General features: G+C 43.2%; 42 protein-coding genes. 37 read left to right on the top strand and 5 right to left on the bottom strand.

Annotated features, from left to right (window positions below; genetic code table 11):
- The first annotated feature begins 68 nt into the window (after positions 1–68).
- From NSQ50_RS21860 to NSQ50_RS21830, 7 genes are all read left to right on the top strand, one after another.
- Positions 69–386: a winged helix-turn-helix transcriptional regulator gene (locus NSQ50_RS21860; protein ID WP_036682958.1), complete on the top strand. Its 318-nt coding sequence runs from the start codon at positions 69–71 to the stop codon at positions 384–386.
- A 211-nt stretch (positions 387–597) separates the two neighbouring features.
- Positions 598–1323 carry a hypothetical protein gene (locus tag NSQ50_RS21855; protein ID WP_076098623.1) on the top strand — a complete coding sequence of 242 codons (726 nt, stop codon included), beginning with the start codon at positions 598–600 and terminating at the stop codon, positions 1321–1323.
- Between the two features lie 297 nt (positions 1324–1620).
- Positions 1621–2316 (top strand): iron-sulfur cluster repair di-iron protein, encoded by a 696-nt coding sequence (ric, locus tag NSQ50_RS21850; protein ID WP_038574702.1) that lies wholly within the window; start codon positions 1621–1623, stop codon positions 2314–2316.
- Positions 2317–2466: 150 nt separating this feature from the next.
- Positions 2467–3177 (top strand): hypothetical protein, encoded by a 711-nt coding sequence (locus NSQ50_RS21845; protein ID WP_036682955.1) that lies wholly within the window; start codon positions 2467–2469, stop codon positions 3175–3177.
- A gap of 231 nt (positions 3178–3408) precedes the next feature.
- Entirely contained in the window at positions 3409–5832 is a 2424-nt protein-coding gene (gene nirB / locus NSQ50_RS21840) for a nitrite reductase large subunit NirB (protein WP_036682952.1), read from the top strand.
- 32 nt (positions 5833–5864) lie between these two features.
- Positions 5865–6185, top strand: coding sequence for a nitrite reductase small subunit NirD (nirD, locus tag NSQ50_RS21835; RefSeq protein ID WP_036682949.1), 321 nt, complete (start codon positions 5865–5867; stop codon positions 6183–6185).
- 52 nt (positions 6186–6237) lie between these two features.
- On the top strand, positions 6238–7029 hold the full coding sequence (locus NSQ50_RS21830; protein WP_036682946.1) for a formate/nitrite transporter family protein: 792 nt from the start codon (positions 6238–6240) through the stop codon (positions 7027–7029).
- A gap of 178 nt (positions 7030–7207) precedes the next feature.
- On the opposite strand, the gene NSQ50_RS21825 is transcribed toward NSQ50_RS21830, so the two are convergent.
- Entirely contained in the window at positions 7208–7933 is a 726-nt protein-coding gene (locus NSQ50_RS21825) for a Crp/Fnr family transcriptional regulator (protein WP_036682945.1), read from the bottom strand.
- Positions 7934–8355: 422 nt separating this feature from the next.
- Between NSQ50_RS21825 and NSQ50_RS21820 the strand changes: the two genes are divergently transcribed.
- The 19 genes from NSQ50_RS21820 to NSQ50_RS21730 all read left to right on the top strand — a co-directional run bounded on the left by NSQ50_RS21820 (position 8356) and on the right by NSQ50_RS21730 (position 38624).
- Entirely contained in the window at positions 8356–10662 is a 2307-nt protein-coding gene (locus tag NSQ50_RS21820) for a glycoside hydrolase family 65 protein (RefSeq protein WP_036682942.1), read from the top strand.
- Positions 10659–12947: a glycosyl hydrolase family 65 protein gene (locus NSQ50_RS21815; protein WP_038572556.1), complete on the top strand. Its 2289-nt coding sequence runs from the start codon at positions 10659–10661 to the stop codon at positions 12945–12947. Before NSQ50_RS21820 ends, NSQ50_RS21815 begins: the two co-directional genes overlap by 4 nt.
- A gap of 25 nt (positions 12948–12972) precedes the next feature.
- Positions 12973–13611 carry a beta-phosphoglucomutase gene (pgmB, locus tag NSQ50_RS21810; protein ID WP_051491264.1) on the top strand — a complete coding sequence of 213 codons (639 nt, stop codon included), beginning with the start codon at positions 12973–12975 and terminating at the stop codon, positions 13609–13611.
- Between the two features lie 1220 nt (positions 13612–14831).
- Positions 14832–16625, top strand: a complete 1794-nt coding sequence (locus tag NSQ50_RS21805; protein WP_036682936.1) for a cache domain-containing sensor histidine kinase — start codon at positions 14832–14834, stop codon at positions 16623–16625.
- Between the two features lie 19 nt (positions 16626–16644).
- On the top strand, positions 16645–17973 hold the full coding sequence (locus NSQ50_RS21800) for a response regulator (protein ID WP_076104372.1): 1329 nt from the start codon (positions 16645–16647) through the stop codon (positions 17971–17973).
- A 210-nt stretch (positions 17974–18183) separates the two neighbouring features.
- A complete protein-coding gene (locus NSQ50_RS21795; protein WP_370510615.1) occupies positions 18184–19011 on the top strand; it encodes a carbohydrate ABC transporter permease in 828 nt (275 codons plus the stop codon).
- Position 19012: 1 nt separating this feature from the next.
- Positions 19013–19885, top strand: coding sequence for a carbohydrate ABC transporter permease (locus NSQ50_RS21790; protein WP_036682930.1), 873 nt, complete (start codon positions 19013–19015; stop codon positions 19883–19885).
- Positions 19886–20017: 132 nt separating this feature from the next.
- Entirely contained in the window at positions 20018–21484 is a 1467-nt protein-coding gene (locus NSQ50_RS21785) for an ABC transporter substrate-binding protein (RefSeq protein WP_036682927.1), read from the top strand.
- A gap of 405 nt (positions 21485–21889) precedes the next feature.
- On the top strand, positions 21890–24511 hold the full coding sequence (gene adhE, locus NSQ50_RS21780; protein ID WP_038572553.1) for a bifunctional acetaldehyde-CoA/alcohol dehydrogenase: 2622 nt from the start codon (positions 21890–21892) through the stop codon (positions 24509–24511).
- 252 nt (positions 24512–24763) lie between these two features.
- Positions 24764–27025, top strand: coding sequence for a formate C-acetyltransferase (gene pflB, locus NSQ50_RS21775; RefSeq protein ID WP_076218917.1), 2262 nt, complete (start codon positions 24764–24766; stop codon positions 27023–27025).
- A gap of 215 nt (positions 27026–27240) precedes the next feature.
- Entirely contained in the window at positions 27241–27978 is a 738-nt protein-coding gene (pflA, locus tag NSQ50_RS21770) for a pyruvate formate-lyase-activating protein (RefSeq protein WP_036682920.1), read from the top strand.
- Positions 27979–28415: 437 nt separating this feature from the next.
- Positions 28416–29822 carry an extracellular solute-binding protein gene (locus tag NSQ50_RS21765; protein WP_036682919.1) on the top strand — a complete coding sequence of 469 codons (1407 nt, stop codon included), beginning with the start codon at positions 28416–28418 and terminating at the stop codon, positions 29820–29822.
- Between the two features lie 128 nt (positions 29823–29950).
- Positions 29951–30835: a carbohydrate ABC transporter permease gene (locus NSQ50_RS21760; protein ID WP_036682917.1), complete on the top strand. Its 885-nt coding sequence runs from the start codon at positions 29951–29953 to the stop codon at positions 30833–30835.
- Positions 30835–31665: a carbohydrate ABC transporter permease gene (locus tag NSQ50_RS21755; protein WP_036682912.1), complete on the top strand. Its 831-nt coding sequence runs from the start codon at positions 30835–30837 to the stop codon at positions 31663–31665. Before NSQ50_RS21760 ends, NSQ50_RS21755 begins: the two co-directional genes overlap by 1 nt.
- A gap of 28 nt (positions 31666–31693) precedes the next feature.
- Positions 31694–33547 (top strand): cache domain-containing sensor histidine kinase, encoded by a 1854-nt coding sequence (locus NSQ50_RS21750; RefSeq protein ID WP_036682911.1) that lies wholly within the window; start codon positions 31694–31696, stop codon positions 33545–33547.
- The gene (locus NSQ50_RS21745; RefSeq protein ID WP_036682908.1) at positions 33525–34316 is read left to right on the top strand and encodes a response regulator transcription factor; all 792 of its coding nucleotides are present in this window, start codon (positions 33525–33527) and stop codon (positions 34314–34316) included. The genes NSQ50_RS21750 and NSQ50_RS21745 overlap by 23 nt, the downstream gene beginning before the upstream one ends.
- Before the next feature lie 659 nt (positions 34317–34975).
- Entirely contained in the window at positions 34976–35953 is a 978-nt protein-coding gene (locus NSQ50_RS21740; RefSeq protein WP_235219484.1) for an ABC transporter permease, read from the top strand.
- A 15-nt stretch (positions 35954–35968) separates the two neighbouring features.
- The gene (locus NSQ50_RS21735; RefSeq protein WP_235219483.1) at positions 35969–36931 is read left to right on the top strand and encodes a carbohydrate ABC transporter permease; all 963 of its coding nucleotides are present in this window, start codon (positions 35969–35971) and stop codon (positions 36929–36931) included.
- Between the two features lie 94 nt (positions 36932–37025).
- On the top strand, positions 37026–38624 hold the full coding sequence (locus tag NSQ50_RS21730; RefSeq protein ID WP_038572551.1) for an ABC transporter substrate-binding protein: 1599 nt from the start codon (positions 37026–37028) through the stop codon (positions 38622–38624).
- 73 nt (positions 38625–38697) lie between these two features.
- Here NSQ50_RS21730 and NSQ50_RS21725 read toward each other — a convergent pair whose 3' ends face one another.
- Genes NSQ50_RS21725 through NSQ50_RS21715 form a run of 3 tightly spaced genes read right to left on the bottom strand, consistent with a single transcriptional unit; the run spans position 38698 to position 43026 of the window.
- Entirely contained in the window at positions 38698–39981 is a 1284-nt protein-coding gene (locus tag NSQ50_RS21725; RefSeq protein WP_076223565.1) for an ABC transporter substrate-binding protein, read from the bottom strand.
- Positions 39982–39999: 18 nt separating this feature from the next.
- Positions 40000–41244 carry a response regulator gene (locus tag NSQ50_RS21720; RefSeq protein ID WP_036682902.1) on the bottom strand — a complete coding sequence of 415 codons (1245 nt, stop codon included), beginning with the start codon at positions 41242–41244 and terminating at the stop codon, positions 40000–40002.
- A gap of 12 nt (positions 41245–41256) precedes the next feature.
- A complete protein-coding gene (locus NSQ50_RS21715) occupies positions 41257–43026 on the bottom strand; it encodes a sensor histidine kinase (RefSeq protein WP_036682901.1) in 1770 nt (589 codons plus the stop codon).
- Between the two features lie 346 nt (positions 43027–43372).
- Here NSQ50_RS21715 and NSQ50_RS21710 point away from each other — a divergent pair, with 346 nt between their 5' ends.
- From NSQ50_RS21710 to NSQ50_RS21675, 8 genes are all read left to right on the top strand, one after another.
- Positions 43373–45604, top strand: a complete 2232-nt coding sequence (locus NSQ50_RS21710) for a stalk domain-containing protein (protein WP_076223563.1) — start codon at positions 43373–43375, stop codon at positions 45602–45604.
- A 220-nt stretch (positions 45605–45824) separates the two neighbouring features.
- Complete coding sequence (locus NSQ50_RS21705) at positions 45825–46286, top strand: Fur family transcriptional regulator (protein WP_036682896.1); 462 nt, start codon at positions 45825–45827, stop codon at positions 46284–46286.
- Between the two features lie 2 nt (positions 46287–46288).
- The gene (gene yidD / locus NSQ50_RS21700; RefSeq protein WP_036682893.1) at positions 46289–46552 is read left to right on the top strand and encodes a membrane protein insertion efficiency factor YidD; all 264 of its coding nucleotides are present in this window, start codon (positions 46289–46291) and stop codon (positions 46550–46552) included.
- A 348-nt stretch (positions 46553–46900) separates the two neighbouring features.
- Complete coding sequence (metG, locus tag NSQ50_RS21695; protein ID WP_076223560.1) at positions 46901–48913, top strand: methionine--tRNA ligase; 2013 nt, start codon at positions 46901–46903, stop codon at positions 48911–48913.
- Positions 48914–49121: 208 nt separating this feature from the next.
- Positions 49122–50111: a metal ABC transporter solute-binding protein, Zn/Mn family gene (locus tag NSQ50_RS21690; RefSeq protein WP_036683198.1), complete on the top strand. Its 990-nt coding sequence runs from the start codon at positions 49122–49124 to the stop codon at positions 50109–50111.
- A gap of 34 nt (positions 50112–50145) precedes the next feature.
- A complete protein-coding gene (locus NSQ50_RS21685) occupies positions 50146–50895 on the top strand; it encodes a metal ABC transporter ATP-binding protein (protein ID WP_036682888.1) in 750 nt (249 codons plus the stop codon).
- Positions 50896–51251: 356 nt separating this feature from the next.
- Complete coding sequence (locus tag NSQ50_RS21680; protein WP_036682884.1) at positions 51252–52055, top strand: metal ABC transporter permease; 804 nt, start codon at positions 51252–51254, stop codon at positions 52053–52055.
- Between the two features lie 190 nt (positions 52056–52245).
- On the top strand, positions 52246–52959 hold the full coding sequence (locus NSQ50_RS21675; RefSeq protein WP_076146793.1) for a cytochrome c biogenesis CcdA family protein: 714 nt from the start codon (positions 52246–52248) through the stop codon (positions 52957–52959).
- 20 nt (positions 52960–52979) lie between these two features.
- Here NSQ50_RS21675 and splB read toward each other — a convergent pair whose 3' ends face one another.
- Positions 52980–54056 carry a spore photoproduct lyase gene (gene splB, locus NSQ50_RS21670; protein WP_036682882.1) on the bottom strand — a complete coding sequence of 359 codons (1077 nt, stop codon included), beginning with the start codon at positions 54054–54056 and terminating at the stop codon, positions 52980–52982.
- 193 nt (positions 54057–54249) lie between these two features.
- On the opposite strand from splB, the gene mntR reads away from it, so the two are divergent.
- The 3 genes from mntR (at position 54250) to NSQ50_RS21655 (ending at position 57645) form a co-directional block, all read left to right on the top strand.
- Positions 54250–54675: a transcriptional regulator MntR gene (gene mntR / locus NSQ50_RS21665; protein ID WP_036682880.1), complete on the top strand. Its 426-nt coding sequence runs from the start codon at positions 54250–54252 to the stop codon at positions 54673–54675.
- Between the two features lie 263 nt (positions 54676–54938).
- Positions 54939–56627: a family 10 glycosylhydrolase gene (locus tag NSQ50_RS21660; protein ID WP_076223558.1), complete on the top strand. Its 1689-nt coding sequence runs from the start codon at positions 54939–54941 to the stop codon at positions 56625–56627.
- Positions 56628–56715: 88 nt separating this feature from the next.
- Positions 56716–57645 (top strand): patatin-like phospholipase family protein, encoded by a 930-nt coding sequence (locus NSQ50_RS21655; protein WP_076223555.1) that lies wholly within the window; start codon positions 56716–56718, stop codon positions 57643–57645.
- The last annotated feature ends 26 nt before the right edge of the window (positions 57646–57671 follow it).

Genomic DNA, 57671 nt, shown 5'->3' with positions numbered 1-57671 from the left:
AGGGATGAAATGTGTTAATATTATATATACTAACTAATAGTAAGTTTCGCTAGTGAGAGGTGAGAACAATGGAAGAACATCAAATTTCGATGTGTCCCAGATTTGAGACAGCCTTCTCTTTCTTAGGCAAACGTTGGAATGGACTTATTATTCAGACATTGATGAGTGGACCGAAGCGGTTTAAAGATATTTCCGGCCTCATTCCTTCAATGAGCGATAAGATGCTGTCCGAGCGGATGAAGGATTTGGAAGGTGAGGGTATCCTGGTTAGACATGTATACCCGGAAACACCTGTACGTATTGAATATGAACTAACAGACAAAGGCCGTGCGCTGGAGCCTGTTATGCAGCAGATTCAGTCTTGGGCTGAGAGCTGGGTAGAGTAGAAATCAAAGTCGTGTTGTGGCCCTTTTTCCTGAAGAACGGAGGAGGGCTTTTCAATTTTTAAATAAAAACCTTGCACAGATCGAAAAAATCTGTAATATAATAGAAAAAACGTTGTATGTTCCTTGAATGGAAACGCTTGCAATATTGGTTTTTGCTCAAATCTACTCAGCTGGAGTACAGGCATAGCAAAACTATTAGGAGGCGAGGGAGATGAAGACCACCCTGTTTTCCCGGGAAATAACGTATGGAAAAAAGGATGTTGCTGAGCTGGAGAACGCTTCGATCAAAGTACAGCTCATCTATGACAAGACGTTGTTCATGCTGCATAGCCATCTTCCAGATTCCTTATGGGATGCGTGGATTGGTGTGCCTTACAGCATTATCTCTTCACTCTACAAAGGCAACAATGATAGCGGAACTATTTTTCAAAAATGGATTCAAAGTCCTTCTGGCTGGAAATGTATCGGTTGTGAACGGCATTGCCTGGAGTCGACGGAACCTCTTCAAGAAGTGAATATGGCAGGTAATCAACGACAATATAAGTTTCATAATGGCATTCGCCAGAGCATGGTGCTACAAGCCTTAATTTGGTCCATGTACGAGAATACCGTATTATTTAAACCCTTTTTAGGGGATGAGCCCTTTTTTGATGAAGATGATTTGCATACGATATCCTCTTATTTCGTGCCAACTTATCTTAACGATCTACGTCTACTGGAGCAGTCTAAGCCTTGTAAAGAGTACAAAGATCAGAATATACAGATTTATCAGGAATGGATATCCGCCCCTGACCTTGTCCTCAAATGGAATGGTGGCCTGACAGAAGGCAGATGGATGACCGGTGTTTATATGGATCACTCACGCTTTGCTGGTTTAGGACCTTATTTAAAGGACGCAAAGGGTAAACGAACGTATATGCAGGCTTATGTTCAATAAAAGATACAGATTTGGTGTGACCGAATAGATAAATGTAAGACAAATAACATTACTGATGCCCGTGTGGTTAACAAAAGACAGGTCGATTGTGGGGATTTATCTCCATGATTGACCTTTTTCGTTCAACAAAGAGATACAATTTTCGTGAGTACAATCACAAGTCAAAACTCCTTTCAGGGTTAAGGTGAACAGGTAGAAAAGATTTTTTCAGAACCTGATCACATATCCCGAGGAGGAACTATTATGGAAACTAAACAACCTAATGATAGAATTTCGGATTTACAGCATAAGCAATCGGTGCAACCTGGATTTACTCCAGATGCCCTGGTAAAAGATATTGTGCTGCAATTCCCAAAAGCTGCGGATTATTTCAAGTCTAAACGGATTGATTTCTGCTGTGGAGGCGCCAAACCTCTTGCTGAAGCAGCTGTAGAGCGTGGACTAGATCAAGAGATGATCATTAGTGATCTCAACAAGCTGTTCGAGGAATATCCGGTACCACAAGAAGAACTCGCATGGAACACAGCACCTTCTGCAGAGTTAATCGACCATATTGTGAGTAAACATCACCATTACCTGCGGGAAGAACTGCCCCTGATTAGCCAAAATGTAACTAAGGTATACCGGGTTCATGGCGGAGATTCACCTCATTTAGAAGAGTTATATAGTTTGTTTAATGCACTCAAGGAAGATCTGCTTCAGCATACAGCTAAAGAAGAGGAAGATGAGTTTCCAAAATTATTAGCGTATGATGCCAATCCAAGTGAAGAAGGGCTGACCACACTTCGCGAGGCATTATTTGAACTTGAGAGTGAACATGACACAGCAGGCGATATATTGAGACAAATACGCAAAATAACAGATGATTTCACCCCACCGGCTCATGCTTGTACAACCTATCGTTTGACTTATGCCCGGCTAGAGGAGCTGGAGAGCATGACTTTTGAACATGTTCATCTGGAGAATAATATATTGTTCCCTAGATTCCAGTAGAAAAAATGAGTTTTCAAAGAGTCCCTTAGGGGACTTTTTTTATATTTGAGAACAAAGCTTATTTACGTTATTCTTAAATAGACAGTATGCATAACTTACTACAAGCCTGAGACGCTGTGTGGTCATTAGGCGGGACAAGGCGGTGTCACTATGCCCACGAAATATATGTGGAGGTTGTTACTAGGATTAGTCATCGTATTCATAATAGGTGGATGTTCGACTCTTGCTGACGTTAATAATGAAGGGAATAATGGCTTAGCAGGATCAGACGGGCCTACGCTTTCGCTTATCGTTGCGGGAAATGACTTGCTGACCAACCCTTTGGACAAGCAGCTTAGCGAGAGCTACAGAAAAGGGATAACGATCTTTGACCTACTGAAAGGTAGTGGGAAGGCCACCTTTTCTGAGGATAACACAAGCATTCTAACGGTAAATAATATTTCACTCAGTCCAGGAATGAATTGGGAGCTGCAAATGGATGGGGAGACCATTGGATCTGAGGATTGGGGTCGAACCGTCGGGCATGAATCAAAATTAGTAATTACGGCGATGTCTAAGGAACAAGAGGAACCCCTTCAAATTGTGTTGTTGACCGTGAATGGCGGAAGTGAGCAAGTGAATTTGAATCATTCATATGTTATGGGATTTACTGAAGATTTAACAGTGAGAGGTTTGTTGAAGAACAGCAGTGTGGTGCAGTTGACCGAAGACAACAAAAAGGTGTTATCCATTGGTGATTATACTCCTCTTAGCAATGAAGTTTGGAAGATGAAGGTGAATGGGAAGCAGCTGCTTGAGAATGGAATGGACATGAAGCTTAGAGTGCAGGATGAATTGGAGATTTTATTGGCTATACGTTAAAAAAAGTACATAAATGCCAGATCTACGGTTATTCAGAACCTGTGATCTGGCTTTTTTTATTAGAATTTAGAACCTAACAAAGTTGTCTTATTTTTTATGTGAAAACATTCACATTTAATGTGACTGTAATCACAATCTCTCTTAAATTTTGAAATGTATAATTTCATTATGTAGAAGATAAGTTGAAGCAAAGTTCAACAAGAACGGATAAGACTGAGGAGGCACCTAACTATGGCAGCGAAGAGAGAAAAATTAGTATTAGTCGGCAACGGTATGGCAGGCATAGGTACGCTAGAGCAAATATTGAAGCTAGGTGGAGCTTATGACATTACGGTCTTTGGAAGCGAACCTCACCCCAATTATAATCGGATCATGTTGTCCTATGTTCTCGAAGGCAGCAAAACCATCAACGATATCATCCTAAACGACTGGAACTGGTATGAAGATAACAACATTACTTTGCATACAGGAACAACAGTTACGCGAATTGACGAGCATTCCAAGCAAGTAATTGCGGATAACGGTATGGCTGTTTCTTACGATAAAGTGATTATTGCAACGGGTTCGAATTCATTTATTTTACCTGTACCTGGTTGTGATAAGGAAGGAGTAGTGGGTTTCCGGGATATTGCAGATTGTGATGCGATGCTAGCTGCGGCTAAACAATACAACAAAGCGGCGGTAATCGGCGGGGGCTTACTTGGATTGGAAGCGGCAAAGGGTCTTGTGAACCTTGGCATGGACGTTACTGTAGTGCATCTGATGGAAGATCTAATGGAGCGCCAGCTTGATCGTAATGCCTCCTCTATGTTGCAAGCTGAGCTAGAGCGTCAAGGCGTGAAATTTGCCATGGGCAAACAAACAGTAGAATTGACAGGGGAACAGAGAGTAAGTGGTTTACAATTTAGTGATGGCACTACACTTGCAGCTGATTTTGTAGTTATGGCTGTAGGCATCAAACCGAATATAACTGTGGCAAAAGAAAGCGGAATTGCTGTTAATCGTGGAATTGTAGTGGACGATTATTTGCAGACCTCTATGCAGAATGTATATTCCATTGGCGAATGTGCCGAACATCGCGGAGTTTGTTACGGATTAGTAGCGCCGCTCTTCGAGCAGGGTATGGTTCTAGCTAAACATCTCTGCGGAAGCGATACAAATCCATATGAAGGTTCTGTTGTCTCCACCAAATTAAAAATTTCCGGTGTGGATGTATTTTCTGCAGGTGAGTTTATGGATTCCCCTGAGCACACTGTAATCTCAAGCAAAGATGAATGGAAGCGAACCTATAAGAAAATTCTGCTCAAAGACAATGTCATTGTTGGTGCAGTCCTGTTCGGGGATGTGACGGAATCGGCTAACCTGCAAAAGTTAGTAAAACAAGGTGCTGTAATGACTGATGAGATTTATACAGAGGTCATGGGTACGGGCTGCTGCGGAAGCGGAGCCAAAAAGAGCACATCTGTAGAAGCTATGGCGGACGAAGAAATCGTTTGTGGCTGTAATGGGGTTACGAAAAAAGCGATTGTGGATGCGGTCATAGAAAATGGTTTTACTACTGTGGACGAGATCAAAGCATGTACAGGAGCGACGCGTTCTTGCGGAGGTTGTAAACCGGTTGTAGAACAAATTTTACAATTTGTCCTGGGTGATAGTTTTGAGCAGTCTGCCAAGCAAGGTATCTGTAGCTGTACAACGCTTAGCCGGGATGAGATTGTTGCTGAGATTACAGCTAAAGGTCTTAGTACTACTAAAGAGGTTATGCATGTACTGGGTTGGAAACAAGAGGAAGGCTGCTCTAAATGCCGTCCGGCGATTAACTATTATCTGGGGATGCTAAATCCGGATACACATCAAGATGAGAAGGAATCACGTTTTGTTAATGAACGTATGGGAGCCAATATTCAGAAAGACGGAACCTATACCGTTATTCCACGCATGTACGGCGGGGTAACGACACCAGAGGATTTGAAGAAAATCGCTGATGTCTCCCTTAAATATGATGTAAAAGTTGTGAAGGTGACTGGTGGGCAACGCCTGGATCTAATCGGGGTGAAAAAAGAGGATCTGCCGAAGGTATGGGAAGAGCTCGATATGCCATCAGGTTATGGTTATGCCAAATCGCTACGTACGGTTAAGACTTGTGTGGGTTCACAGTTCTGCCGTTTCGGTACACAGGATTCGCTGGGAATGGGCGCGCTCATAGAACGTAAGTATGAACGTCTTGATTTTCCTGCCAAGTTTAAAATAGCTGTCAACGGCTGCCCACGTAACTGTGCGGAATCCTGCACGAAGGATATTGGCATCGTCGGTAATGACGGCGGTTGGGAAGTATTTATCGGTGGTAACGGTGGGATCAAACCACGGATTGCTGATTCCTTCTGCAAAATTAAGACCGATGAAGAGTTGATCGAAGTGTGCTCCGCTGTGATGCAATATTACCGTGAGACCGGCAATTATTTGGAGAGAACCTCCGAGTGGGTTGAGCGTATGGGACTTGAGCAGATTCAAATGGTCATTTTGAATAATGAAGATAACCGCAAAGAGCTGGCCGCACGGATTGACTTTGCTCTGACTCAGGTGACGGATCCTTGGAAAAAAATGCTTAATGACAGTAGCACTCGTACTGCGCTTTTTGAAGAAACAAGAGTCTAGCGGATATAACGCACACAGAAGGGGAGAGACCAATGAATAAGACCACACAAACGTATGCAATAGGCTCAGTACAGGATTTCCTGCTGCAGATTGGCCGTGTAGTGATTGCTGGAGCTGTTGAACTGGCTGTATTTCGTGCCTCTGACGGAGCCATCTATGCAGTAGAGAATCGTAGTCCTCATCCTAAGGGTGGCCCGCTTGCGGAAGGGATCGTGTCAGGTCACTATCTGTACGATCCGCTGTACGATTGGAAAATCGATCTGCGCACGGGTGAGGTGCAGGCTCCAGACCAAGGTAGTGTTGTGACTTATCCAGTCACACTGGACGGAGAGAAAGTTACAGTGAGCGTGTAGACACCGAAGAGTGTAGTAATAGATTTAATAGAAAACGGTGGGGTGGAGTATTATGTTTACGCAAAGTGTGGAGAGCATCGTAGAGACGGCAGTCAGTAAGCGGGACAAAATGAATGAAAGCTTGCCAAGATATTTTCTAGCAGCCCTGTTGGCAGGTGCTTATGTAGGCATTGGGATTATCCTTATTTTCTCTCTAGGAGCACCGCTAGCAGCTGCTAAATCACCTTTCCAACCGCTTATTATGGGTACATCCTTCGGCATCGCCTTGACGCTTGTAGTATTTGCAGGCTCAGAACTGTTTACTGGGAATAATATGTTTTTTACTGTAAGTACACTGGCAGGCAGAACCAGTATCTGGGATACCGTTAAGAACTGGATCCTTGTATTCATCGGGAATGTGGTGGGTGCAGTGATTTTAGCGCTTTTAATTCGTGGGACTGGGTTATTCAGTGCTGCGCCGCCAGAGCATTTGATCTTTACAGCCGCTGCTAAAAAAATGAGTCTCCCGTTCTCTGAGCTGTTTTTTCGTGGAATCCTATGTAACTGGCTGGTCTGTTTAGCGCTATGGATGTCCTCACGTGCTAAAAGTGAATCTGCTAAGCTAATTTTAATCTGGTGGTGTCTGTTCGCCTTTATCGCAAGCGGATATGAGCATAGTGTGGCTAATATGACTCTGCTTAGTGTTGCTGTGTTGCTTCCGAATCATCCGGAAACCATTACGATAGCTGGATGGCTGCATAATATGATCCCTGTAACTTTGGGGAATATCATTGGTGGGGGCGTATTTGTCGGCATGGCCTATTGGCTGATCTCACCAGTGCGTGGTACTCGCAATAACCGTTAAATCCATTTTTAATTAACTATATTAGAGCTGAACCGATCTTGGGTTTAGCTCTTTTTTTGTTGAATATAAAAAAAAGACACCTGCATTAGGCGCCTTGGACCACTCTATTTTATATTATGCAGAATAATTGGGTCATGTATGTTTCATTGAGGTGAATAGAGGGTATATTATAACGGAATTAGATCCGGCAGATTTCGTTCGGACACAGTTCGCAGTGGCAAATTTCTTGCAGCATGCCAAGGTCCTTGATGACAATCATACCGTTCTCATACTCAACAGCATCTTTTTTACGCAGGTCGCTCAGCATCCGGTTAACACTTTCACGAGTGGCACCGATCATGTTGGACAAATCTGTATGCGTAATTTTTTTGTTGATAAGGATATTCTCACCATCGCTGCTCTTCTCACCATAGGTATTGCCAAGACGAATGAGCGTGGAGCATAGTGCACCAGGTTTGCCGTACATCATTAGATCACGGAATTTAGTTTGGGTGAGACGGTGATGAATACCCATCCATTTCATAAAGTCGATAGCAAAATCACAATGTTGGCAAATGAGAATTTCTAGATCCTTTTGTTCGATGACGCCAACTTCACTTTCTTCAATCACTTCGGCTGTAAAGCTATGCTTAGTGCTGAAGAATGGATCTGCTTGACCTACCATATCACCAGCTTGATACATATAAAGAATGAGTTCTTTACCTTCATCAGTAGATTTAGTTAATTTCACACGTCCACGTTTGATATAAAACAATTTATCCGAGTAGTCGCCTTCCCAGAATAGATGTGAACCCTCTGGAACTATGCGCTCTTTCATTGTAACTAGAAGTCTGTTGAAATTCTGTTCGGAGAAACAGTTTGTATTTCCGTGGGCTTCGATAACATTGTAATGTTCTTTTAGCATAATCGACATCCCCTTTATTCCCTCAGTTTTTCAGTAAATTTTAAATTAATTATACCTTGAAAATCCCTCGAATTGGTTATAAAAAATCGTTTAAAAGTGTCGAATTTTCAACATTGTGATAAATTTCACTTCTAAAGTGTTCGATGTAATATTCTTTTTAACTAAAAAAGAGTAAGTGATCTCACGTTTATGATATATGAACAGCGGCTATCCATTATTCTCAAATACTGGGTTAATCGCTGTTTTTTTGCGTCCCCGTTAGATTGTAACATATAACATAGCTGAAATTCATGTTCAAGAAATTAGTTTTATCTCAACTCCGTATAAATGCACACATCTTCATTACGGTCGGACATTGGCTCTACTGCTATGCAGCGATATCCTGAAATTGGAGCAAAAATCAGGAGAAGGAGAAATCATATATGGCTAAAGTAGCAGACAAATATCTTAAGGTTGATCCGTGGGCAATTATTGAAGAGGGCTTTGATCCAGAGCGAAATCGGACTTCGGAATCTATTTTTTCATTGGGTAATGAATATATGGGTGTACGGGGATATGCAGAGGAAGGATATTCAGGTGACACCCTGCAAGGAAGTTATTTTAATGGATTAAATGAACAATTGGATATTGGCAATCACTATAAAGGGATTATTCGCTCGCTGAGATATATGGTGAATGCGGTGGACTGGCTGTATACACGTCTATCTGTAGATGGTGAACAGCTTGATTTAGCAAAAAGCAACGTAACGGATTATGTGCGTAGGTTGGATCTTCGTAAAGGTACGTACCGGAGAGAGCTAGTCTGGCATCTAAACGATGGCAAGTCGCTAAAAGTAGTCTTTACACGTCTGGTCAGTATGACTATGTCTCATTTGGGGTTGCAGCGGGTAGATTTTGAACCTCTTAATTTCTCGGGGAGCGTGGACATTTGTACAGGTCTTGATTTCGGCATTATTCATGAAGAACGCGGCGAATGTATGTGGAACAGTCTCCGCAGCGGAGTAAGTGGAGCGTCCTCTGCTATTATGGCGAGTACAGTGAATACTGGGAATAAGCTGTTCTCAAGCTTTACCTTACAATCCTCGCAGCCGTTACAGCTCACTGCTGTCGAGAGTGATAAATTTATTGGACAAAATTTCACCCTGGACCTTACGGAAGGAGAAGTCTCCTATTTTACCAAACTGGTTATGAACTATTCGGATAGTGATTCTGCCCATACAGCTGAAGAGCTGTGGAGCAAAGGTCTGTCTCTTGCTGAAACAGCAAGCCAGTTGACAGATACCCAAATAATCGCTGATCAGACAGCTTATTGGAAGGGCATCTGGGAGACAAGTGATATCCGAATTGAGGGCGATCCTGAGAATCAGCAGGGTATTCGTTTCTGTATCTTCCAGCTTTATCAGACCTATCATGGCGATCATCCCGGATTTAATATTGGTGCCAAAGGGCTGACGGGTGAAGTATATCGTGGGTTGGCTTTTTGGGATACAGAATCCTATTGCTTACCGTTCTATATGTTCAATAATCCAAGGGCTGCCCGGAGCTTATTGGAATTCAGATATAAAACATTGCCGCAGGCTATGCAGCGCGCTAAAGAGGTGGATTGTGAGGGAGCCTGCTATCCAATTGCTACTATAGATGGAACAGAAAGCTGTGATCTCTGGCAGCACTCTAATCTTCAGCTTCATGTAGGGACTGCTGTTTCTTATGGCATTTGGCATTATGTCAAAAATACCGGTGATAAAAGCTTCCTGCACAGTAAAGGGGCTGAGATGCTGATTCAGATCAGCAGATTCTATGCTACACGTGGCCAATGGGGGCAACGCAGCGGGGAATATGGTTATTTTGGCGTTATGGGCCCTGATGAGTTCCAATTGATGGTCAATAACAACTGCTACATTAATCTGATGGCTCAACAATCTTTTGAATACACCCTAGAGACTCTTCGGGAGATGAAAGAACAGGCTCCTGCTGCTTTTGCAGCTGTGGTAGAGAAAACAGAACTTCATGACGAGGAACTCACCGATTGGGAAAACAAGGCGCAGCATATGCGGATTCCGGTTGACGAAGTGACAGGAGTTTATGAAGAGCATGATGGGTTCTTCGATATGCCACATATTGATATTCATTCGATTCCTGTTACAGAATTCCCGTTATATTCGAACTGGTCATATGATCGTTTGTATCGCTATGACATGATTAAGCAGCCGGATGTACTTATGTTTATGTTCTTGTACAGCGGACAATTCTCTAAAGAAGCGAAGCTGGCGAACTATGAATATTACGAGCCTAGATGTATTCATGAGTCTTCGCTGTCACCTTCGATCCACTCCATTTTGGCGAGTGAAATCGGCAAACCCGAGGAAGCATATTCGTTTTTTGAATTTGCTACTCGACTGGATTTAGACAACTATAACCGCAATACCCGTGAAGGGCTGCATACTACCTCAATTGCAGCTGCTTGGATGAATATTGTTTACGGCTTTGGTGGAATGCGTTCGGATGGAGCACGTCTGTCCTTTCAGCCAACCCTGCCAGAACGCTGGGATGAATATAGCTTCCAAGTATTGTATGAAGGAGTGCTTCTGAGAATTGTGGTCGACAAAAATTCAGTAACAATCACTGCGGTTAATGGTGGAAGTACCGAAATTATAGTGTACGGACAGTCGATTACAGTGGATGCTTCCGGGAAGACGCTTCCGCTAGGCGAAGGGATGCTGGCAGGATGAACTGGATCGTAAAGGAGAGTTGTTTTGATAAACAGCTTGTGACGACGAACGGTAACAAATATATGTTAGGCAACGGCTACATGGGGTATCGCGGCACACTGGAGGAATTCAGTAAAACTGAGCTAGTAGCTGTCACCCTCGCAGGACTATATGACAAAGAGGGGGACAAATGGAGAGAACCAGTTAATGCCCCTAATGGATTGTTGACCAAAGTTTTCTGTAATGATCAGCTCTTAAGTGTGCTTGACTGTGAACCGGTCGCTCATACTCAGGAGCTGAATATCCGAAATGCCATTCATCATCGGAGCACTGAATATGCTGTATCTGACGGTGGGGCGTTGACGTTTACCGCAGATCGTTTCGTAAGCCAGGATAATCTTCACTTGCTCGTTAGTAAATACTCTATTCGCAGTACTCAAGACTGCCGAGTAGCGATTGAGACGGGAATTGACGTAGATGTGTGGGATATCAATGGGCCTCATCTTTACGGACAAAAGGTACAGCTCAAGGACGAGGTGCTGATCTCTTCTTCTGTTAGCGGAGAATTGAAGATTCCGGTTGTTGTGGCGGAGAGGGCGGTATTCAGTTTTGGTGAGGAGCTACTGGAAGATGGGGCTGCTGTTCGCCGGATTTCTTTTGATGCCCGTGCGGGTGAGACGTATGAATGGTTTAAGTATGTAGCAGTCTATACTGGACTTGATGCTGATCAGCCGGAGTCGGAAGCTGTTAAATCTGTCCATGCTGCTGAGGCGCTGGGTTTTGAGGGGTTATTTAAGGCTCATCGTCTGTTATGGGACGAGAGATGGTCACACAGCGATGTAATCATCGAAGGTGATGAAGCTGCCCAATTTGCCTTGAGATATAGTATCTATCAGCTGTTAATCATTGCCCCTACAGTTTCGGAGAAGGTGTCTATTCCAGCCCGGGGATTATCGGGTCAGGTATATAAGGGAGCTGTATTCTGGGATACGGAAATGTTTATGTTGCCGTTTTTCCTGCACAGTGATCCTAAGGTAGCGCGGAACTTGATGATGTACCGGATTCATACATTGGATGGTGCTCGCCGTAAGGCAGCGGAATATGGATTTTTGGGCGCATTTTATGCTTGGGAAAGTCAGGATACGGGAGACGATGCCTGTACGCTGTTTAATGTGAACGATGTATTTACAGGCCGGCCGATGCGGACCTATTTCCGCGATAAGCAGGTTCATATCAGTGGTGACGTTGTGCATGGGATCTGGAAGTATGTTCAATTCACAGGCGATGAAAGTCTGCTTACTAGTGGAGGAGCTGAGGTGATCTGGGAATGCGCTCGCTTTTTCTACTCTTACGCTTACTATAATTCGGTTAAACAGCGGTTTGAGATTCTGGATGTAACAGGTCCGGATGAATATCATGAGCGTGTGAACAATAATGCTTTTACCAATGCACTGGTTAAAGAGACGCTGGAGATTGCCTTGCATACGGCAGCTTTGCTGCAAGAGAAGTATCCTGAGGCCTACGGTCAATTGTCCGCTCCGTTTAGCTCAGGGCCATTCCTGAAGGAGTTCAAAACGATGCTGGATAGCTTTTATGTTCCACAGCCTGATCCTGCCAGTCTTGTTATTGAACAATTCGACCGGTACCTCACCTTGGAGGATGTAGAACTAACAGAACTGAAATCACGTGTGCTTAATAAAAATGAGTATTTTGGCGGCGGCAATGGCTTAGCTACCACCACAACCATACTTAAACAAGCAGACGTTGTGTTGATGCTGAATCTGTTTAAACACTCCTTTAGCAAGGAAGTGAAACAAGCGAACTGGGGATTTTACGAACCGCGTACGGAACATGGATCAAGCTTAAGCCCTTGTATCTACGCTTTGGTAGCTGCTGATATTGGTTCACCGGATTGGGGCTATCCGTATTTTATGCGTACGGCTACCGTCGATCTCACCGGCGAATCTAAGCAATATGTAGGGGATCTCTACATCGGAGGGACTCATCCAGCTGCGAATGGTGGTGCTTGGATGGCTGCGGTTCTTGGCTTCGCTGGGCTGGACTACGACGGAGGGGTTGTGCACATCAATCCATCTCTGCCGCAACATTGGCAGTCTGTTCAGCTTCCGGTTACGCTGCGCGGCGATACCATCCAACTGCGGATCAGTAAGGATGAAGTCACTGTGATCACAGCTGCTGATTACAGTGGAGACTTAGTATTCTCGGTGCAAGGCGGAGAAGGCAAGTCGTGCTCTGCTGGTGAGAACCTTCGACTGGCTTTGTCGAAACAGGAGTATAAATATTAATACACAACGGAGAGGAAGCAAATCAATGTTGGAAAATATGAAAGGCGCCATCTTTGATCTGGACGGCGTGATCGTAGATACAGCCAAATATCATTATTTGGCGTGGGCGAGTCTTGCAGATGAGCTTGGCTTTAAATTCACGGAGGAGGATAATGAACGGCTTAAAGGTGTGAGCCGGCTGAGATCGCTTGATATCCTGCTGGAAGTGGGTGGCCTGGAATTTGAGGAAGCAGAGAAGCAGGCAATGGCGGAGAAGAAAAACCGCCTGTACGTAGAATACATTTCTCGACTCGAGGAATCGGAGCTGCTGCCTGGAGTGAAAGAATACCTAACAGGATTGAGATCACGTGGGATTGGGATTGCGCTAGGATCAGCCAGTAAGAACGCTGAGTTTATTTTGAATAAGCTGAACATTACAGACTTATTCGATGCAGTTGTTGACGGCAACAAAGTGTCACTAGCCAAACCTGACCCAGAGGTATTCCTGATCGCGGCTCAAGAGATAGGCTTGCAGCCGGATGGATGTGTTGTGTTTGAAGATGCTGAGGCAGGCGTTCAAGCAGGTAAAGCTGCTGGAATGAAGGTTGTAGGTATCGGCAAACCTGAGGTGCTGAAAGAAGCTGATCTGGTCGTAAAAGGATTGTATGAGCTGCTGACAGACTAAATTTCTAAATGAACAAGGGACCGACTCCAAAGTAGCGGATGACTTTGGGGGCGGTCTTTTTTTGTGCAAAGTCTCTGTATTTAGCTAGCTCAGACTGTCTATCGGACCTCATAGTCGCTATTAGCCAAAATTCGGCTTATTTGCGAACCTATCGGACTCCATAGTCTCTATTGGCTCGAAAAGCCCACATATCGCGTATGTTTGGAACGAATAACGCCTCTGGAGTCCGAAACTCCTCGTAAAAGCCAAAAATCAGCCAAATAGCAGCATCTGAGTCCGATCGCTCATCGTGAAGGGGTGTGTGGGAATGTAAAACGCCGAATAAGTAGTTAGCTACACATTAAGTAATCCAAAAGGTTAGTATTAAGCTCAGACGGTGATCGGACCCCATAGTCGCTATTAGCCGTATAGTAAATAATTCAGAAGGTTAGTCAAAAAGCTCAACAGTTTATCGGACCTCATAGTCTCTATAAGTAATAATTCGGCTCATATGCGAACCTATCGGACTCCATAGTCGCTATTGGTTCGAAAAGCCCACATATCGCGTAGTTTGGAACGAATAACGCCTCTGGAGTCCGAAACTCCTCGTAAAAGCCAAAAATTAGCCAAATAGCTGCATCTGAGTCCTATAGCTCATCGTGAAGAGGGCGTATGGGAATGCAAAACGCCGAATAAGTAGTAAGTCGCACATTAAGTAATCCAAACGCTCAACAAGCAGCAAAGCCGCACATCCGGTAATCCTAACGCACAACAAGCAGCTAAATAGCACATCAAGTAATCCAGACGCCCAACAGCAAAGCACATTCAAGTATTGAAGTACTTGAGTGTTCAAGTGTTCAAGAACATACATCGCACTTCTTCCATATAGAGTTCATTCCTCCTAGCCCCACGCAGTGGTCTTTACGCCGTCCGCCCCTTTTTCTGTTTGCGGTTTTTAAGAGTTCGTTGATAGAGTTGCGAAGTGGAGGTTTGGAGCTGGAGAAACGCCAGTGGTCGCCTTTATCCTCGGATTTCTACCGCTCAGCGGTATAAAATCAGGAAATCTGAGGATAACAGCGATCGTAAGCCCAAACGCTCCACGTATGGCGAACATATCATCGTGCTCTTTTTATCCGTCCAACAGAAAAAACTACATACAAATGAACATAAAAAACTTTAAAATAAACATATGTAAGCGTTTATCACTTTGATATAGTTATTGAACCCGGAGGTGCATCTCGATGTTGTCTAGGCTGATTCGGCCGATTCTGAAGCTGAACGTCAAACAGCAGCTTATCCTGCTGTTTCTGATTATGATCTCGCCCATTCTGTTTTTGAACATTTACGGGAATATGAAGGCTGAGCAAATTCTGAAGCGCCATGTGACGAATGCTTATGTAGAGCTGAACAAGCAAAACTTCACCATCATTAACCGAGATATCGATACCGTAAATAAAATTACTACCACTGTAATTCAAAACCCTCTGATTCAGCAGATTAATATGACGGGTTCGGATACCATCCTGGAGCGGGTTAAACGCTATGAGACGATAGAGAAGCTGTTGGTCAGTTACTCGCAGGGAGCTGAGCGTGGGGACGGCATCTATTATTCCCTTTATATATACGATCCCGAGGATTATTATTTTTTTGCACCCAATTTCCCGCAGGTTAAGAAGGCGGGGGTATATTTCTTTTCCAAAGCGGAAGAGCCATATTGGTTCGAGGAGGTTGTCCAGAAAAAGGGCCGCGGATCTCTAAAATTCACAGGGAAGCTAAGTGCGCAAGCGGAAAACTTGAAGACTCTTACCTATATGAGAGCTGTCAATAACATCTCCAGGAAAGCTGAGACTATTGGGGTCTTAGTCATTACCAAGATGGACGCGAAAATCGGAGAATCCCTCAAATCCATATCGTTGCCTGATGGTGATATTTACTTAACGGATCTGGATAATCGTGTACTCGCTTCTACTACGAATAATACTGGTGAGATCATTACGTTGCCGGAAACGGTCATTGCTGAGGATTTGGAAGGTACCGTGGATGTTATTACCTCGGATTTTATTTATGTGGTCAATAATAACCACGCCTTAGGACAGAAGCTAGTCTACAAAATCGCCGTAAAAGCACTGCTGCAGCAACAAAACGAAATGAAAAGTGTGATTCAATACATAACTGTGGCCTATGCTGTTTTTGGATTAATCATGATTACTTATTTCTGGCGTTCATTAATGACGCCTTTGCAAAAGTTAGCCTTTTTCGTCCGAAAGTTTGAGCCAGGCAATCGTGTCCCTGAGACGCCAAAAAGAGGGAGTAACGATGAGGTCAGTGTGCTGATTGGATCTACCTATGACATGGCCCGCAGGCTTAATGGACTAATTACTTATAAATATCAGATGGAGCTAAAACAGAAGGAATCACAGCTTCAACTGCTCTATCAACAGATCAATCCGCATTTGCTCTACAACACTTTGGAGAGTATTTACTGGAAAAGCTCGCTGGAAGGTAACGTTGAATCCGCCGAGATGATCAAGGAATTATCCAAGCTTATGAAGATTAGCCTCAGTCGGGGAAGGGAGCTGATTAGCCTTGAAGAAGAGCTGGAGCATGCAACGGCCTATATCAAGCTGCAGCAGCACCGGTATGATTATATATTTCGTGTTGTAATGGAGATTCATCCAGATACGAAAAGAAATCTAATTCCTAAAATTACCCTGCAGCCGTTAATTGAGAATGCTATTATTCATGGTGTCAAAAATATGGGCGAGGATGGGGAAATCATCATTAGCGCAGTTTGTGTGGACGATACCGTCGAGATCACTATTGAAGATAACGGATATAAGTCTGTTGATTATCAGGCCATTGAAGCTGTGCTGAATGACGACAGTCCAAATCCGGCCAGCGGTTACGGGATTCGCAACATTAACCAGCGCATACATTTACACTTTGGCTCTGATTATGGCATCAGCTATACGCCTCGTAAAGAGGGCGGTACATTGGTGACGGTTAAGCTTCCGAAATCAGAGAATCAGGACTAAGGAAGGGGAGCATACAGATATGTTCAATATATTAGTTGTGGATGACGAACCCTTGATTTGTAAAGGGCTGAGCAATTTATTAGCTTCTTCGGGGTTAAACATAGACCATATTTATACAGCAAACAGTGGTTTTGAAGCGCTGGACTGCATTCGGATGGAGGAAATAGACCTGCTCGTTACTGATATTCAGATGGGCGCAATGAGCGGGATTGATCTGATGCAGCATGCAAAATTGGCCAAACCCTGGGTACAGACCATCGTGATTTCTGCACACGAGACATTTCAATATGCGCAAATGGCGGTTAGGCTTGGCGCGAAGGATTATTTGATCAAACCTTTGAACAGTGAGCAATTTCTGGATTCGGTGCGAAATGTGCTGCTTAAGATGGGCAAACCATCACCAGAATTGGACATTTTCATGTCAGGGATTAACGAAAGCTTTCGGCTGGAAGAGCCGCTTCCGGAATACAGCAAGTTATTAAATGAGCTGCTCAATGAGCCTGAAGGTGTACTGTGTGATGCAGAACGCTTACAAAAGCTGGATAACCTGAAGCTGCAAGGGCCGTATTTTTCCGTCTTAAAAATTAAGGTGCCTCTGGCTGGAATGAATCAGGAGAAGCACTACACCCTGCGGGACAGACGGCTTCTTTGTTATGCCGCGCTGAATATCGCCAAAGAGCTGATGGATCAGGAGTGGAACTCGACAGCCTTTTACGCAGAGGATGAAGAAATAACGATCATTATTCAATGGGATGAAAAAAGCTATGAAGATTCGTCTGCCAGTCAAATCAATAGGCTAGATATTCTTGGCCGCAGTCTTCATTTTAATATTCAAAAATATCTGCACTTAAATGCAGTCATCGGCATCAGCCAGATTCTCAAGGGTCTATCATTTATGGCTGTATTGAACCGTCAAGCCTCCAAAGCCATTCTTTGGAATAATGAACATAATGACCATTATGTGTTTTACTACGGGGATTTTAATTGGAACAGCTACACAACCGATCCTTCAGTAGAAGAGCTTCATACACGCAGCAATCTGATTGTAGAGAAAGCAAGAGAGTATATTGACGAGAACTATGCGCAAAAAGGATTAACCATCCATGAAGTGGCTAAGAAAAACCATGTCAGTCCCAATTATTTGAGCTATCTGTTTAAGAAAAATACAGGTTACAACCTGTGGGAATATGTAATTAAGCTGCGGATGGAAGAAAGCCGGGACATGATTTTGAACACAGATCTTCGCAGATACGAAATCGCCGAGCGTGTAGGTTATGAATCACCGGAGCATTTTAGTAAAATTTTCAAAAAATATTATGGGATTAGCCCCAGTGAATTGAAGAAGTAAAAACACATACTACTTCGGTAGATTTAGACATGTTCAGTACAACCCTCATTTTCTACAATTTAAGGTAGGAAGCATTTTGCGAAAAATGCTGAAAGAAAAATGGAATGAGGGAGCCTGATGAATCAAACCGCAGTTGTATCCGAAAATCCGCCGGCGCTGAAGGGTACACCTTACAAGCAAAACCGCTGGAAGAAAAACTTTTGGGGATATATGTTCCTCGTACCTGCTGTGATTATTTTTGTAATGTTCCTGTGGGTGCCAATTTTTAAAGGCTTGTTGTACAGCTTCTACCATGTTGATTTTGTAAAAGGGAATAGCTTTGTTGGCTTTGAGAACTACGCTAGAGCCCTTAGTGATCCAGATGTTTTGACCGCGTTAAAAAATACGGGGTATTACATGCTTCTATGTCTTATTATCGGGTTCTGGGTTCCGATTGCTTTTGCCATTATGATCTCGGAGCTGAGAAGGTTTGGGGGCTTTGTACGGGTAGCGGCTTACCTTCCTTTCGTTATGCCTGGTGTGGTTCTATATGGACTCTGGAGATGGATTTATGATCCGGTGGGCCCAATCAATGCGGTATTAAGCTCGCTTGGTGTGGACCAGGTTGCCTTCCTGACAGATACAAGGTGGTCGATGATTTCTCTTGTTTTTATGGAGACGTGGCAGCAGTTTGGATCAGGGATGTTAATATACTTGGCTGCTGTACTCAGCATTCCGCGGGATTGGTATGAAGCAGCTGAGATTGATGGGGCGGGTGTGTGGGCACGTATAAAGTACATCACATTGCCTTCGCTACGTAATTTGATCATTTTGATGTTGATATTACAGATTATCGGGACTTCACAAGGGTATCAGTCACAAATGGCGCTGCTTGATGGTGGACCGAATAATACTACGCTTACCTATGCGCTGCTGATCGTAAAATATGCTTTTACGCGACTCGATTATGGAACGGCGACTGCGCTTGGCATGCTAATGTTCATTGTCCTAGGTGGTTTGGGCATTTTACAGTTCAAGCTTAACAAGGAGGACAACTAAGATGAAGAGCGCAGACAGAGGGATTCTCTCAGAACATGATTTGAAAAAAACAAGCAATAAGATCGTTTATGGCTTGATGTGCGTGGTTATTTTGATTATGGTGTTCAGCATGCTGTATCCGATCTGTATGACGTTATTTAACGGACTGAAATCGAATCAAGAGGTGAACTCATTCCCACCGCATTTTTTCCCGCAGGAATGGCACTTCAGCAACCTTAAGGAAGCGATGAATTACATTGATCTGCTGATGTTCCTTAAAAACACCATTTATATTTTTGTGGGGAATATGGTCGTGACACTAGTAGTATTGGGAATGTCTGCTTTCAGCATTTCTCGTATGAATGTCCCTTACAGAAAGGCAATTTATTTCTTTTTCCTGATGACATTGTTTATTCCGGCGACCAGCTATATGATTCCCAACTTTGTCAATCTAAAAGAGCTTGGATTACTGAATCAGTACGCTGCTTTTTGGCTGCCTGCTGGTGCGAATACATTCTATTTTCTACTCTTAAAGAACTTTTTTGATGGGATACACCCTGAAATTTTTGAAGCAGCGCGGATTGACGGTTCCTCTGAGCCGAGAAGCTTTTTCTCCATTGCAGTGCCATTGTCGGTTCCGATTTTTGCTACGCTGGCGATCTTTATCTTTTCTACCGCATGGAATGACTGGTTCTGGCCATCTCTGGTTATGCACAGTGAAGAGAAATATACGCTCGCGACAGCAATCTATAAATACGTTATTAATGTAAAGGCACTTAATACGAATATTAAATTCGCCATCCTATTTATCGTATCGTTGCCGCCGATCCTTGTCTTCCTGATCTTCCAAAAGTTCATTATGCGTGGCGTCGCATTATCAGCAGTTAAGGGATAAGCGCGGATCGACGGATTTAGTCACGGATCGTAAACATGCACATGAAAGGAATATAAATGCACCTCGTTTGTAAACGATTTCTCTTTTATGATCGATATGTAAGATAACTATGAATTGAAAAGGGGAGTTTCAATGCGTAAGTACTCTAGCGTGCTACTAAGCCTCCTTGTGGCCGGATCGTTGTTAACCGCTTGCGGCGGTAATAACAATAACGGAAACACGACAGGAAACAAGGAAGGGGAAGCGACTACTGCGCCAACGAATGCTGCAACAGATAATGCTGGCAGTGCTACAGCAGCGCCAACTGATGATATCACACAAAGAAAAGTGACCATCAAAATTCACTATCCAACCCCTGACCTAACCGAAGTTAGAGCACAGGAAGATGACAAGATCAAACGTTTCCAAGAGGAATATCCGAATGTTGAAATCGTCAAAGACGATTGGCAGTACAATGTAAGTGAAATCGGCATCAAAATGGCAGCGAATGAAGCTCCAACCTTCTTTAACACCTACGCTACAGAAGCAAAATTCCTAGTTGAAAAAGGCTGGGTAGCTGACATTACGGATCTGTGGAATAAATACGAATTTAAGGATCAAATTAACCCGGTTCTCCAAAATCAATTTATCATTGACGGTAAAGTCTTCGGCGTAACTCAAAAGGGTTATGTAACAACCACAATGATCAACAAAAAAATGCTGGACGAAAAAGGTGTTGCTGTTCCACCTATGGATTGGACTTGGGATGATATGCTGAATACCGCCAAAGGCGTAGCTGATACCAAAAAAGGGATTTCCGGTATTGCTCCAATGGGTAAAGGGAATGAAGCAGGCTGGAACTGGACCAACTTCCTGTTCGAAGCTGGCGGTGAAATTCAGAAGATTGAAGGCGGTAAGGTTGTAGCTACTTTTAATTCTGAGGCTGGGATTAAAGCGCTGGATTTCTACAAGAAACTTAGATGGGAAGCAAACGCGATTCCTCAGGACTGGGCACTGGGCTGGGGTGATGCTGTAGGCGCATTCCAACAAAGTCGTACAGCAATGGTAATGGCTGGATCTGACGGTGTTATTGAGCAAGCGTTGAATCAGGGCGGTCTGAAACCAGAAGATGTACTTACGTATCCAATGCCTGCAATGGAAAAAGGCGGAAAACACACCGGGGTACTTGGTGGTGACTACCTTGTAATCAATCCAAATGCAACACCAGACGAGCAAGAAATGGCATTCCGTTATATTACATTTGATTACTTCTCCGATAAAGGTCTAGAAGCACTGGATGCGGTTCTGCAACAACGTACAACGGATGGTAAATACTTTATTCCGCCGCTCTTAGATTACTATTCTGCAGATTCTGACTTCGGCAAGAAAACGAAAGCTGTGTATGATAAATATACAAATGTATATCAGTACAGCCCTGATATTTTAGGTTTGCTGGACGGTAAACCGGAAGCGCAATACAATACACAGGACTACTACGCAACCATGTCCAATGTAATTCAAGAGCTGTTCTCCAAAAAAGGAACAGATTCCAAGACACAGCTTGAAGCTGCTGCCAAAACAGTGCAAGAGAAATTCTTCGACACAATTAAAGTAGAATAGCTAGGAAGAACAGAACCGGCTCCATAGGAGTCGGTTTTTTTATGTTTATATTATTGATATTTTTATAAATAAACACGACGGGGGGCATCCCACTATTTTTTAGAGACCAATGGAAAAATAGAGTGTCAACAAAATTAGGTTTGCTTTTTTAAAATATTTTTGCGAGCGGAAAGGTAGAAAATGGGTATCAGTTCTTGTCTTTTTAAACATAAACTTTAAATTTAAGAAATAATAAAGCATAAATAATGGTAAAAAAGCTATAATATGATCGAATGAAAGCGCTTTGAAAACAAATCAAAAAAACTTTATACTTTGTGAAAGATTTCACTATACAAGGTGGAAATGATGTGATAAGATAAATGTGTAGAGAAAAACAACCTAAAAATTGACAGGAGGACGAGGGAGATGGCAGTTAAGAACGAAGTCGCCGCCCAAGTTAAACAAACTACCGCTGAAGAGTATATTCAGACTTTAGTGGATAAAGCGAAAAAAGCACATGAGGCATTCATGGCGCTGGATCAAGAGCAAGTTGACACAATCGTTCATGCAATGGCGTTGGCTGGACTCGACAAACATATGTACCTCGCTAAATTGGCTGTAGAAGAAACTGGCCGCGGGGTTTACGAAGACAAAATTACTAAAAACATCTTCTCGACAGAATATATCTGGCACGGAATTAAATACGATAAAACAGTAGGCGTTATTGAAGACAATGCTTATGAAAGCTTCCAAAAAATTGCTGAGCCCGTCGGAATTGTAATGGGTATCACACCGGTAACCAACCCTACATCCACCACGATGTTTAAAGCGTTGATTTCGATTAAGACACGGAACCCTATTATATTCGGTTTCCACCCATCTGCGCAAGAGTGTAGTGCAGCAGCTGCTAGAATTCTTCATGATGCGGCTGTAAAAGCTGGCGCACCTGAGAATTGTATCCAATGGATTGAAATGCCAACGATGGACAAAACAAACGCTTTGATGAACAACCCTGACGTTGCACTTATTCTCGCAACAGGCGGTTCTGCAATGGTAAAAGCAGCTTATAGCTGTGGTAAACCAGCTCTTGGCGTAGGTCCTGGTAACGTACCTGCATTCATCGAAAAGAGCGCGGATATCGATCAAGCCGTAACGGACATCATTCTTTCCAAAACATTTGATAATGGTATGATCTGTGCTTCCGAGCAAGCTGTTATTATCGAAGAACCAATCTTTGATCAAGTGAAAAAGAAAATGATCGCTAATGGCTGCTACTTTGTTAACAAAGAAGAAGCTGCCAAACTTACTAGCGGCGCTATGAACGTTGATAAATGTGCGGTTAACCCAGCAATCGTTGGACAATCCGCAGTGAAAATTGCTGAAATGTGCGGCATTCAAGTTCCTGCCGGCACTAAGATTCTGGTAGCAGAACTTGAAGGTGTAGGCACTAAATATCCATTGTCCGCTGAAAAATTGAGTCCTGTGCTTGCTTGCTACAAAGTTAAAAACGCAGATCAAGGTATCGAACGCGCAGCACAAGTTGTTGAATTTGGTGGTATGGGCCATAGTTCGGCTATCCACTCCAACAACGAAGAAGTAATCATGAAGTTCTCCAACCGTCTGCAAACAGGACGTATTCTCGTTAACTCGCCTTCCACTCATGGTGCGATCGGCGATATCTATAACACTAACATCCCTTCGTTGACGCTGGGCTGCGGATCTTATGGTCGTAACTCCGTGTCGCAAAACGTTACAGCAATTAATTTGATCAACGTGAAAAGGGTGAATCGTCGTACCGTGAATATGCAATGGTTTAAAGTACCTGACAAGATCTATTTCGAAAAAGGCGCTACTCAGTACCTGACCAAAATGCCTGATATCACACGTGTCGCAATTATCACTGACCCAATGATGGTTAAGCTCGGATATGTTGAGAGAGTTGAACATTACCTGCGTCAACGCCAAACTCCTGTAGCGATCGAAGTGTTCTCGGAAGTTGAACCAGATCCATCGACAACTACAGTTGAAAAAGGTACAGCAATGATGAACAGATTCCAACCGGACTGCATCATCGCACTTGGTGGTGGTTCCCCAATGGATGCTGCAAAAGGAATGTGGTTATTCTATGAACATCCAGACGCAGACTTTAACGGTCTGAAACAAAAATTCATGGATATCCGTAAACGGGTTTACAAATTCCCTAAACTTGGAAATAAAGCTAAGTTTGTAGCGATTCCAACTACTTCGGGTACGGGTTCGGAAGTAACATCTTTCGCAGTTATTACCGATAAAACAACTGAACAACACACTAAATATCCATTGGCTGACTACGAGCTAACTCCAGACGTAGCTATCATTGATCCAGAGTTCGTATATAGCTTGCCAAAAACTGCTGTAGCTGATACAGGTATGGACGTATTGACACATGCCATCGAAGCTTATGTATCTGTTATGGCGAGTGACTACACTGATGGTCTGGCAATTAAAGCAATCCAATTGGTATTCCAATACCTTGAAAAATCGGCGCTTGAAGGCGACAGAGTTGCCCGTGAGAAAATGCATAACGCATCAACACTTGCTGGTATGGCCTTTGCTAATGCTTTCCTGGGTATTAACCACAGTTTGGCGCATAAATGGGGCGGTCAATATCACACTGCTCACGGTCGTACTAATGCGATCCTTATGCCACACGTTATTCGTTACAATGCTAAGAAACCTACGAAGTTCGCTTCGTTCCCTAAATATTCACACTTTGTAGCTGACGAGCGTTATGCAGAAATCGCCCGTATTCTGGGATTGCCAGCTCGCACAACTGAAGAAGGTGTAACTAGCCTGATCAATGCTATTCGCGATATGAACAAAAAACTGGGTATCGAAGAATCCTTCCAACAACTGGGCTTTGATCCTAAGGATTTTGAATCCCGTGTAGATTACTTGGCTGACCGTGCATTTGAAGATCAATGTACAACTGCCAATCCTAAGCTGCCACTGGTATCTGAACTTGCAGATGTATACCGTAATGCTTTCTACGGAAGATTTGATAATTAATATTTGGTTAAGTAGATAATAGGATGGTTGTGGACTAGATATAAGTGACAAATATCACCGGAAAGGTGATATTTGTCACAGTCTATTTATAGAAAATAAACTAAAATGTTTATATAAACAACGGTCCCATACATGGAACAATGATTGTGAATTTTCGAACAACCATATCTTTCTTGGGATCACGAGACACGGGATCAACCTTCAAGCCCGCGATCTCTACAAATATTATAAATATAGATGGAGGGATTTAGCATGTCGGTGATAGAAAAAGATGTACAAGAAGTGAAATCCGGTTGGAGAAGTTTTACAAAAGGTAAATGGTCCAGAAAAGTTGACGTTAACAACTTTATCGCAAGTAACATTAAGCCTTATGAAGGAAACGAAGAATTCCTCGTAGGACCTACTAGTAACACAACTGAACTATGGAAGATTATTTCCCAATTGAGCAAGGAAGAAAGAGAAAGAGGCGGCGTATGGGATGTTTCCCTAGATACTGTCTCCACAATCACTTCACATGCTCCAGGCTACATTGACAAAGACAAGGAACAAATTGTAGGCGTACAGACTGACGCTCCTTTCAAACGTTCCATCCAGCCATTTGGCGGGATCAAGATGATGGTTGATGCTACGAAAGCTTATGGCTTCGAGCTTCCACAAAACATCGTTGACATGTTTACGAACATTCGCAAAACGCATAACCAAGGCGTATTTGATGCATATACACCAGACATGAGAGCTGTGCGTAAATCCGGCGTAATTACAGGTCTTCCTGATGCTTACGGCCGCGGACGCATCATCGGCGACTACCGCCGCATTGCTCTGTACGGTATTGATTTCCTCATTAAAGACAAAAAACAACAACAAACTGAGCTTGAAGTTGATTCCATGACTGAAGATATTATTCGTTTGCGTGAAGAGCTGTCCGAGCAAATTCGTGCACTTGGCGAATTGAAAGAAATGGCAGCCGCTCATGGAATGGATATTTCCAGACCAGCGACCAACTTCAAAGAAGCTACTCAATGGGTATACTTCGGGTATCTTGCAGCAGTTAAAGAGCAAAATGGTGCAGCGATGTCCCTAGGCCGTGTGTCCTCTTTCTTGGACATCTATGCAGAACGCGATATTGCTGAAGGTACTTTGACTGAAGAACAAGTACAAGAAATCGTCGATCATTTCGTAATGAAACTGCGTATCGTGAAATTCTTGCGTACACCTGACTATAATGATCTGTTCTCCGGCGACCCAACATGGGTAACTGAATCCATCGGTGGTATGGCTGAAGACGGAACAACTCGTGTTACCAAGAACAGCTTCCGTTTCTTGAACACCCTGTACAACTTGGGTCCAGCTCCGGAACCAAACTTAACTGTACTATGGTCCGAAAAATTGCCTGAAGCCTTTAAAAAATATTGTGCTAAGGTTTCCATCGAAACTAGTGCAATTCAGTATGAAAATGACGATGTAATGCGTCCATACTGGGGTGAAGATTATGCGATTGCTTGCTGCGTATCTCCAATGCGCATCGGTAAACAAATGCAGTTCTTCGGCGCTCGTGCCAACCTGGCAAAAGCATTGCTGTATGCTATCAATGGTGGTGTAGACGAAAAATCCGGAGCGCAAGTTGGACCAGAATTCCCAGCGATCACTTCTGAATATCTGGATTATGACGAAGTAATGAAACGTTTCAAACCGATGATGGAGTGGTTGGCTAAGACTTATGTTAACACTTTGAACATCATTCACTATATGCATGACAAATATTCTTACGAACGTATCGAAATGGCGCTGCATGACCGTGACATTCTGCGTACGATGGCTTGTGGTATTGCTGGGCTGTCCGTTGCAGCTGACTCACTAAGCGCAATTAAATACGCCAAAGTAAAACCTATTCGTAACGAACAAGGTATTGCGATCGACTTCGAAACCGAAGGCGAATTCCCTTGCTACGGTAACAATGACGATGCTGTAGACAGCATCGCAGTAGAATTGGTTGAAACCTTCATGACTATGATCCGTAAAAACAAAACATATCGTGATTCTGTGCCGACTCAATCGGTACTGACCATTACTTCGAATGTAGTGTACGGTAAGAAGACAGGTACTACACCTGACGGACGTAAGAAAGGTGAACCTTTCGCACCGGGTGCTAACCCAATGCACGGACGTGACAAGAAAGGCGCCTTGGCTTCCCTGAACTCTGTAGCTAAACTGCCTTACTCCGATGCACAAGATGGTATCTCTAACACGTTCTCCATCGTACCTAAGGCACTTGGTAAAGACGAGGATTCCCGTAAGTCTAACCTGGTACACATGATGGATGGATACTTCCATAACAACGCTCAGCATTTGAATGTTAACGTATTTAACCGTGAACAGCTGATGGACGCTATGGAGCACCCAGAGAACTATCCACAATTGACTATTCGTGTATCCGGCTATGCAGTTAACTTCATCAAGCTGACTCGCGAACAACAAATGGACGTAATCAACCGTACATTCCACGGTTCGATGTAATTTGTTCCTGTCATGAAGATCTTTGAATTAGTACTACATTGAAATAATTGCAAGGAAGATACCGCCCTTGTCTCAAGGGCGGTAATATCTTGTTTGAGAATTGTTAAAATTTTAAATTTTATAGCCGCGATTTAGGGATATGACAGTCTCAAAGACAGGAAGCTTCATCGTTGAAAGAGGGCTTGTAGTCTGTCGTGGCGAAAGGATGACATCCTATGATTAAAGGTCGCATACACTCTTTGGAAACCTTTGGAACCGTTGATGGACCTGGTATTCGATTTGTCTTGTTTATGCAAGGCTGCTTGCTGAAATGTCAGTATTGCCATAACCCTGATACTTGGGCTTTAGATGAAGGTAAAGAAATGACTCTAGAAGAAGTGCTTTCGGAGATCGAGCCATATATAAACTACTATCGTTCATCCGGTGGCGGGTTAACTGTATCCGGTGGAGAACCAACCTTGCAGGCGCAATTTGTAAAGCAGTTATTCACGGAAGTGAAAAAACGTTGGAATCTGCATACCACATTAGATAGTAATGGCTACAACGAAGGTGACAAGATTAATGACTTATTGGACGTTACAGATTTGGTTATGCTTGATCTGAAGCATATTGATGAAGAAGCGCATATCAAGTTAACCGGTAAATCCAATGATCGAACTTTGAAGCTTGCACGCTGGCTCTCAGACCATAATCGTAAGATGTGGATCCGACATGTATATGTACCTGGTATTCATGATCGTGAAGAGGATCTCATTAACTTAGGTCGTTATATTGGAACCTTAAATGGCGTCGAGAAATTCGAAATCTTACCTTATCATCAGATGGGTATCTATAAATGGGAAATGCTCGGCAAAGCTTATGAACTGGATGGAGTACCTTCTCCAACAGAAGAAGAAGTGCAACGGGCATATCGCTTGGTAGAAGAAGGTCGTAAGCAAACGGCATTGGTATAATAGATATATATTTTTAAGAGAGACCGTACCCTCAGTGGTTGATCACTGAAGGTGCGGTTTTTTGTTATGAGGAAGTAAAAAGGGAGGGGATAAAGCTCCTCTGAGGGGGTAGTTTTATACTATTCCTAATAAAGACATGCTATAGTTACACGTGGTTAATGGGATGGATAATAAATGAATATGTCAGGTAATGTGACTATTTGGATGTTTTATTAAATGTTTCTAGAGTGAAAACAAAGTTTTGTGATGAGAAAAACAAATAAATTAAGCGATTTAACATTTTTGTGTTATGTAATATAACTTATAATGTAGTTGATTCCGCTTACATTAGAGATTTTTATCCCTATAGTGGATGAATCTTAACCTTACGATAATGAAGTCTGTTTTCTATAATAAGAAGTGTAAAGCACATCAATATATAGGGAGGGTCACAAGAAATGAAAAAAAGTATGACTTTGCTATTGTCCCTGATTTTCGTATCATCAGCTTTACTGACTGGTTGCGGAGGCAACAACAATGAGTCTTCTAACAAAGGAGATGGAAACGCTACCGCGACTAATTCAGCCGCTACAAATGCTCCTGCAACAGAAGAACCGGTAAATAACGAGCCATTTGAAATGACGATTCGTCACACTCAAATCGGTGCAGACAAGCAGAAACGTCTGGCTATTCTCGAAGAAGTAGTTAACAAGGTACAAGAGGATGTACCGGGTCTGACCTTTAAACTCGACGGGGTAGATTCAGATGTAAACCGTAAAGAAAAATTGCGTGGTGAAATGGCTGCGGGTAATCCGCCGGAAATCTTCGATCTGTTCGGTAGCCCTGACTCCAAGATCTATGCTAAAGAAGGTAAATTACTTGACCTGACTCCAATTCTTGAGGAACTTGGAATTAAGGATAAATTCTCAAATCTTGATCCTTTCACTTATGAAGGAAAAATCTATGGATTGCCTATCGGTGGTTCTGGTGAAGGCTTCTTCTATAACAAAGAATACTATACAAGCAAGGGCTGGAAGGCTCCAACAACGTTTGCCGAATTGGAACAACAATTGGCTGATATCAAGGCTGATGGAAAAGTACCTTTGGCTGGTGCATCCAAAGCTGGTTGGGTACCACTTATGTTAGCTAACCACTTGTGGTCACGTTATGCAGGTCCAGATGTAACTGCTAAATTTGCAACAGGCGAAGCTAAATGGTCTGATCCAAATGTAGTAAAAGGATTTGCGAAATACAAAGAATGGGTTGATAAAGGCTATTTCAAAAAAGGCGAACTTGGCTTTGAATATGCTGAATACACAACACAATTCACTAGTGGTGAAGCGATCCTGCTGTATGATGGTACTTGGAAATCCTCCGTATTTAAAACTGGCCAATCTGGCGAAGGTTTGATCGGTAAAGTTGGCTTCTTCAATATCCCAGCAGTTGAAGGCGGAGCAGGCGACCAAACTGCATTGATGCGCGATGTAAACAATGGTTATGGTTTCTCTGCATCTGCTGAGAAAGATCCACGTCAATTGGCTGCTGTGAAATCTTTTATTAAAAACTTATTTAATGAAGAAATGCAATTGCGTGGACTTGTTGAAGATGGTGTATTGCCAGCAATGAAGATTGACCAAAACGTATTGAATGAGAATATTACTGATGATCTGATGAGCGAAATCGTAGGTGTACTTAACAACTCACAATCTTCGTTCCCAGCATTTGACTCTCTTGTTCAAGCTGATGTAACTACAGAAATCAGTAACATTCAAATTCAAAAACTGATTGGCGATCAGACGACTCCTGAGAAAATGGGCGAAGCTTTGCAAAAGGTACAAGAAGAAGCAAACGCAGCAGTTGAATAAATAGCTGCAAACTGAATGTACCCTGGTGCTAAATCCAGGGTACATTTTTAAAATCAAAGAAAATATGTGTTTGCACTTGATCTGAAGCATTCACTATTCGCCAGATGTCAAAGCAACCGGAGGTAGTCATGAATAAAGCATTAAGAAATCCAGTGGTATTTTTCCTTTTCGTTCTTCCAGCATTGATATTGTTCACGATGTTTTTCATTTACCCCATTTTCAGTTCTATTTATTACAGTTTTACCAGTTGGAACGGTGTATCGGAGACGGTTAAATCAGCCGGATTAAGTAATTATGAGAAAGCATTAGGAGATGAACGATTCTGGATATCCGTTAAGAACAACGGTTGGTTTATTCTTTTCTCCGTATGTATCCAGGTACCGTTGATCGTATTCTTCTCGTTATTGATTTCTAATGTGAAGAAGTTAAAAGGCTTATATAAGACAGCAGTCTTTATGCCTTCCATTATGTCTACAGCAGTTATCGGTATTCTCTGGGGGTTTATCTATGAGCCCAACATTGGACTTTTTAATAAGCTCCTTAGTCTAGTAGGAATTAATCCTATTTACTGGCTGTCAGATGAGAGATTTGCAATGCTTTCTATTTTGTTGACGAATGCTTGGCAGTGGACTGGATTTTATATCGTTATGGTCCTAGCGGCGATTCTAGCTATTCCTGGTGAATTGGATGAAGCTGCAGCCATTGACGGCGCAACCGGATTTCAACGCGCTACCCGTATCACGCTCCCACTAATCGTACCGATCATCTCGGTTGTAATTATGCTATCCATTGCTGGAGCAATGAAAGCGGCGGATATTGTCATCGTTATGACTAAGGGGGGACCTGCAGGTTCAACCGATGTAATGGCAACATACATGATTAAATATGCGATCACGAACTTTAAGTATGGATACGGAAATGCCATCGCTGTCCTGATCTTTGCGTTTACACTGGTGGTTACAGTCCTTTATCAGCTGCTGATTGCACGTCGTACAGAAAGGATTGAATACTGATGCCACGCGCCCTGAAAAAGAGTCTGCCACATATTGCCCTTTTATTCTATTTGTTAGTGATCCTGTTTCCTTTCCTATTCGTATTATTCTCTTCTGTGAAAAAGGATAATAATGAGATTGCGCTTAATCCTTTTGGCATTCCAAAGGAATTCGTCTTCAATAACTACGTCGAAGCTTGGGTAAATGCCAAGATCAGTACTTACTTTTTCAACAGTTTGTACATTTCGATACTTGCTTCTGTAGTGTCCATTCTGCTTGCGTCTATGTTTGCTTTTGCGGTTACGCGGATGCGTCAGGGGAAATGGAATACTATTTTGTTCTCACTGGTTTTAGTAGGAATGCTCATTCCGAATAATGCTTTAATGCTGCCGATTTATACGATTGTACGTAAGTTAGGAATACTGAACACCCACTGGGCGTTGATCATTCCTTATATCGCCAATGCGATTCCATTTACCATAATTATTTTAGCAGCATTTATGCGAAATTTACCTAGAGAAATAGAAGAAGCTGCGGTCATGGATGGCTTGAAGGCACCGGGTATCTTTGCTAGAATTATTGTACCTCTAACGGTTCCGGCTATGGTTACTGTATTCATTGTTAATTTCCTGGGAAATTGGAACGAGTTCTTGCTAGCTAACTACTTCCTGTCGAATGACGAGCTGCGAACGCTTCCAGTAGGTATGGTCCAATTCCGTGATCAATACCAAATGAACTATGCACAAATGTCAGCCGGTATCGTCTTCAGCGTCCTGCCGGTAATTATCATTTATGCTATTCTGCAGGAGAAGATTATTGAAGGTGTAACAGCGGGCGGCGTAAAAGGATAACTTTATTCTCAGTCAGGAGCACTAGCCGATGAATTTGCGCTATAAATTATTTACGGCATTTTTGGGCCTGATTATCATTCCTTTATTTATTCTAGGCATGCTTATGTTTTTTGTGACTTATAATTCTATTGAGAAAAAGTACAGCCAGCAGTCGGAATACTCACTTAAAGCGATTAGCTACAGTATTTCTAATGTACTAAAAGATATGGATAACGTTACAGACAACGGAATTGCTACCTCGGTATTTCATATGGCCCTTAGTGCAGATGATCCTACCAATCAGGATTTGACTGATGCTGAGCAACTGAATCTGAATGCGAGCCAGCGCAATTTCCGTAGTCTGTTGTTTAATCATCCATCGATCAGTTATGCGTTTTTGTACAATTTTAACGGTAGAGGTAACTCTGAAATCGTGTCGCTTTTTAACAAGGAAAATTTCCGAACGCTACCCTATGATACATTCAAAAAAAGTGATCTGTACCAGGAAGTTATGGACTTGAATGGTGTGCCGAAATGGCTGGCTCCTCACGAGTATCCCGAGCTTACGGGTACTGAACCTGTGTTTACACAAATTCGCTTAGTGAAGGAATTGAGCTTCTTTCAGAACATAGGTATCCTAGTTGTGCAGATCAAGAATTGGGAGTTCGAATCCATATTTCGCAATCTAAAAATTGGGGATAGCAATCAGGATGTTTCCTTTATGCTTGTAAATGATGATGGAATGATTCTTTTTGACCCAGATCAAAAGCTGGATGGACAGGACTTCCAGTCTTTCGCGGATAAAGAGATTACCTTTAAAAAAGGGTTTCAGAGTTTCAAAACAGAGTACAACGGGGAGAAAAGCATTCTTTCCATGTATCACTTGAAGGACTATCCATGGAGTCTGGTATCTGTGACTTCTTGGAATACGTTGTCTCACGAAGTTACAGTATTTGCTCGCTGGTTCGTCGCTGTGATTTTCCTTTGCTTATTGGCAGCTGTGATCTTCAATTTATTTTTTATGAACCGGATTACCGGCGGCATCGCCGTCATTGTTCGTTTTATGCGCCGGGTTGAAGACGGAGATCTGACCACTAGGGTAGAAGTTAAAGGAAATGATGAGTTAACGCTGCTTGCTAAGGGATTTAATGATCTTATGGATAAAATTAATGGGTTATTTAACAGAATTCATGTGGAGCAGCGTCGCAAGAATCAAGCTGAGATGCGTGTTCTGCAGGCACAGATTAAACCACATTTTTTATTCAATACATTAGAATCAATCAATGTTCTCGCTATACAGAATGAAGGTAAAAAAGTTAGTGAGATGGTCTACAGGCTGGCCAGTATTTTGCGAATTAGCATTCAGGATCGGGAAGAGATTACGCTGGATGAAGAAGTTAAACATTTGCGCAATTATTTGGATATACAAAAATTCCGCTTTGAAGATTTGTTCGAATATGAGATCGATATTCCGAATGAATTGATGAGTTGCGGTATCCTTAAACTCACTTTACAACCGCTTGTAGAGAACAGCATTCAACATGGATTTGAGGGCATTGATTACAAAGGTCATGTTTCTGTGAAAGTTTGGGAGAAGCAGGGGGATTTGATTTTACGTATTGAAGATAATGGTATTGGTATTACACCGTCTCAGTTAGCTATTTTTCAATATATTGTGAATGATCCTGTGGAGCAAGAAGTTAAGGTTGAACGGGATAACCGGATGAATCTTGAACGCAGAGGTCTTGGTATTCGCAGTGTAGCAGATCGCATCCGCATTGAATACGGTGACAGGTACGGAATATTTATCTGTTCTAGTCCAGGTCATGGTACTATTATCCAATGTGTCATACCTAAATACGAGCAGGGGGAAGATCATTATGCTAAAAGTATTATTGGTTGATGACGAAGCCCCAATTCTGAATAATCTGAACAGGGTGTTGCCTTGGCAGGAGATGGGGATGGAGGTTGTCGGTATGGCGCGAAGTGGAATGGATGCTTTGCGTATTGCCGAGGAGAAACAGCCTGATCTTGTGTTATGTGACATCCGTATGCCAGTGATGGACGGGTTAACTTTTATCGGTAAGTTGCGGGAGATGGGATTGGATAGCGAGGTGCTGCTTCTTACCGGATATCAGGAGTTTGATTATGCACGGGAAGCGATTCGGCTAGGTGTTAAAGAGTATATTTGTAAGCCGATACATTATGAAGAGCTTGGCAATAAGGTACGGGAAATTGGGGCTAAGATCCGTAGTAAGCAGTTTAAGAATAAACTGTATAATAGCATTCCAATTTTTCAGGAAATCCCTGAAGGTGAAGATGATTCTGGCAAAAAAACACCGGATCAGCTGATGAACCAAGCAGCTAAGTACATCACAGAACATCTCCATTCTGATATTGGGATTGAGGAAGTGGCGAATAAGATCGGGATTAGTGGCAGTTATTTCTGTCTCTTATTTAAGAATCGTTTTGCTATGACTTTTGTGGAATACGTGACCCTACAACGAATTGAAGCTGCTAAGTTTATGCTAACTAACAGCGATAAGAGTATTACGATGATTGGCTCGGGAGTTGGTTATCAGGAGCGGCGTTATTTTACCAAGGTATTTCAGAAGCAGACGGGGATGTCGCCTAAGGAGTATCGCGACCGATGCCGGACCGAAGTGCAGTGAGGTCGGCGTCGCTCTGAGGAATGTTTGCTGCTGAGTGGTGAGGTTAGCGTCGCTCCAAGGAATGTTTGGACTTCCGGTCGCTGTTATCCTCAGATTTCTTGATTAGAAACCGCTATTAGCGGTTGAAATCCGAGGATAAAGGCGAACGCTACGCTCCTACAGTTCCAAACTTCCTTTCCGTTCCTTCTCCCTCACCCCACTTCGTAGTAGTATAGGGGCCGGCCCACACCTACGGATGTGGGCCTCTCTGAGAACACAAGGGCTGATTGCCTAGTTAATTTAAGACAGGAAGTATCGACCATAAAGTACGAAGATTATCAACCAGCCTTAGCTGTGATGAAGAGAAAAGATTATCGACCAGCCCTTGGCTGTGATGAAGTACAAAGATTATCAACCAGCCCTTGGCTGTGATAAATGCGATTAAGGTACATAAGCTATGATTAATTAAATTTTTTGCCTCTATTTAGAGGCTGAAGAGATGGTTTTCCTTGATTTTCGAGGATAATCGTCTCTTTTTTTATAGAAATATAATATGTTCCCTATACTCCCATAAATTATCATATGTTTTAATTAGAGTGTAAGGAGGATACGCAAAACGTTAGGCAAGCAAGAGTATTTGGGACTTAAGAATGGGATGATGGAGAATGGGGGAACCAAAAATGAGTGTGACGAATCCTTCCGTCAGCTTGTCAGAAGTAAAGAAACCAGGCAGGGGAAGAACGCCGAATTTTCTTAGAGTAATGAAGAAATATTGGGTGTTCTATTTGATGATGTTACCTGCGATAGTGATTCTAATCATCAATAACTACATACCGATGTTAGGAACGGTAATTGCATTTAAGGATATCAATTACCAAAAAGGGATTCTGGGTAGTGATTGGGTCGGGTTAGCAAACTTCAAATATTTAATCTCGACGGAGACGGCCTGGATCATTACGAGGAATACGTTATTGTATAATACGGCGTTTATTATACTGACGCTATTTTTTTCGCTAGCTTTCGCAATTATGTTTAATGAAATGCGTAGCAGATGGCTATCGAAATTCCATCAAAGCGCTATGTTTCTCCCTTATTTTCTCTCTTGGGTCGTCGTAAGTTACTTAGTATACGGCTTTCTGAGTGCAGAGCACGGGTTCATGAACAAGACATTACTCCCGTTCTTTGGGGTAGATCCTATCGAATGGTATTCACAGTCTAAATATTGGCCTGGGATTCTTGTAATTGTGAAGATATGGAAAGAGATTGGGTATACAACGGTTATTTATATGGCCGCTATCATTGGAATAGATAATGAATATTATGAGGCGGCACTTATTGATGGAGCTTCTAAATGGAAGCAGATTCGAAAAATCACGCTGCCCCTGATCAGTCCAGTTATTATAGTAATGACGCTGCTGCAGATAGGTAGGATTTTTAACGCAGACTTCGGATTATTCTTTCAGGTTACGAGAAATGCAGGAGCGTTATACTCGACGACGCAGGTTATCGACACTTATGTATATCAGACCTTCCTTGCAATCGGTGATATAGGAATGTCTTCAGCCGCGGGTCTCGTTCAATCTGTTGTAGGATTTCTATTGATTTTCTTGGCGAATCTAGCAGTGCGGCGAATCAGTAAAGATGATGCTTTATTTTAAAGGGAGGTGGGAGTGTTGAGCCAGACAGAAACAGCAATAGGGTCGTCACGGCGTACAGGAAAGCGCACAAAACGGCAAAGACAACCCAATGAAATATCTAATATATCTAATTTGCTAATTAATATATTCTTTTGGATATACACAGCGATTTGTGTGGTGCCGCTGATCCTCGTAGTTATTGTATCGTTTTCGGACGAGAATTCCGTTATTCAGAACGGGTACAGCTTTTTTCCTAACAAGTGGGATATTTCTTCTTATGAATTTCTGTTAAAAGATTATTGGCAAATTATCGATGCAGCTTCCGTTTCGTTATTTGTGACTGTGGTGGGCACGATTCTGAGTCTTATCATTATGGCTATGTACGCTTACCCTATCTCACGTGGAGATTTTCCACATCGTAATTTCTTCTCATTTTTTATGTTTTTTACAATGTTGTTTAATGGTGGCCTTGTGCCTTGGTATCTGGTCTACACGCGTATGATGCATATGAAGGATACGTTATGGATTCTAATTATGCCGCTGCTGGTTTCTGCTTTCTTTGTTATCATCTTACGGACCTTTTTTGCCAATACCATACCGCCAGCTTTAATCGAATCTGCTAAGATCGATGGGGCGCCAGAATTCCGGATCTTCGTTCAAATTATTTTGCCTTTATCTATGCCAGTATTAGCTACAGTAGGTTTGTTTCAGACCCTGGCCTATTGGAATGATTGGTACCTTAGTTTGATCTTTATCTCACCCGAAGGTCATGTCAATTTACAATACCTAATGTATAAGACGATGCTGAATGTTCAGTTCCTGACTGCAAGTCCTCAGGCGATGGCTGCCTTAGCTGCACAAGGTGTAGAGATCAATATTCCGACAGAAACGGTAAGAATGGCGATGGCTGTTATTGGTATTGGACCTATCGTGTTTGTATATTCCTTCTTCCAGAAGTATTTTATTAAAGGGCTTACCGTGGGTGCTGTCAAAGGTTAAGGACGATTGTCATGGCTTAATTCGGCCGCTTTATGCTAAGGTGTGAACGGCCGATTCAGCATATATAAATATTTTGAGGGAGGTTATGGTGTATATGAAAGCTGTTAGAAAAAGCGCACTAATGACACTATTGCTAACGATGGTACTGAGTCTTAGTTTAGCAGGCTGCGGTGGGAATAACGGGAATAATGAAGCAGCTTCACCTGCTCCAAGCGAAAATGCAACCGCTACCAATGCTGCTGCTACGGATGAGCCAGCCGCAGATCCTACTGCCGAACCGGCAAAAGAATTGGAGCCTTATACCGTCAAGTTAATCTATGTCGGTGCAGTGCAAAAGGATGAAAAAGCAGTAGAAGATGAAATCAATAAGTTATTGGAACCTAAAATCAACGCCAAATTGGATATCGCACCGATCGATTGGGGTCCATGGGACAATGATGTCAATCTGAAAATTGCGAGTCAGGAAAAATTCGATATCATCTTTACAGCTCAATGGAAGAACTACGTAACGAATGCAGCTAAAGGCGCTTATCTCCCGATTAATGACGATAGCGGCAAATATGGTAATCTCCTAAATGAATACGGCCAAGGGATTCTAAAAAATCTGGATCCACAATTCTTAAAAGGTTCAGCGATCAATGGTGTGAATTATGCTGTTCCTACAAACAAGGAGCTGGCTGCACAAGGTGGGGTTGTCTATCGCTCCGATATTGCGGATGAACTGGGCATCGATATGTCAAATGTGAAATCCATCCAAGATCTGGATGCAGTTCTCAAAGTAGTGAAGGAGAAAAGACCTGACCTGACTCCATTGTATTTCAAACAAGGTGAGACCTTTAACTCACAATACATGGCACAATACGATACCCTTGGTGATGCTGCCATTCCTGGTGTTCTGCTTAAAGATTCCTCAGATACTAAGATTCAATCGATGATTGAGATGGATCGTTATAAAGAAATCATTAAACTTACTCGTGAGTATATGAAAAAGGGTTACATTAACAAAGACGCCGCAGTTGCTACGAATTCGACTCAGGATGCAATGAAGGCTGGCAATGTCTTTATGACAGTGCAATCGCTTAAACCAGGTAAAGATAGTGAGCTGGCGAATGCTACCGGCTTGGTTGGCAAGCTGAAACAAATTGCATTCAATGATCCAACGATTTCTACTAGTGATGCTGCTGGATCTATGCTTGCGATCTCTGCTTCCTCTGGTGATCCGGCCCGGGCTATGATGGTGCTAGATATCCTGCACACAGATAAAGATATCAACAATCTGCTTGTTTTCGGTATAAAAGGTGTGCACTATGAAGTCGTAAGTGGTGATACGATCAAAGCTACAGACAAAACAGCTGATTATAATACGGCTGCAGCTTGGATGCTTGGAAGTCAATTCCTGAACCCAGTGTGGGAAAGTGAAGCACCGGACAAATGGGAGCAATTCAAAGCCTTTAACTCTAAAGGTAAAGCCTCTGTTGCGCTTGGTTTCAACTTCGACGCCTCCGCGATGAAGACTGAAATGGCTGCTTGTAAAGCTGTAATGGATGAATACGACATCAGTTTGGATACGGGTTCTGTTGATCCTGATACCGTACTGACTAAGTATGCTGATAAGCTGAAAAAGGCAGGGCTCGATAAGATTATTGCAGAGAAACAAAAACAGCTGGATGCTTTCCTGGCTGCGCAAAAATAAAGCGAAAATGATTTAAAAAAAGGCTCTCCCCGGCAGGCTGATTTAGCCGGGGAGAGCCTTTTTATGATATTACTTAGCGGAAGGAGCTGTCTATTCGCTTTGCGGCTTGAACAGCAAGGGTCCAAGCCAGTTCAGGAGTTAGCTCGCCTTTTTCAGCTTTGGTCAAGTATTCGAGCATGCTTGTCTCCACGTCAGCGTGATGAGGGCCGTAATAGGTCGGAATTACTGCTTTTGCTGCTGACGAAAGGGTCAGACCAAGCTCTGAATTAGGAAAATAAGGATCATGCAGATCGTGGATCTCTGGGTCATCATAGATTTCGGGGGTGGAAGGGAAAGCCCCTTGTACCTTGAAAGAAACCAATTGCTGCGTTGGTTCGGTTAGCCATTTAATAAGAGCAAAGGATTCATCAGGATGATTACCTGTCTTTGGTAAGGTCAGAACGGAGCCTCCGCGATTAGCGCTGTTTTCTGGGATTTGTGTTACATTCCATAAACCGCTGGCAGTTGGAGCACTGCTCTTGATATGACCAATCATCCAAGCCGGACAGAGCATGACTGCAAAATCTCCGTTGAGCAGGCCTGCACCCCAGCGTTGCGTATCCACTGCAATACTGGCGGACAGATTTAGCTTAAGGGCTTGAATTGAGAAGTCCCAGGCTCGTTTGACCGCTGGATTATTGTCGAGGATCAATTCTTGCGTTGTGGGACTGTAATATTGAAGCTTGGACTGACGTAGAAGGGTGAGATAGAGGTTCTCCAAGTCATTTACAAAAGCTTTTCCTGTTCTCTCCTGTACTTTGGTGCCCGCTTCAAGGAATTGCTCCCAAGTTTGGATTTCTTTAGCCACTTCCTCTGGTTTAGTAGGGAGACCTGATAATGCGAATATATCCGTTCGATATAACATGGCATAGGGTCCAATTTCCGTTGGTAATCCGAAAATAAAATCATTACCCAGCACCTCCTGCCACTTCCAATTCAGAAATTGGTCCTTCAGATTGTCAGCTTCAAAAGTTTTTAGGTTATAAAAATAATCAGGGAACTGTTTGAAGCGATCCAAATAGCTAATATCAATGGCAGCCACGTCCGGGGAACTATAACCTGCTGCGAATGAAGTCTGTAGCTTGGCTGGAAGCTGCGTGGAGGTGGAGGTTTGAATATGAATCTCTAGCTCGGGATGTTGAGATTGATATTGGTCAATGAGCGACTCAAGACCTGATCCGGCAGTGAGCCAGATGTTCAGCTGTATCGGGTCTTGTAAAGCGGTATCTTCCTTGGAAGGGGAGAGCTGACAACCACTTGTATTAAGTAATAAGCCAAATGTTAATAGGACAGTAATCAACTTACCATTTACATTCAAGAGAAACACACCTCTACTTTATTTGTTGTGCTTCTGAAATTCCTGAGGAGTCATCCCCATGTATTTCTTAAAAATAAGGCTGAAATACGCAGGATCCTTAAAGCCTACTAATTCGCTAACCTCATACACCTTGAGAGTAACATTCTCTAATAATTCAGTAGCTTTTTGAATACGAAGTTTGGTAAGGAAGCTAGAGAAAGGTTCCCCTACATCATCTTTAAACAATCGGCCGAGATAGGTAGGATTCATATACAGTTCATCTGCGATCATTTTGAGGGAGAGATTCTCTTGGAGCCGGGAATTCATAACCTCAATCATCATAGAGATTACCCTGCGCGTTGCCTTTACTTGTAATTGTTCAGCGAGCTGTGGAGAAGCCGAATGTATGGTGAGGTCTCTGAAAAAGATAACGGATGGCGTACTCTCTTTTTTGACCTGCTGACAAGCTTCCAGACTCTCGTGATAGGCGGTCGCGAGTGCCCCCAATTGATAGTGAGGATTGGAGACCCCTGCACAGAATGGCGATTTCAGAATACCCGATAGCTTATGCAACAGCTCTTGTGTCAATACCTCATCCACGCCGTTAGGCTGCTCAAGAGGATAGAATAATAGCATGATGGCTTCCTGCTCCTCTTGAATACCAACAACATTGGCGTACAGCGCAAAACATTCTTCTAATATATTAACGACCGCTGCATACATGGCTTGTTCCGACCAGTTCTGCGGCATGCCTACTCCAAGATGGTTTACGGTTATGACTACAAAGGAATGAAAAGGAGGAATAAGTTGTTCTTCAAAATAGGGTAACGGGATGCCGTAAAGAAGATCAGATAAGCGTTTCTCCCGAAGGTTTTTTTCTCTCAGCTGCGTTAATTGCCTCTGCTGTTTCTTCAATTGAAGACGTTCATATACGCCTGTTGCGACTTCAAGAATATGTTCTACTGAATTTGGTTTAACCAAATATTCCTTTACACCATAACGGATGGCTTGACTAGCATAGGTGAAATCCTGATAACCTGTGAGCAGCACGGTTTCAGTGTCTGGATAACATTCATGGATATGCTTTGCAAGTTCCAGTCCATCCATGCCGGGCATTCGTATATCGGATATCACCAGATCAACCATATGCTCTTTTAACAGTTGCACAGCTTCTAAACCGTTCTCTGCCGAGCCAATAATGCTAAAGTTATGATTCGCACTTCCCAGCATTTCTGACAGAGAACGGCGAACAAAACTTTCGTCGTCCACGATTAACACATTCATCGTTGTGCCTCCTTAACTTTGATCATACTGTAATGGAACAGTGACTTTCACAAATAAGCCACCAAGCTCGCTTGTTGATAGCTGTAGACCAAATTCCTGTCCGTAGATCAGCTCTATGCGATGATTTAGATTGGATAGTCCAATTCCGGTATGAAGCAGCTTCTCCGGATTAACCTCACCGCCGACTAATGCGTCTGCCATACTTTCCTCGCTCATGCCGTCCCCGTTGTCTTCTACAGTTAACACCAGAGATGTTCCTTCACTATAGGCACGTATGCGAATTAGCCATACTTCCCGAAGTGTGGGTTCAAGTCCATGAGTAATGGCATTTTCGACAAGTGGCTGAAGGGTTAATTTCATAAGCTGGCCATTCATAACCTCAGGATTTACAAAAAGATCAATCTGCAATTTGTCCTCGTAGCGCAGCTTCTGGAGAAAAATGAACCGTTCTAATTGCTTTAAATCCTCCTCAACTGTAACGAATTCGGATCCGCGGTCAATGCTATAGCGGAGCAGGTCACTTAGAGCGAGTACCATTTGGGACTCTTCCTGCATGCGTTTGTTGGCGAGCGACCAATAGATTGTATTCAAAGTGTTATAAAGGAAATGCGGGCGGAATTGCGCTTTGAGTGCTACGATCTGAGCTTGCTTTTCACTGATCTGCTTGCTGGATAGGTCAGCGATAGTATGATCCAGGTTTTGGAGCATCGAATTATAGCTTGAATAAAGGATAGCCATTTCTTTGTTCATGGTTGTTTTTACAAAAGGTAAAGTAGTTCCCCGTTCGACATTGCTCAGCTTGGTTGCCAGATTACGAAGGGGCTTGGATAGGGTCCAAGAGAAAAAGAAAGTGAATAGTAGGGCAGCGCCCATCCCCAGCAGGCCAATTAAAATAATATTCCGGCGAATCGTATTTAAATCTTTGACAGCGTCTTTAGAATCAATGTAAGCAAAAACGCTCCACTCGCTATAGTCGGAATAGGCATAGGATACGAATAGATTGCGTGAGTTTATTTTTTGTGGAATGATTCTGGCTTTATGATTGCTGAATTGTTTTAGAAGCCCGTCGTTCATATAGAGTCCAATTTCTTTTGGATCTGTGGAATAGACAATGGTATTAAATGAATCAACAACTTGGATTTTCTCATTTTTGCCGAGGTGAAATTGGCTGACAGCGTTATGGATAACCTCGACAGGGAGGACAAGAAACAGGGTTCCTAACCGGTTTAGATCATTCCAATCATTAATTTGTCTGGCACCCATCACCACAGGGATATTACCGTTCTGCCATACATCTACACCGAACCAGACCATTCGGCCTTTATTCTGTGCTATAGCCGGAAACCAATAAGCATCACGGATTTCCTTTTCGCTGTCCCAGATGACCTTTAAGGAACTGCTGTTGGTATACACCTGATCATCGGACAGCCCGAGCAGCTTGAACTGGATGTCAGAGTTTATGGAACGTGTCTGTTGATCTATGTAACGAGTAATTTCCATGGCGTCTGTACGAGGTGAACGTGACAACGCTAAGTCTCCCAAGGTTTCTTGAATCAAGGGACTGAACATGATCGTAGAAGAAAGCTTATCGTTATCCTGAAGAATTGCGTCCATTTTACCTTGAAGTTGCTTGACGGATTCCAGGATATATTGGTTGGAGCGGTTTAAAACAGCTTGAGAGGAAGAGCGGTAGGACAAAAAAATGGTGAATCCTACGATGGTGAAGATGATTAGAGAGAAGCCCATGATTAATTGAACGAGGATGGAGATTTTTTTGGACATGTTATCCCTCGCATGTAAAAGATATTCTTCCATACATTGTAACAAAAGCAAATGAAAGCGAATATAGTCAGACGAAAAATAAACATATTTATAGAAAAAATCTCATTTTTTTCAGGGGAAACAGCGTGGTTGTAGAATGTTATTTAATACAGCGTTAATCTTTCTTTACTTAATAATGAAACTTTTTATAGTGGCATGCGTCTAATACTATGTTTGTTATGACGATCGTGGCAAAAGCTTTTTGCCGCCCTATCGTGGGTGGTAGCATTTTGCGGGGAATATAAGAGGAGTATGAAAAAGATAGAGTCCTACTTATATTTACAAATAGGAGCAGAGGAGTTATATCATGGATTTGAAAAAGTTAACGTTAGTTGCTGTTTTGGCTGTATCTCAGGCCGCATCGGCAGTGCCGGCTTTTGCTGAAGCTGTCAATAATACCCCAAGTAATACTACTGTAATAGGGACAGTTGTTTCAGCTGCGCCGGAGGTAATGCCAGAATCTACCGATCCATTGCCGCCATTGCCGACGGAGACGCCAGGAGGAGTAGTGTCACCAACACCAACTCCTATTCCTGCAGAGACAGTTGATCCTACGACTACTGTTGAACCTACAGCAACAATTGAACCTACTGCAACACCGCTTCCAACTGCAACACCTGGAGTTACTACAGAACCTACTACAACAACAGATGGTGCTCGTGCTGCGGCTAGCAATCAGCTTATCCTTATGATGAACAGCAACAAAATGTATCAGAACGGCCAGGAATATTTAGCTAATCAGCCTATGGCAGTGAAAAACGGCGTGTCCTACGTTTCGATCCGGGCTATGGTAGAACGTGTAGGTGTGAAATACGTTTATGATTATAAAACGAAAGAAACCATTGTTACCAAGGGAAGCGACGTTATGCGCTTTAAGACCGACAGCAAGGTCTATACAGTTAATGGTGAAAAGAAGACAATGAAAGGTCCAGCTTACCAATACAAGGGTACTTTCATGGTTCCATTGACATCCATAACTGGGGCACTGGGCATTCCTTACACCGTTGATAATGTACAAAAGCGGGTAATCCTTACATTAAACAACAAACCTAAAGCTTCTTTCACAGTGCCAACTGAAATTTACGCCGGCGAACCAGTGACCTTCGTTACCTCCAGCTCGTCACCAAATGGTGTAGCTATTGTGGATGAAAGCTGGGGAGGTAACAAGCAGGATATCTATGATCAACCAGGATATTATGTAGTAACCTATTCCGTAATGGATGCGAATCAACAGTGGAGTGATCCTTACTCCATGACCATCACAGTGCTTAAACCTAATACACCTCCAGTTGCTAATTTCACTACAGACAAGGATTCATATAAGATGGGTGAAATGATTACTTATACCGATCTAAGTAACGATCCTGATGGTGATGAAATTACCGTAACTTGGACGAACAAAGCAGAAGCTTTCTTTACTCCGGGTCCAGCGACAATTGCTGTCCAAGTAAAAGATTCACATGGCGCGATCAGTACCTTTGAGAAAACCGTTAATATTTCGGATGAAATCTTGTACAGTAAAGAAGATTTCAACAGATTATTTGCATCTCCGGGCAGTGTGTTTAGCATCGATGGATCGATGGTTCCTACTTGGCAGCAAGTAGCTTATAATCTTTCTTCCGAGCCTTATAAATTAATTCGCAGCAACAGCCCAGAAACGGTGTATACAGAAGGTGTTACTTACCGTGAGACTTCATTAGGTAAAACCCGCTTCTTGATTCACCACAAGAATAACCTGAATATTAAAGCTAAAGTGTATGTGATTGCTACGAATAACAATCTTTACCCAACTACGCTTACAACAGAATATGTTGGCTTTGCAGGCCCAAGCACATATCCTGAAGGTACAGGTAAAATGTCTGTAGAACGTTATTGGAAATCTATGCTTACAAATGAGCATTATAAAACGATTGTTCTGCAACCCGGGGAAAGCGTCTCAATTCTGACGGATCTAAACCAAATTGCGATGAAACCAAGTGAAATTGTTTCACTGCAAGCGGACTTATTTAGTGATTATCCAATCGATTATAATGTCATGTTAATTGATGCGAATAAAGATCCACTGACTACACTTCCAACACTTCCAGTTCTGGATCAAGACGGAGTGCATAATCGGGGAACTTACGAAGATTCTACTCGTATTATCACGGTTACCGATGAGGTAGGAAAAACCCCTGCAAAACTTCTGCTAGGCGATAATTCCAGTGATAAGAACCTGGCTGGCGTAGACCCAATGGCAGGTAAGGAAGCATCCAATGCCGGTAATTTCGGGGTATTATACAAGATCAGATTCGAAAATGTTGCACCAAACTCCTTGATTACGTTTAATCCACGTGGCGGTAACTATATGGGGCCGGTTATGGTTAATAATCAAATCGTGCATATGCCAAGCGTGGGAAGTCTTGCTAATGCTGATATGAACAGTGTGGTTTATCGTAGTGGTGAGTATGGCGGCAGTGTGGAGATTTTGTTCACAGCAGCTTCAGGCAGTAACTTGCCGGTCAATTTCCTCATCACTCCACTTCCAGCAAAGAAATAACAGAATAGGAATATCCCTATAAGCTCTATTGGGGAATTATCTACAATAAAGGCCCGGCTGAATATTCCGTAAAGGAATACGCAGCCGGGCTTTTGTTTAAATATAATAATTCATTGGTTATGTAGGGGTGCTTCATTGTGCTTCATTGACGGGGCATTTATTTTGGGGCATTATTAAGAGAGTGAAATATAAATGAACTGATCTTATGGGAGATGAGCGTATGCTGTCGACAGAACAAATATTAGAAGTCATGTCGGGGCAAGGACTGCGAATCACCGACCAACGCAAAACGCTTGCCCAGTTATTCGGCGAGAATAAGGGATATTTGTCAGCGAAGGATGTATATGAGCATATGGGCCGCAAGTATAGCGGGCTTAGCTTTGATACGGTGTACCGCAATCTTCGTGTAATGGAAGAGCTTGGTGTGCTTGAACAGATTGTCTTTGAAGACGGAGTGAAGTTCAAGGGAAGCTGCAATCATCAGGATCATCACCATCATATGATCTGCCTTCAATGCCAAAAGACCTACCCGATTAATTTCTGCCCGATGAATTTAACGGATACACCCGATCAATTCCGGGTAGTCAAGCATAAATTTGAGGTGTTCGGTTATTGCAAAGAATGTGAAGAGAACCGGGAAGAAGAACTAGTTGCAGCATCAGATAAACAAAAGGGACTTTAGAAATGGTGACCCTACGCAGAACGATTCAGGCGCCTATTCGGGTGTACCGCAGGTACATTTCCCCTATTAAACCAGCAACCTGTCGCTTCTATCCAACCTGCTCTGCCTATGCCTTGGAAGCCATTGAAGTCCATGGTCCACTGAAAGGCTCATGGCTTGCAGCTAAGCGGATTGCCAGATGTCATCCCTTTCATCCTGGAGGACTTGATCCTGTGCCGCCGCTTCAAGATGAATCTGCTGAGAAGGATTCTGCCCCTGCGACTTGACATGGTGCCTTACCTTTGGGTATATTCACAAGTAATAGTATGAATTCCGAAGAACGGATAAGTAAATCGTTACGTCCAATACAGAGAGCCGGAATGTGCTGAAAGCCGGTATGGAGCGTTAGATTGAATATGGTCCGGGAGGAACTGTGTTCGAGCGGGGACTGCAATTGAGGTTCACGTAAGATAACAGCGTGATCCAGCGTTAATGGACAGTTCCCGCGAGGGAACTGGCGAAGCCTGTGCTCTGTGAAGAGACAGGAAATTTGGGTGGTATCGCGTGAGTTATACTCTCGCCCCATTATGGGGACGGGAGTTTTTTGTTTTTTAATAAGAAAGGATGATTACCGAATGAGTGAGAAAAAAACGTTTTACCTAACGACACCAATTTATTATCCGAGTGACAAGCTACATATCGGACATGCTTATTCAACCGTGGCAGGAGACGCAATGGCCCGTTACAAACGTCTGCGCGGCTACGAAGTGCGTTATCTAACCGGTACAGACGAACATGGACAAAAGATTGAGCGGAAGGCAGAGGAAGCAGGAAAGACCCCTCAGCAGTTCGTAGACGACATTGTTGTTGGTATTAAGGAGCTATGGCGCAAGCTGGACATTTCGAACGATGACTTCATCCGTACTACGGAAGAGCGTCATAAAAAAGTGGTACAGGATATTTTTGATCGGTTGCTGCAGCAAGGAGATATCTATAAAGGTGAATATGAGGGCTGGTATAGTATCCCAGATGAAACCTTTTACACAGAAACGCAATTAGTTGATATTGTGCGTGATGATAACGGTGTGATTACTGGTGCAAAAAGCCCAGATAGCGGCCACCCGGTTGAGCTGGTGAAGGAAGCAAGTTATTTCTTCCGGATGAGTAAATATGCGGATCGGTTACTGCAATTTTACGAGGAGAATCCAGAGTTTATTTTGCCGGAATCCCGTAAGAACGAAATGATTAACAATTTCATCAAGCCCGGACTGGAAGACCTGGCAGTTTCCCGCACAACCTTTGATTGGGGTGTGAAAGTTAAGGGCGACGAGAAGCATGTCGTGTACGTGTGGATTGATGCTTTGACTAACTATATTACTGCTCTGGGTTATGGTTCCGAGGATCGCACCTTGTATGACAAGTTCTGGCCCGCGGATGTACACATCGTTGGTAAAGAAATTGTTCGTTTCCATACAATTTACTGGCCGATCATTCTGATGGCGCTTGGTGAACCCCTTCCGAAAAAGGTATTTGCCCATGGCTGGTTGCTCATGAAAGATGGAAAAATGTCGAAATCCAAAGGTAACGTAGTTGATCCTGTGACACTGATTGATCGTTATGGCTTGGATGCATTACGTTATTACCTGCTGCGCGAGGTACCATTTGGTTCTGATGGCACGTTTACACCGGAAAGTTTTGTAGACCGGGTTAACTATGATCTTGCCAACGACCTGGGTAACTTGTTGAATCGTACAGGGGCTATGGTTGAAAAGTATTTTGCAGGCGAGATTCCGGCATATGAAGGAAATGTAACAGCATTTGATGGTGAGCTTCAAGCTGCAGCTGAGAATACTTATGCCAAAGTAGAAGAAGCTATGGAAAAAATGGAGTTCTCCGTGGCGCTGACAGCTATCGGAACATTCATTAGCCGCACCAACAAATATATCGATGAGACCCAACCTTGGGTACTTGCCAAAGATGAAAATAGAACTGCCGAGTTGGCTTCTGTGATGAGACATCTTGTGGAAGGTCTGCGTACTGCTTCAATCCTGCTGCAGCCGTTCTTGACACAAACACCAGCGAAGATCTGGGAACAGCTGGGTATTGAGCCTGATGAGTTAACGACTTGGGATAGCGGTAAGACTTTTGGCCTGATTCCGGCGGGAACAAAGCTGGTGAAAGGCAATCCAATCTTCCCGCGTCTGGATGTGGAGCAAGAGGTAGCTTATATTGCCGAGGCTATGGGCGCTGGCAAAGCTGCGGCTGAAGTGGCGGAAGCGGCTGCTCCTGCTGCTGCGGACTCCGAGCCAGTGGAAGAGCATAAAGAGGAAATCGGCATTGACGATTTCGCTAAAGCAGAGCTGCGTGTTGCTCAAGTTATTGCTGCAGAGCCAGTGAAAAAAGCTGACAAGCTGCTGAAGCTGCAACTGGATCTGGGTTATGAACAACGTCAAGTGGTTTCTGGTATCGCGAAATTCTATACACCGGAAGAGCTGGTGGGACGTAAAGTGATTTGTATCGTAAACCTTAAACCGGTGAAGCTGCGTGGGGAGTTGTCCCAAGGGATGATTTTGGCGGCTTCTAAAGGTGACCAGCTAACGATCGCTACCGTGCCGGACAGCATGCCAAACGGAGCAGTAGTGAAATAAGACAATACTGTTGTAGAAATTTTTTAATGAGGTTGCTTGAACAAGAGAATGCTCCTTCAGCCGGGTTGGTTGTGGGAGCATTCCTTTTTTATTAAAGGCGATATTGCCGTTTCTTTTTGGATACTTTGTTGACTTATCGTAACGATTACTATTATACTACTAATAGTAAAATTTACGATTTGAGGGGTAGATCAATATAATGGCAGCAATGAAATCGCGTATAATTTTGCTCGTCCTTGCACTGGTACTGGTATTTACACTAAGTGCATGCGGACCTAAGAGCAGTGGAAGTATAGTTGAAGGGAAAGTAAATGTAGTTACAACCTTTTATCCTATTTACGAGTTTGCTAAGGAGATTGGCGGGGAAGATATCAATGCTATTAACCTGCTTCCAGTGGGTGTGGAGCCACATGATTGGACACCGCGCAGTCAAGACATTATCAACACTTCTAAGGCACAGCTATTTCTATATAACGGTGCAGGCTTAGAAGGCTGGGTCCCTAACTTTTTAAAAGGCCTTGATAGCAGCAGTAAAGTTAAGGCGGTTGAAGTAAGCCAAGGTATTGATTATATCATGACCGATGAAGATGACGGGCATGATCATGGGGCAAGTGAGGAAGAGTCTCATCAAAATGAGGATACGGATCATAACAGTAACGCCTCAGGAGACAGCCTGCATACGGACCCGCATACTTGGGTAAGTCCAAAATCAGCCATTACTATGGCTCAGAATATTAAAGAAAGCCTTCAGTCCGTGGATCCTGAGCATAAAGAAGGTTATGAAGAGCGTTACAATAAGCTTGCTGAACGTCTGCAGGCATTAGATAGTAAATTCAAAGAGGAGCTTGCTAAGCTGCCCAACCATAAGATCGTAGTATCACATCAGGCTTTCTCTTACCTTGCCCGTGATTATGGATTGGATCAGCATGCGATTATGGGACTTTCGCCGGACGCCGAGCCGCGCGGACAGGATTTAGTGAAGCTTGCGAAAATGGTAAAAGATGAAGGTATTAAGTATATCTTTTTTGAAGAGCTTGTCTCCGATAAACTGGCTAAGACACTTGCAGCCGAAGCGGGCGTTTCCACTATGGTGCTTAATCCGGTAGAGGGACTTACTGCGGAGCAAGAGAAGAACGGAGATAATTACTTCACTCTGATGGAGAAAAATTTGCAAAATCTGATTATGGCCTTACAATAATAAGGAAAGTATAAGGGAAAGGCGGTACTTAAGCATGCAATCGGTATCCTTGGACTGCCATCAGCATATCATCGATATACAGGATCTTTCTTTTTCATATGGGGAACAGAAGGTGATATCGAATCTTAACTATAGTGTAAGAGAACGAGATTTCCTTGGTATCATTGGTTCTAATGGTGCTGGTAAAACAACATTGATGAAAATGATCGTCGGCTTGCTTCCGGCGAGCAGTGGTGAAATTAAATTATTCGGAACGCCTGTCCGCAAGTTTAAAGACTGGGAACGGATCGGATATGTTCCGCAAAAAAATGCCTTCAACCCATTGTTTCCAGCAACGGTGCGTGAAGTAGTTCTGTCAGGTCTATATAATAACAAGAATCTGATCCGCAGAGTATCTAAGGCTCAGCATCGTCAATGTGAGGATGCACTTGAAGTCATGCGGATACAAGATATTGCGGAGAAAAGAGTAGGCCAGCTGTCAGGCGGTCAGCAGCAGCGTGTTTTTCTGGCTCGGGCGCTGATTAACCATCCTGACCTGCTGATTTTGGACGAACCTACCGTGGGTATTGATGCCGAATCACAAGCGGGATTCTTTGAATTAATTACGCATATGCATGCTCATCATCATATGACCTTCCTGATGGTGTCGCATGATATCGACATGATTAAAAATTATTTAGGTCATGAGCCCGTGCAGACAAATGGTAAAATCAACTTTTACTCCCGCCACTCACATGATCTCCAGAATTGCACAGAAGAGAACCTGCAGCACACGCTCTCTTAAGTCATAATTGAACTCTGAACAGGGGTGCCTCTGTTCTCAGGGCATACATAACTTGCGTGTGGAAGTTAGTCAGTAGACATGGTTTTATTAAGAGGTATTTTAACCTTGTTCCTATTTCTTATTTTCTCTTACCTAAGCACCACCAAAGTACAAGCGTGTCCCTTTAGGGACGAAAGCGATCTTTCCCCGACCTATCTATGTTCAGTAACACTAACTCCTACGCTAGTTGCACTTAACGGGTGTCCAGAGGGCAGAGCCCTTGGGGCCCTCCCTTGGAAGGGAGGGTTTGGGAGGGATCGAAAAGGTTTGAAAAAGGTTTTAAAATGGTTTGAGTTTTGTATGAAGGAGAGTTTAAGTTGGAAATACTATTTAGCGATTTTTTTCAGCGGGCGCTTGCGGGCGGACTGCTGATTGGTATAACGGCGCCGCTTATAGGCGTTTTTCTTGTGCTTAGACGATTATCCATGATTGGTGATACGCTGGCTCATGTTACTATAGCGGGGGTAGCACTCGGTTTTCTAACAGGATTTTATCCGCTGGGCGCAGGCCTTATCTTTGCAGTGGTAGCGTCCTTCGCGATTGAAAAGCTTCGCAAGGCTTATAAGAGTTATGCGGAGCTGTCGATTGCCATTATAATGTCGGGCGGAGTGGCGTTGGCTTCACTCTTTTTCACCTTAGGAAAAGGGTATAATGCGGACGTAATGAGTTATTTGTTCGGCAGCATTTATACGCTCGATAATACTGATTTGATCGTGGTAGGCATAGTGACTATAGCTGTTGTAGTAGTAGTATCGATGTTCTTTAAAGAGTTCTTTTTGCTTAGCTTTGAAGAGGATGCAGCAAGTGTAAGTGGGCTGCCGGTGAAGCTGCTTAACATGCTGATCACCATCCTGACAGCACTTGTGATTAGCACAGCGATCAAGATTGTGGGCTCGCTATTAGTATCTGCTTTGTTGACTATTCCGGTCGCAATCAGCTTATTGCTATCTCGTAGCTTTAAATCCTCGGTCATCCTGGCGGTTATCATTTCGGAGATTGCCGTTGTAGGAGGACTAGTAGTAGCTGGAGTGTGGAATTTGGCTCCCGGTGCAACTATTGTGCTTTTGCTCATATCATTATTGGTATTAACCTTGATCGGTAAAAAGGGATTGCCAGCATAAACAGCGAATTAAGTAATCGGTATCGCATTAGGCAAGCGTAAACGCCTTCGGTGTCCTTGTAAGGACGATAAGCGTTTAGGTGTGAATATAAGAAAAGTAATAATGAGAAATTAATCCTTTCTTATATTAAAAAAAGGAGCCATAAGCAGCTCCATGAAGTGACTCGAATGCCGGAAGGAGAGCCGCTATTTTGTCTAATATCAATGCAGGAATTGCTTTAGCCGCAGGGGTGGCATCGTTTATATCGCCATGCTGCTTACCGCTGTACCCCTCTTATTTATCGTACATTACCGGGTTATCCGTTCAACAATTAAAATCAGGCAGCAACTCTAAAGAGGTTCGTGTACGCACCCTGACTCATACATTGGCATTTATATTAGGTTTTTCTGCTGTTTTTTACACACTTGGTTTTGGGGCTGGGTTATTCGGGCAATTCTTTAATGGCCAGCGTGATCTGATCCGGCAATTGTCGGCGATTCTAATTATTGTAATGGGTTTATTTTTGATTGGGATTTTTCAGCCCCAGTTTCTACTTCGCGAACGGAAGCTTGATTTAAAATGGAAACCGGCGGGTTATGTGGGCTCCTTTATTTTCGGAATTGGTTTTTCTGCTGGTTGGTCACCTTGTATCGGACCGATTTTGACGGCAATTATTGCACTGTCGGCAAGCGATCCAGGCACTTGGTTTACATTGATTACCGCGTATAGCATCGGATTTGCTTTGCCATTTTTTCTTTTAGCCTTTTTCCTTGGCGGAGTGAAGCGTATCCTCAAGTATTCGAATCTGCTGATGAAGATTGGCGGCGTCCTAATGGTATTTATGGGTGTTTTGCTGTTCACGGATCAAATGTTCCGGATAACAGTGTGGCTACAAGGAATAACGCCGGATTGGCTAATTTTTTAAAATACAAGAATTTTTAGAGCTTAGGTGAAGTAATCAATACCTGCTTCAGGAAAATGCTCGAAAATCCGCTCTGTGATAAATTCTCGCAGGGCGGTTTGCTGTTCATCCGGATAGACATATTTGTTCTGTCCCCAGCGGCCCCATTTCTTTTTACGTTTCTCCATGTCCATTTCTAGTTTAGATTTCGGATAACGTTTCTCAATTACAGTTTTGGCTGTTTTGGTGAATCGGTGCTGAATCATTTCAAAGGTTAGACCTTTTCCTATTTCCGGCGGGAGGGTCTTGGCTAATTTGGCCAGCAGCTCCGCGTAGCCTTCCTGCCAGCCGTCATACCAAATAATTGGGGCAATGATGAAGCCCAGTGGATAGCCGGCACGTGCGACCTTTCCAGCCGCTTCAATTCGCTCTTCAAACCGCGAGGTAGCAGGCTCGAAATTTTTGATCACATAGTCAGCATTTACGCTAAAACGAATTCTGGTATGTCCGTTATGCTGCAAATCGAGTAGAGGTTCAACATGTTGGTATTTGGTCACAAAGCGCAGGCGGCCAAGGGGCTCCGCTGCCATGAATGTGATGAGTTCTGACAGAGATCCGGTAATATGCTCCAGTCCTAATGGATCTGAGGTACAGGCTGCTTCAAAAGTCGTGATTTCAGGGCTACGTTCCTCGATATATTTTTTGGCGGCGTCAATGATGTCTTCGGTGTTTACATATACACGAATGTAAGGCTTTGCACCTAAAGTAGTCTGCAAATAACAATAATGGCAGTGGCCCATGCAGCCAGTTGCGATCGGAATTGCATAATCTGCGGAGGGTTTGGATTGGTCAAACTTTAAGGTTTTGCGCAGGCCGACTACAAGTGTTCTTTTGGCAATTTTATATTGCTCGACCTCTGTGTCACCCGGGAAATTCATTATGCGGTTATGCGATGTAGTCATGCGATAGGGAATATTGTTAGCCTTCACCCATTCCATGATCCGTTCACCTTTCGGGTAATTTAAAGCATCCGGCTCGAAGAAAACAAGCTCGGGGACAAAAAGGGCTGTAGCTTTTCTGGTTCTCTTTACGGGAGGGGTCTCAGGTGTCACTATAGTCATGAATTCACGCTCCTTCTGAAAGATGAGTAAGTTTATTATGCCTAACTGAGTCTCATTAGAAGCATGGCAATCATGGGTAACTCCTCAGCATGTTCTCTTGAAGGACTTGCCAAGGGGCGTTAGAAACATGTATCATTGTTAGAGCAAGGTTTGGCTCGGCGCCAGGTTCATTATAGAAAAGAGGTAAATTTTAATGCCAACACCCAGCATGGAGGATTATTTGGAGCGCATATATAAGCTCATTGATGAGAAAGGTTATGCGCGGGTCTCGGATATTGCCGAGGGACTGGAAGTACATCCCTCCTCTGTGACCAAGATGATCCAAAAACTGGATAAGGACGAATATCTCATCTATGAGAAATATCGTGGGCTTGTCCTAACCAACAAAGGGAAAAAAGTAGGGAAACGTCTTGTTGATCGTCATCAACTATTGGAAGAATTCCTCGGTTTGATCGGAGTACAGCAGGAATTTATCTATAATGATGTTGAAGGGATCGAGCACCACCTAAGTTGGGATTCGATTACACGTATCGAAACGTTGGTGGAATATTTCCGCCGCGATGAAGAACGTCTGCAGACTTTATATGCTATTCACAATGAACTGGCAAGCGATTCTTGAAATGTTTTTTCCCGAAACGGATACCGTCCTTAAAGTTATGCCCAGCAAGGCTTTGGTGAGCATAAACTACTTGATGGTATAGCCGTTTCTATTTTGTTTAGTGCAACCTTTCCCAGTTTTTAGCGTCAAAACGGATAAGTCCTTTTTCTGGCTGAGATTGATACCGCTCTTTTGAAGGGTGGAATCGGTACATCAACTTGGAGGATTGATCCGTTTTTTCTTTTTTTATTGGATACATATTATTTTAGATTTGGGGAGGAATTATGAATTATCGTAAATGGATGTTGGGATTGCTAGTATTAGTATTGTTTCTGCCTTTATGGTCTCCTGGGGCACGTGCGGCAGCTGTGCAGATTACCATTGAACTGGATGGCGAGGCGCTGGCAAGCGATGTGCCGCCGTATATCACAGCTTCGAATGTAACGATGGTGCCAATTAGCGTCATTAGTAAAGGGTTGAGTGCTGGAGTAGTTTGGAATCAAAGCAGTAAGACAGTTACAATCACGCAAGGAGATACAGAGATCAAGCTGACCAGTGGCCAGAAAAGTGCATTAGTTAATAATGCTTCTGTAGCCCTCGACACCTCAGTACAGATTAAGCAGGGACGGGTTATGGTGCCGCTTCGTTTTGTAAGTGAGCAATTGGGGTTACAGGTTATCTGGGATCAGACTACCAAACATATTTCTTTGTACTCTAATACAGAGCCGCCGCAGGCTGCTGATCCGGAAACGCCAGCAGTACCTACAGCGACTCCAGTCGTTACGCCAACGCCGACCCCAGCCCCTACAGCGACTCCAAAACCGACCTCGCCAACAGTTCCAAGTATCCCTGGTGCGTCGGCTAACAAGGAGATGAAGGGAGCCTGGATCTCTACAGTATTTAATCTGGACTGGCCTTCAGTAGCTTCTGCAGGTAACGAAGCGAAACAAAAACAAGAATTTGATAATCTGCTGGACAAGCTAAAAGCTGTTGGTTTTAATGCTGTTTTTGTACAGGTTAGAACCTCAGCAGACAGCCTGTACCCTTCTGTTCTAGTTCCTTGGTCTAAGGTGCTGACCGGCACCCAAGGAAAAAATCCGGGTTATGACCCGTTGAGCTATATGGTCAGCGCTGCACATTCACGCGGTATGCAGTTCCATGCATGGTTCAACCCATTCCGCGCGACAACGGATGCTTCTACATCCGCATTAGCAAGTAATCATGTGGCTAAGTCAAATCCGGAATGGATTGTAGACGCAGGAGGTAAAAAATACATCAATCCAGGGATCCCAGCAGCCCGCCAGCATATTATCGATACAGTGTTGGAGGTCGTCAAAGGCTATGATGTAGATGGTGTCCATTTGGATGATTATTTCTATCCTTCAGGTGTATCTTTTGCTGATGATACTGCTTATAAGACTTATAACACGAAGAACCTGTCCTCTAAGGTGGATTGGCGCCGCGATAATATTAATGAATTCGTCCGTCAATTGGGAGAACAGATTCATAAGGTGAAACCGAAGGTTTCTTATGGAATTAGTCCGTTTGGTGTATGGCGTAATATCAAAAAAGACAGCACAGGTTCGGATACCACAGCTGGAGTTACCGCTTATGACGATATGTACGCCGATGTTCGGACATGGATCAAGCAAGGCTGGATTGACTATGTCGCACCGCAAATTTATTGGAGTCTGTCCTTTAGCACTGCCCGCTACGATAAGCTAGTAGATTGGTGGGTTAAAGAGGTAGAGAATACGAATGTTAAGCTCTATATTGGGCAAGCTGCTTATAAGGTTGGAGCAAGTGACCAGAAAGCAGAATGGCAAAGTGGCGACCAAATCATCAACCAGCTTAAATATAATGAGAAATATAAAGAGGTTGCAGGCAGTATTATGTTCAGAGCAAATGACATTGTAGTCCGCAATCCGTTTGGATTATCAAATTTGCTGACCTTTTATTTTCAGTCCAAATAAGATAACTGTTCTAGATAAGGAGTCATGAATGCTCCCCCGTGCTCATAGATAAGCAATAGAATCTATGGGAAACGGGGGATTTTCGTGTATGGAGATTAACGCTGTGTTTGAAGGAGGGGGAGTAAAAGGGATTTCTCTCGCTGGAGCAGTTGAAGCCACGGAAAAGGCGGGGCGAACCTTTAAAAAGGTCGCTGGAACCTCCTCAGGCGCGATTGTAGCGACTTTACTGGCTGCGGGTTATGAAGGTGAGGAAATGAGTCGGATGATCCAAGGAACTTCTTTTTCATCGTTTATGAAGCGAGCTCCCATTTATAATACGGCTTGGGTAGGTCCTGCACTGCGAGTGTTATTGAAGAAGGGATTGTATTCGGGTGAAGCCTTGGAATCGTGGATGAGATCGCTTTTGCTTAAAAAGGGAATTATCACTTTTCGTGATCTGCCTCCAGGCAAACTATCTATAATTGCTTCTGACATTACCAATGGCCGGATATTGGTCTTACCAGATGGGTTGGAACAGTATGGAATCTCTCCTGAACATTTTGAGGTGGCTAAGGCTGTCCGTATGAGCTGCAGTATTCCTTATTTTTTTGATCCAGTGATGCTCAGGTTAAATGGACAGTCCGCTAGAGGGAAGTCTTTTATTGAGCAATTTGTATACGTTGTGGACGGAGGATTATTAAGCAATTTTCCTTTATGGCTATTTGACGGGATGAACGAGAATAGTAAAGTGCCGGGGAAAAGAATCCCTACCGTAGGGTATCAAACAGTAGGTAAAACCGACCCGCAGCCCCACAGGATTAGGGGACCATTCAGTATGCTGCAAGCTATGGTCAGTACCATGCTGTCTGCTCATGATGAGAAATATATTGAAGATGATAAATATGTCCGCACAGTAACCATCCCAACGCTTGGTATCGGCACGACCCAATTTAATATTACGAAGATGCAAAGCGACGAATTGTATGCCGCCGGACTGAAAGCAGGGGAAGACTTCTTTAAGGAATGGCGCCCCCGATAACAAGCAAGCTTCATAATATCAGAAAA

Origin of the sequence: Paenibacillus sp. FSL R10-2788 (assembly GCF_038003885.1) — a bacterium.
GTDB lineage: Bacteria > Bacillota > Bacilli > Paenibacillales > Paenibacillaceae > Paenibacillus_AQ > Paenibacillus_AQ odorifer.
The sequence above is the reverse complement of the archived record's forward strand: the minus strand, read 5'-3'. Positions and strand labels throughout refer to the sequence as shown.

Bases quoted from the DNA above. Each gene is read 5' to 3' on its own strand.
- splB (WP_036682882.1), bottom strand. From the start codon at position 54,056: ATGACTATAGTGACACCTGAGACCCCTCCCGTAAAGAGAACCAGAAAA.
- NSQ50_RS21820 (WP_036682942.1), top strand. From the start codon at position 8,356: ATGGCTAAAGTAGCAGACAAATATCTTAAGGTTGATCCGTGGGCAATT.
- NSQ50_RS21710 (WP_076223563.1), top strand. From the start codon at position 43,373: ATGGATTTGAAAAAGTTAACGTTAGTTGCTGTTTTGGCTGTATCTCAG.
- NSQ50_RS21705 (WP_036682896.1), top strand. From the start codon at position 45,825: ATGCTGTCGACAGAACAAATATTAGAAGTCATGTCGGGGCAAGGACTG.
- NSQ50_RS21825 (WP_036682945.1), bottom strand. From the start codon at position 7,933: ATGCTAAAAGAACATTACAATGTTATCGAAGCCCACGGAAATACAAAC.
- NSQ50_RS21795 (WP_370510615.1), top strand. From the start codon at position 18,184: ATGTTCCTCGTACCTGCTGTGATTATTTTTGTAATGTTCCTGTGGGTG.
- yidD (WP_036682893.1), top strand. From the start codon at position 46,289: ATGGTGACCCTACGCAGAACGATTCAGGCGCCTATTCGGGTGTACCGC.
- NSQ50_RS21785 (WP_036682927.1), top strand. From the start codon at position 20,018: ATGCGTAAGTACTCTAGCGTGCTACTAAGCCTCCTTGTGGCCGGATCG.
- NSQ50_RS21720 (WP_036682902.1), bottom strand. From the start codon at position 41,244: ATGAATGTGTTAATCGTGGACGACGAAAGTTTTGTTCGCCGTTCTCTG.
- NSQ50_RS21855 (WP_076098623.1), top strand. From the start codon at position 598: ATGAAGACCACCCTGTTTTCCCGGGAAATAACGTATGGAAAAAAGGAT.
- NSQ50_RS21755 (WP_036682912.1), top strand. From the start codon at position 30,835: ATGCCACGCGCCCTGAAAAAGAGTCTGCCACATATTGCCCTTTTATTC.
- NSQ50_RS21660 (WP_076223558.1), top strand. From the start codon at position 54,939: ATGAATTATCGTAAATGGATGTTGGGATTGCTAGTATTAGTATTGTTT.
- NSQ50_RS21745 (WP_036682908.1), top strand. From the start codon at position 33,525: ATGCTAAAAGTATTATTGGTTGATGACGAAGCCCCAATTCTGAATAAT.
- NSQ50_RS21685 (WP_036682888.1), top strand. From the start codon at position 50,146: ATGCAATCGGTATCCTTGGACTGCCATCAGCATATCATCGATATACAG.
- NSQ50_RS21860 (WP_036682958.1), top strand. From the start codon at position 69: ATGGAAGAACATCAAATTTCGATGTGTCCCAGATTTGAGACAGCCTTC.
- NSQ50_RS21740 (WP_235219484.1), top strand. From the start codon at position 34,976: ATGAGTGTGACGAATCCTTCCGTCAGCTTGTCAGAAGTAAAGAAACCA.
- NSQ50_RS21760 (WP_036682917.1), top strand. From the start codon at position 29,951: ATGAATAAAGCATTAAGAAATCCAGTGGTATTTTTCCTTTTCGTTCTT.
- nirD (WP_036682949.1), top strand. From the start codon at position 5,865: ATGAATAAGACCACACAAACGTATGCAATAGGCTCAGTACAGGATTTC.
- adhE (WP_038572553.1), top strand. From the start codon at position 21,890: ATGGCAGTTAAGAACGAAGTCGCCGCCCAAGTTAAACAAACTACCGCT.
- pflA (WP_036682920.1), top strand. From the start codon at position 27,241: ATGATTAAAGGTCGCATACACTCTTTGGAAACCTTTGGAACCGTTGAT.
- NSQ50_RS21845 (WP_036682955.1), top strand. From the start codon at position 2,467: ATGCCCACGAAATATATGTGGAGGTTGTTACTAGGATTAGTCATCGTA.
- NSQ50_RS21655 (WP_076223555.1), top strand. From the start codon at position 56,716: ATGGAGATTAACGCTGTGTTTGAAGGAGGGGGAGTAAAAGGGATTTCT.
- NSQ50_RS21730 (WP_038572551.1), top strand. From the start codon at position 37,026: ATGAAAGCTGTTAGAAAAAGCGCACTAATGACACTATTGCTAACGATG.
- NSQ50_RS21790 (WP_036682930.1), top strand. From the start codon at position 19,013: ATGAAGAGCGCAGACAGAGGGATTCTCTCAGAACATGATTTGAAAAAA.
- NSQ50_RS21805 (WP_036682936.1), top strand. From the start codon at position 14,832: ATGTTGTCTAGGCTGATTCGGCCGATTCTGAAGCTGAACGTCAAACAG.
- NSQ50_RS21800 (WP_076104372.1), top strand. From the start codon at position 16,645: ATGTTCAATATATTAGTTGTGGATGACGAACCCTTGATTTGTAAAGGG.
- nirB (WP_036682952.1), top strand. From the start codon at position 3,409: ATGGCAGCGAAGAGAGAAAAATTAGTATTAGTCGGCAACGGTATGGCA.
- NSQ50_RS21690 (WP_036683198.1), top strand. From the start codon at position 49,122: ATGAAATCGCGTATAATTTTGCTCGTCCTTGCACTGGTACTGGTATTT.
- pgmB (WP_051491264.1), top strand. From the start codon at position 12,973: ATGTTGGAAAATATGAAAGGCGCCATCTTTGATCTGGACGGCGTGATC.
- pflB (WP_076218917.1), top strand. From the start codon at position 24,764: ATGTCGGTGATAGAAAAAGATGTACAAGAAGTGAAATCCGGTTGGAGA.
- NSQ50_RS21750 (WP_036682911.1), top strand. From the start codon at position 31,694: ATGAATTTGCGCTATAAATTATTTACGGCATTTTTGGGCCTGATTATC.
- mntR (WP_036682880.1), top strand. From the start codon at position 54,250: ATGCCAACACCCAGCATGGAGGATTATTTGGAGCGCATATATAAGCTC.
- NSQ50_RS21765 (WP_036682919.1), top strand. From the start codon at position 28,416: ATGAAAAAAAGTATGACTTTGCTATTGTCCCTGATTTTCGTATCATCA.
- metG (WP_076223560.1), top strand. From the start codon at position 46,901: ATGAGTGAGAAAAAAACGTTTTACCTAACGACACCAATTTATTATCCG.
- NSQ50_RS21830 (WP_036682946.1), top strand. From the start codon at position 6,238: ATGTTTACGCAAAGTGTGGAGAGCATCGTAGAGACGGCAGTCAGTAAG.
- NSQ50_RS21815 (WP_038572556.1), top strand. From the start codon at position 10,659: ATGAACTGGATCGTAAAGGAGAGTTGTTTTGATAAACAGCTTGTGACG.
- NSQ50_RS21715 (WP_036682901.1), bottom strand. From the start codon at position 43,026: ATGTCCAAAAAAATCTCCATCCTCGTTCAATTAATCATGGGCTTCTCT.